Source organism: Streptomyces sp. NPDC048441 (assembly GCF_043200235.1).
Taxonomy (GTDB): Bacteria; Actinomycetota; Actinomycetes; order Streptomycetales; family Streptomycetaceae; genus Streptomyces.
The window spans coordinates 67,386-125,056 of sequence record NZ_JBICXM010000010.1; the positions used below are offsets into that span (position 1 = coordinate 67,386).

Annotated in this window: 48 protein-coding genes, 1 tRNA gene and 1 riboswitch (1 of these 50 only partly in view); of the genes, 19 read left to right on the forward strand and 30 right to left on the reverse strand. The window is 69.9% G+C overall.

What is annotated here, in order from left to right; all coding sequences use genetic code 11:
* The first annotated feature begins 144 nt into the window (after positions 1-144).
* Entirely contained in the window at positions 145-420 is a 276-nt protein-coding gene (locus ACGFSB_RS24405; protein ID WP_393402964.1) for a hypothetical protein, read from the forward strand.
* Here the strand turns inward: ACGFSB_RS24405 and hutI are convergent.
* The 4 genes from hutI to hutU all read right to left on the reverse strand — a co-directional run bounded on the left by hutI (position 383) and on the right by hutU (position 6,079).
* A complete protein-coding gene (hutI, locus tag ACGFSB_RS24410; protein ID WP_393402967.1) occupies positions 383-1,555 on the reverse strand; it encodes an imidazolonepropionase in 1,173 nt (390 codons plus the stop codon). The two genes, ACGFSB_RS24405 and hutI, sit on opposite strands and share 38 nt — an antisense overlap.
* 248 nt (positions 1,556-1,803) lie before the next feature.
* Positions 1,804-3,177 (reverse strand): formimidoylglutamate deiminase, encoded by a 1,374-nt coding sequence (locus ACGFSB_RS24415; protein WP_393402969.1) that lies wholly within the window; start codon positions 3,175-3,177, stop codon positions 1,804-1,806.
* The gene (locus tag ACGFSB_RS24420; protein ID WP_393403506.1) at positions 3,168-4,370 is read right to left on the reverse strand and encodes an allantoate amidohydrolase; all 1,203 of its coding nucleotides are present in this window, start codon (positions 4,368-4,370) and stop codon (positions 3,168-3,170) included. The genes ACGFSB_RS24415 and ACGFSB_RS24420 overlap by 10 nt, the downstream gene beginning before the upstream one ends.
* 17 nt (positions 4,371-4,387) lie before the next feature.
* The gene (gene hutU, locus ACGFSB_RS24425; RefSeq protein ID WP_393402972.1) at positions 4,388-6,079 is read right to left on the reverse strand and encodes a urocanate hydratase; all 1,692 of its coding nucleotides are present in this window, start codon (positions 6,077-6,079) and stop codon (positions 4,388-4,390) included.
* A 173-nt stretch (positions 6,080-6,252) separates the two neighbouring features.
* On the opposite strand from hutU, the gene ACGFSB_RS24430 reads away from it, so the two are divergent.
* Positions 6,253-7,650: a diaminopimelate decarboxylase gene (locus tag ACGFSB_RS24430; protein ID WP_393402975.1), complete on the forward strand. Its 1,398-nt coding sequence runs from the start codon at positions 6,253-6,255 to the stop codon at positions 7,648-7,650.
* A gap of 146 nt (positions 7,651-7,796) precedes the next feature.
* Positions 7,797-9,173: an APC family permease gene (locus ACGFSB_RS24435; protein WP_393402978.1), complete on the forward strand. Its 1,377-nt coding sequence runs from the start codon at positions 7,797-7,799 to the stop codon at positions 9,171-9,173.
* 51 nt (positions 9,174-9,224) lie between these two features.
* On the opposite strand, the gene ACGFSB_RS24440 is transcribed toward ACGFSB_RS24435, so the two are convergent.
* Both ACGFSB_RS24440 and ACGFSB_RS24445 read right to left on the reverse strand, forming a co-directional pair.
* A complete protein-coding gene (locus ACGFSB_RS24440; RefSeq protein WP_393402980.1) occupies positions 9,225-10,058 on the reverse strand; it encodes a MurR/RpiR family transcriptional regulator in 834 nt (277 codons plus the stop codon).
* Between the two features lie 10 nt (positions 10,059-10,068).
* Positions 10,069-11,631: an aromatic amino acid ammonia-lyase gene (locus tag ACGFSB_RS24445; protein WP_393402982.1), complete on the reverse strand. Its 1,563-nt coding sequence runs from the start codon at positions 11,629-11,631 to the stop codon at positions 10,069-10,071.
* 152 nt (positions 11,632-11,783) lie between these two features.
* Between ACGFSB_RS24445 and ACGFSB_RS24450 the strand changes: the two genes are divergently transcribed.
* From ACGFSB_RS24450 to ACGFSB_RS24480, 7 genes are all read left to right on the forward strand, one after another.
* Complete coding sequence (locus ACGFSB_RS24450) at positions 11,784-12,893, forward strand: ABC transporter ATP-binding protein (protein ID WP_393402984.1); 1,110 nt, start codon at positions 11,784-11,786, stop codon at positions 12,891-12,893.
* Positions 12,890-13,537, forward strand: coding sequence for an ABC transporter permease (locus ACGFSB_RS24455; protein WP_393402986.1), 648 nt, complete (start codon positions 12,890-12,892; stop codon positions 13,535-13,537). The genes ACGFSB_RS24450 and ACGFSB_RS24455 overlap by 4 nt, the downstream gene beginning before the upstream one ends.
* A 1-nt stretch (position 13,538) precedes the next feature.
* Complete coding sequence (locus ACGFSB_RS24460) at positions 13,539-14,210, forward strand: ABC transporter permease (protein WP_393402989.1); 672 nt, start codon at positions 13,539-13,541, stop codon at positions 14,208-14,210.
* Positions 14,211-14,236: 26 nt separating this feature from the next.
* Complete coding sequence (locus tag ACGFSB_RS24465; protein ID WP_393403508.1) at positions 14,237-15,172, forward strand: ABC transporter substrate-binding protein; 936 nt, start codon at positions 14,237-14,239, stop codon at positions 15,170-15,172.
* Between the two features lie 65 nt (positions 15,173-15,237).
* On the forward strand, positions 15,238-16,662 hold the full coding sequence (locus ACGFSB_RS24470) for a purine-cytosine permease family protein (RefSeq protein WP_393402992.1): 1,425 nt from the start codon (positions 15,238-15,240) through the stop codon (positions 16,660-16,662).
* Positions 16,663-16,704: 42 nt separating this feature from the next.
* A complete protein-coding gene (locus tag ACGFSB_RS24475; RefSeq protein WP_393402995.1) occupies positions 16,705-17,127 on the forward strand; it encodes a hypothetical protein in 423 nt (140 codons plus the stop codon).
* Positions 17,128-17,208: 81 nt separating this feature from the next.
* On the forward strand, positions 17,209-18,006 hold the full coding sequence (locus tag ACGFSB_RS24480) for a phosphodiesterase (protein ID WP_393402997.1): 798 nt from the start codon (positions 17,209-17,211) through the stop codon (positions 18,004-18,006).
* Between the two features lie 281 nt (positions 18,007-18,287).
* On the opposite strand, the gene ACGFSB_RS24485 is transcribed toward ACGFSB_RS24480, so the two are convergent.
* Positions 18,288-19,679: a cystathionine beta-synthase gene (locus ACGFSB_RS24485; protein ID WP_393403000.1), complete on the reverse strand. Its 1,392-nt coding sequence runs from the start codon at positions 19,677-19,679 to the stop codon at positions 18,288-18,290.
* Positions 19,680-19,848: 169 nt separating this feature from the next.
* On the opposite strand from ACGFSB_RS24485, the gene ACGFSB_RS24490 reads away from it, so the two are divergent.
* The 3 genes from ACGFSB_RS24490 to ACGFSB_RS24500 all read left to right on the forward strand — a co-directional run bounded on the left by ACGFSB_RS24490 (position 19,849) and on the right by ACGFSB_RS24500 (position 23,331).
* Positions 19,849-20,868: an SGNH/GDSL hydrolase family protein gene (locus tag ACGFSB_RS24490; protein WP_393403003.1), complete on the forward strand. Its 1,020-nt coding sequence runs from the start codon at positions 19,849-19,851 to the stop codon at positions 20,866-20,868.
* Positions 20,869-21,014: 146 nt separating this feature from the next.
* Complete coding sequence (locus tag ACGFSB_RS24495) at positions 21,015-22,235, forward strand: acetyl-CoA C-acetyltransferase (protein ID WP_393403006.1); 1,221 nt, start codon at positions 21,015-21,017, stop codon at positions 22,233-22,235.
* Between the two features lie 277 nt (positions 22,236-22,512).
* Entirely contained in the window at positions 22,513-23,331 is an 819-nt protein-coding gene (locus ACGFSB_RS24500) for a hypothetical protein (RefSeq protein WP_393403511.1), read from the forward strand.
* A gap of 55 nt (positions 23,332-23,386) precedes the next feature.
* On the opposite strand, the gene ACGFSB_RS24505 is transcribed toward ACGFSB_RS24500, so the two are convergent.
* Positions 23,387-23,698: a hypothetical protein gene (locus ACGFSB_RS24505; RefSeq protein ID WP_393403009.1), complete on the reverse strand. Its 312-nt coding sequence runs from the start codon at positions 23,696-23,698 to the stop codon at positions 23,387-23,389.
* Positions 23,699-23,800: 102 nt separating this feature from the next.
* On the opposite strand from ACGFSB_RS24505, the gene ACGFSB_RS24510 reads away from it, so the two are divergent.
* Complete coding sequence (locus ACGFSB_RS24510; RefSeq protein ID WP_393403012.1) at positions 23,801-24,031, forward strand: DUF4287 domain-containing protein; 231 nt, start codon at positions 23,801-23,803, stop codon at positions 24,029-24,031.
* Positions 24,032-24,107: 76 nt separating this feature from the next.
* Here the strand turns inward: ACGFSB_RS24510 and ACGFSB_RS24515 are convergent, their stop codons facing one another.
* The 3 genes from ACGFSB_RS24515 to ACGFSB_RS24525 all read right to left on the reverse strand — a co-directional run bounded on the left by ACGFSB_RS24515 (position 24,108) and on the right by ACGFSB_RS24525 (position 27,702).
* The gene (locus ACGFSB_RS24515; protein ID WP_393403015.1) at positions 24,108-25,022 is read right to left on the reverse strand and encodes a Bax inhibitor-1/YccA family protein; all 915 of its coding nucleotides are present in this window, start codon (positions 25,020-25,022) and stop codon (positions 24,108-24,110) included.
* 66 nt (positions 25,023-25,088) lie between these two features.
* Positions 25,089-26,465, reverse strand: a complete 1,377-nt coding sequence (locus tag ACGFSB_RS24520; protein WP_393403018.1) for an MFS transporter — start codon at positions 26,463-26,465, stop codon at positions 25,089-25,091.
* 58 nt (positions 26,466-26,523) lie between these two features.
* Entirely contained in the window at positions 26,524-27,702 is a 1,179-nt protein-coding gene (locus ACGFSB_RS24525; protein WP_393403021.1) for a 4-hydroxybenzoate 3-monooxygenase, read from the reverse strand.
* Between the two features lie 135 nt (positions 27,703-27,837).
* On the opposite strand from ACGFSB_RS24525, the gene ACGFSB_RS24530 reads away from it, so the two are divergent.
* Positions 27,838-29,487 carry an IclR family transcriptional regulator C-terminal domain-containing protein gene (locus ACGFSB_RS24530; RefSeq protein ID WP_393403024.1) on the forward strand — a complete coding sequence of 550 codons (1,650 nt, stop codon included), beginning with the start codon at positions 27,838-27,840 and terminating at the stop codon, positions 29,485-29,487.
* A gap of 27 nt (positions 29,488-29,514) precedes the next feature.
* Here the strand turns inward: ACGFSB_RS24530 and ACGFSB_RS24535 are convergent.
* Positions 29,515-29,598, reverse strand: a tRNA-Leu gene (locus tag ACGFSB_RS24535).
* 365 nt (positions 29,599-29,963) lie between these two features.
* Between ACGFSB_RS24535 and ACGFSB_RS24540 the strand changes: the two genes are divergently transcribed.
* Together ACGFSB_RS24540 and ACGFSB_RS24545 are read left to right on the forward strand one after the other, a co-directional pair.
* Positions 29,964-30,734, forward strand: a complete 771-nt coding sequence (locus ACGFSB_RS24540; RefSeq protein WP_393403027.1) for an ABC transporter ATP-binding protein — start codon at positions 29,964-29,966, stop codon at positions 30,732-30,734.
* Positions 30,735-30,788: 54 nt separating this feature from the next.
* The gene (locus tag ACGFSB_RS24545; protein WP_393403030.1) at positions 30,789-33,296 is read left to right on the forward strand and encodes an ABC transporter permease; all 2,508 of its coding nucleotides are present in this window, start codon (positions 30,789-30,791) and stop codon (positions 33,294-33,296) included.
* Between the two features lie 82 nt (positions 33,297-33,378).
* On the opposite strand, the gene ACGFSB_RS24550 is transcribed toward ACGFSB_RS24545, so the two are convergent.
* The 16 genes from ACGFSB_RS24550 to ACGFSB_RS24625 form a co-directional block, all read right to left on the reverse strand.
* Positions 33,379-34,674 carry a class I SAM-dependent methyltransferase gene (locus tag ACGFSB_RS24550; RefSeq protein WP_393403033.1) on the reverse strand — a complete coding sequence of 432 codons (1,296 nt, stop codon included), beginning with the start codon at positions 34,672-34,674 and terminating at the stop codon, positions 33,379-33,381.
* A gap of 215 nt (positions 34,675-34,889) precedes the next feature.
* Positions 34,890-36,290, reverse strand: coding sequence for an NAD(P)/FAD-dependent oxidoreductase (locus tag ACGFSB_RS24555; RefSeq protein WP_393403036.1), 1,401 nt, complete (start codon positions 36,288-36,290; stop codon positions 34,890-34,892).
* Between the two features lie 398 nt (positions 36,291-36,688).
* Complete coding sequence (locus tag ACGFSB_RS24560; protein ID WP_393403039.1) at positions 36,689-37,615, reverse strand: exopolyphosphatase; 927 nt, start codon at positions 37,613-37,615, stop codon at positions 36,689-36,691.
* Positions 37,616-37,712: 97 nt separating this feature from the next.
* Positions 37,713-38,234: a DUF501 domain-containing protein gene (locus ACGFSB_RS24565; RefSeq protein ID WP_393403042.1), complete on the reverse strand. Its 522-nt coding sequence runs from the start codon at positions 38,232-38,234 to the stop codon at positions 37,713-37,715.
* 79 nt (positions 38,235-38,313) lie between these two features.
* On the reverse strand, positions 38,314-38,796 hold the full coding sequence (locus ACGFSB_RS24570; RefSeq protein WP_393403045.1) for a septum formation initiator family protein: 483 nt from the start codon (positions 38,794-38,796) through the stop codon (positions 38,314-38,316).
* 90 nt (positions 38,797-38,886) lie between these two features.
* Positions 38,887-40,173 (reverse strand): phosphopyruvate hydratase, encoded by a 1,287-nt coding sequence (eno, locus tag ACGFSB_RS24575; protein ID WP_393403048.1) that lies wholly within the window; start codon positions 40,171-40,173, stop codon positions 38,887-38,889.
* 339 nt (positions 40,174-40,512) lie between these two features.
* Positions 40,513-41,223: a transglycosylase family protein gene (locus tag ACGFSB_RS24580; RefSeq protein ID WP_393403051.1), complete on the reverse strand. Its 711-nt coding sequence runs from the start codon at positions 41,221-41,223 to the stop codon at positions 40,513-40,515.
* Between the two features lie 3 nt (positions 41,224-41,226).
* A riboswitch (cyclic di-AMP (ydaO/yuaA leader) is annotated at positions 41,227-41,418 on the reverse strand.
* A gap of 192 nt (positions 41,419-41,610) precedes the next feature.
* Entirely contained in the window at positions 41,611-42,600 is a 990-nt protein-coding gene (locus tag ACGFSB_RS24585; RefSeq protein ID WP_393403054.1) for a transglycosylase family protein, read from the reverse strand.
* A gap of 174 nt (positions 42,601-42,774) precedes the next feature.
* Positions 42,775-44,085 (reverse strand): cytochrome P450, encoded by a 1,311-nt coding sequence (locus ACGFSB_RS24590; RefSeq protein WP_393403057.1) that lies wholly within the window; start codon positions 44,083-44,085, stop codon positions 42,775-42,777.
* 160 nt (positions 44,086-44,245) lie between these two features.
* On the reverse strand, positions 44,246-45,238 hold the full coding sequence (locus ACGFSB_RS24595; RefSeq protein ID WP_393403060.1) for a nucleoside triphosphate pyrophosphohydrolase: 993 nt from the start codon (positions 45,236-45,238) through the stop codon (positions 44,246-44,248).
* Between the two features lie 62 nt (positions 45,239-45,300).
* The gene (locus ACGFSB_RS24600; RefSeq protein WP_393403063.1) at positions 45,301-45,969 is read right to left on the reverse strand and encodes a SurA N-terminal domain-containing protein; all 669 of its coding nucleotides are present in this window, start codon (positions 45,967-45,969) and stop codon (positions 45,301-45,303) included.
* A gap of 151 nt (positions 45,970-46,120) precedes the next feature.
* On the reverse strand, positions 46,121-47,608 hold the full coding sequence (locus ACGFSB_RS24605) for a protein kinase (protein ID WP_393403514.1): 1,488 nt from the start codon (positions 47,606-47,608) through the stop codon (positions 46,121-46,123).
* 77 nt (positions 47,609-47,685) lie between these two features.
* Positions 47,686-48,252 carry a hypothetical protein gene (locus ACGFSB_RS24610; protein ID WP_393403066.1) on the reverse strand — a complete coding sequence of 189 codons (567 nt, stop codon included), beginning with the start codon at positions 48,250-48,252 and terminating at the stop codon, positions 47,686-47,688.
* A gap of 229 nt (positions 48,253-48,481) precedes the next feature.
* The gene (locus ACGFSB_RS24615; protein ID WP_393403069.1) at positions 48,482-49,231 is read right to left on the reverse strand and encodes an N-acetyltransferase; all 750 of its coding nucleotides are present in this window, start codon (positions 49,229-49,231) and stop codon (positions 48,482-48,484) included.
* Positions 49,232-49,285: 54 nt separating this feature from the next.
* Positions 49,286-50,020 carry an HNH endonuclease family protein gene (locus ACGFSB_RS24620; protein WP_393403072.1) on the reverse strand — a complete coding sequence of 245 codons (735 nt, stop codon included), beginning with the start codon at positions 50,018-50,020 and terminating at the stop codon, positions 49,286-49,288.
* Positions 50,017-50,802, reverse strand: coding sequence for an MOSC domain-containing protein (locus ACGFSB_RS24625; RefSeq protein WP_393403075.1), 786 nt, complete (start codon positions 50,800-50,802; stop codon positions 50,017-50,019). Before ACGFSB_RS24625 ends, ACGFSB_RS24620 begins: the two co-directional genes overlap by 4 nt.
* A 26-nt stretch (positions 50,803-50,828) precedes the next feature.
* Between ACGFSB_RS24625 and ACGFSB_RS24630 the strand changes: the two genes are divergently transcribed.
* Entirely contained in the window at positions 50,829-51,008 is a 180-nt protein-coding gene (locus tag ACGFSB_RS24630) for an Rv0909 family putative TA system antitoxin (RefSeq protein ID WP_393403078.1), read from the forward strand.
* A gap of 174 nt (positions 51,009-51,182) precedes the next feature.
* Entirely contained in the window at positions 51,183-51,611 is a 429-nt protein-coding gene (locus ACGFSB_RS24635) for a nuclear transport factor 2 family protein (RefSeq protein WP_393403081.1), read from the forward strand.
* 9 nt (positions 51,612-51,620) lie between these two features.
* On the opposite strand, the gene mfd is transcribed toward ACGFSB_RS24635, so the two are convergent.
* On the reverse strand, positions 51,621-55,151 hold the full coding sequence (gene mfd, locus ACGFSB_RS24640; protein ID WP_393403084.1) for a transcription-repair coupling factor: 3,531 nt from the start codon (positions 55,149-55,151) through the stop codon (positions 51,621-51,623).
* A 244-nt stretch (positions 55,152-55,395) separates the two neighbouring features.
* Positions 55,396-57,671: the 3' portion of an ABC transporter permease gene (locus ACGFSB_RS24645; RefSeq protein WP_393403087.1), read on the reverse strand. It continues 310 nt past the right edge of the window; the window shows 2,276 of its 2,586 coding nt (coding positions 311-2,586); the start codon falls outside the window, past its right edge; the stop codon is at positions 55,396-55,398.

Below are 57,671 nucleotides of genomic sequence, written 5' to 3' on the forward strand. Positions count from 1 at the left end.
GGGGGCCCGGGCCCCAGTTTCTTTTCCACAACCCCCCCCCCCCCCCCCGGCGGGGGGGGGGGGCCCCCCGGGACTTTTCTGCAACAGCATCGGCCTCAACTCGGCGGACTCGAAGCCGCAGCCTGGGCGCCTACAGCCCGGGGGTTGGCGGCGGACTGGCTCGGGGAGCAGTTGGTCGCGTACGCGCCCCGGTTCGATGCCGGGGCCGACCGGGACCCTGCGCGCCTCGCGGTGCTCGTCGGCTCCGCTGCCGAGAGGCTCAGCTGGGGCGGCGACCTGGCCCACGGCTTCTACCTGGAACGGCCCTCGTTCCTGTCCCTGGCCCTGGTTTCCTGCACCCCGAATCGCTCCATGCCCCAACTGGCCTGCCCGGCAAGGGCCCTCAGCGCGTGCGGACGCCCCTCTGCCACACCTCGCTGACCAGCGGAACCCCCGGCCGGTATGCCAGGTGGACATGGCTCGGGGCGTCCAGGAGGGCCAGGTCGGCGCGGGCGCCTTCGCGTACGAAACCGACGTCCGTGCGCCGCAGGGCCGCCGCGCCGCCCGCTGTCGCCGACCAGATCGCCTCGTCCGGGGTCATGCCCATGTCCCGTACCGCCAGGGCGATGCAGAAGGGGACGGACGAGGTGAAGGACGAGCCCGGGTTGCAGTCCGTCGACAACGCCACCGTTGCGCCCGCGTCCAGGATGCGGCGGGCGTTCGGCCACTCCGCGCGGGTGGAGAACTCGGCGCCGGGGAGGAGCGTTGCCACCGTGTTGCCTTGAGCCAGGGCGTCGACGTCCGCGTCCGTCAGGTGCGTGCAGTGGTCGGCGCTCGCCGCGTCCAGCTCCACCGCCAGTTGCACGCCGGGGCCGTACGAGAGCTGGTTGGCGTGGATGCGGGGGTGCAGGCCCTTCGCCTTGCCCGCCGTGAGAATTGCGCGGGCCTGGTCGCCGTCGAAGGCGCCCTTCTCGCAGAAGACGTCGATCCAACGGGCGTGGGGGGCGCAGGCGTCCAGCATCTCGCCCGTCACCAGGTCTACGTACGCCGCCGGGTCCTCCGCGTAGTCCGGGGAGACGATGTGGGCGCCCATGTACGTGACCTCGTCCGTGTGGCGGGACGCGATGCGCAGGGCGCGGGACTCGTGCTCCGTGGTCAGGCCGTAGCCCGACTTCGTCTCGAACGTGGTCGTGCCCTGGCGGAGTGCCTCGGCGAGGTAGTGGGTGAGGTTCGCTTCCAGCTCGGCGTCCGTCGCTGCGCGCGTTGCCGCCACCGTCGTGCGGATGCCGCCCGCTGAGTACGCGCGGCCCGACATGCGGGCGTTGAACTCCTTGGTGCGGTCGCCTGCGAAGACAAGGTGGGAGTGGGAGTCGACGAAGCCGGGGATGGCGGCGCGGCCCTGTGCGTCGTGGGTCGCGTCCGCTGCGGGGGCCTTGGCGGCCGGGCCCACCCAGGCGATGGTTTCGCCGTCCAGGACGACGGCTGCGTCCGTCAGGAGGCCCAGGGGGCTTCCGTCCCCTTGGGAGGGGTCGTTCGTGACGAGGCTGGCGATGTTGGTGATGAGGGTGGTGGGCATGGAGGCCTCCGTGGTGGGCTGAGGTTCGGGCAGCTTCTCTTTCCCCGACCCCGCCCCTTCCCGAAAACCCGGCTCCGCCGGGACCGATGCGCACCGTCGATCACCGGCTCCGCCGAGTTCGTCCTCAAACGCCGGACGGGCTGAGATTCTCCGCCGGTCCGGGGATATCTTTCAGCCCCTCCGGCGTTTGAGGAGCGGGGTCTGGGGCGGAGCCCCAGTTTCGGGAAGGGGCGGGATCGGGGAATGAATCAATCTCTCAGCGCCGCCACCGCCTCAGCCAACGCCCCCGCCACGTCCGGCACCAGGGCGTGGGAACCGTCCCGTACGACATGACGGCCCCCGACGATCGTGTGGCGGACATCCGCCGCCGTCGCCGCGAACACCGCAGCCTCCGCCGCCAGGCGCGGCACAGGGCCCGCCGTACGGACCGAGTCGAGCGCGACCGTCGCGAAGTCGGCGAGCGCGCCCGTCTCGATCGCGCCCGCGTCGGCCCAGCCCAGCGCCGCATGACCGTCAGCCGTCGCCGCCCGAAGCAGCGCCGCCGCCGTCCAGTGGCCCCGCGTGTGCGAGCGCAGGCGCTCGTTCAGCTCCATTGCCCGCGCCTCCTCCAGAATGTCGATCACCGCGTGGCTGTCGCTGCCCAGGGACAGCGGGCTGCCCGCTCGTTGCAGGCGGGTCGCCGGGCCGATGCCGTCCGCCAGGTCCCGCTCCGTCGTCGGGCACATGCACGTGCCCGTCGTCGAGTCTCCGAGCAGCGCGATGTCCTCGTCGGTGAGGTGGGTGTTGTGGACGCCCGTCGTGCGGGGGCCGAGCACCCCATGGTCCGCCAGCAGCCGCGTAGGAGTGCGGCCGTGGACGGCGAGGCATGCCTCGTTCTCCGCCGTCTGCTCGGAGAGGTGGACGTGGAGGGGGGCCTGGCGGGCCGATGCCCATTCCGCCACCGTGCCCAACTGCCGCGCGGGGACCGCCCGTACGGAGTGGATCGCCGCACCGATGCGGGCGTGCTCGCGGTCTTTGAGGGCCGATGCCCGCTCCGCCCACGCCTCCGCCGTGCCGTCGGAGAAGCGGAGTTGGTGGCGGTTCGGGGGCTCGCCCCGTGACTCCGTGAGGAGCCCCGAAGCCACGTACGCCGTGTCCAGGAGTGTGATGCGGATGCCCGCGTCCGCCGCTGCCTGGATCAGCGCCTCGCCCATCGCGTTGGGGTCGGCGTACGCGGCGCCACCCGGAGCGTGATGCAGGTAGTGGAACTCGCCCACCGTCGTGATGCCCGCAAGGGCCATCTCCGCGTACACCGCGCGGGCCAGCGCGTAGTACGTCTCCGGGGTCAGGCGGTCCGCCACCGAGTACATGACCTCGCGCCACGTCCAGAACGTGCCGGAGCCCACCTGGACCGTGCCGCGCAGGGCCCGGTGGAAGGCGTGGGAGTGGGTGTTGGCGAGGCCGGGGAGTGTCAGGCCGCGCAGCACCGTGGCTCCGGGCGGCGGGGTCTCGACCTCCTTGCGGACGGCCGTGATCCGGTCGCCCGTCACGTCCACCGCCACGCCCGGCTCGACATGCGTGTCGAGCCAGGCGTGCTCCAGCCAGTAGGTGGTCGCCTTCTCCGTGTCCGTCTTCAGCTGCACGCCAGCCCTTCCAGTACGTCGGCCAGTGCGGTCACCCCTGCGACGCAGTCGTCCTCGGCGGCGAACTCGGCCGGGGAGTGCGAGATGCCCGTGGGGTTCCGTACGAACAGCATGGCGGTGGGAATCGATTCGGACAAAATACCCGCGTCGTGTCCGGCGCCCGTTCCGAGGACGGGGACCTTCCGGTCCGTGCCGCCGCCCAGGATCTTGCCCAGTTCGTCGCGCAACGCGTGCTCGAACTCGACCACCGGCGTGAACGACTCGCGTACGACATCCAGGTCGATGCCGTGCCGGTCCGCGTACTCACGCGCCGCCTTCTCGATGCCCGTCACGACCGTGTCGAGGGTGGACTGGTCCGCCGCGCGGGAGTCGAGCCAGCCCCTGACCAGGGACGGGATCGCGTTGACGCCGTTCGGCTCGACCGAGATCTTGCCGAAGGTGGCTACCGCGCCCGCCAGTTCGGCCTCTCTGCGGGCCGCGAGGACCGTCTCCGCGTACGTCAGCATCGGGTCGCGGCGGTCGACGAGCCGGGTGGTGCCCGCGTGGTTGGCCTCGCCCCTGAAGTCGAAGCGCCAGCGGCCGTGCGGCCAGATGGCGGAGGCGATGCCGACCGGGTCGTCGGACAGGTCCAGGGCTCGGCCCTGCTCGACGTGCAACTCTACGAACGCGCCGATGCGGGCCAGGCGTTCGGGGTCGGGGCCGATCGCAGAAGGGTCGTACCCGGCCGTCTCCATAGCCTGCGGCAGCGTGATCCCGGACGCGTCCGTCAACTCGTACGCCTGCTCACGCGTCAGCTTCCCCGCCGTCAGGCGCGAGCCCACGCAGGCCAGGCCGAAGCGGGCACCCTCCTCGTCGCCGAAGTTGGTGATGGCGAGGGGACGGCGGAATGCGACCTTCCGTGCGCGGAGCTCGTCGAGCGCCGCGAAGGAGGAGACGACACCCAGCGGGCCGTCGAAAGCGCCGCCGTCCGGGACTGAGTCCAGGTGCGATCCGGTGACCACCGCGTCGCCACGGGACGGGTCGCCGAGCCAGGCCCACTGGTTGCCGTTGCGGTCGACCTCGTAGTCGAGGCGGCGCGCCTCGGCCTGCGCCTGGAACCAGAGGCGGCACTCGGCGTCGGCGCCGGTCCATGCGTATCGGCGGTAGCCGCCCGTGGCGTCGCTGCGGCCGATGGGCCGCAGCGAGCGCCACATGGCGTGGAACGTGTCGCTCACGCCTGGTCACCCTCGCTGCCGTCGTCGCCCTCGACACCCTCGCGCATCGGAATCCGTACGCCCTTCTCGTCCGCCACCGACTCCGCGATGTCGTATCCCGCGTCCACGTGCCGGATGACGCCCATGCCGGGGTCGTTGGTGAGGACGCGGCGGATCTTCTCGCCCGCGAGCTTCGTGCCGTCGGCCACCGAGACCTGGCCCGCGTGGATGGAGCGGCCCATGCCGACGCCGCCGCCGTGGTGGATGGAGACCCAGGAGGCGCCCGAAGCGACGTTCACCATGGCGTTCAGGAGCGGCCAGTCGGCGATCGCGTCGGAGCCGTCGAGCATGGCTTCCGTCTCGCGGTAGGGGGAGGCGACGGAACCGCAGTCGAGGTGGTCGCGGCCGATCGCGAGGGGGGCGGCGAGGGTGCCGTTGCCGACCATGTCGTTGAACATGTCGCCCGCCTTGTCGCGCTCGCCCTGACCCAGCCAGCAGATGCGCGCGGGCAGGCCCTGGAAGTGGACCCGCTCCCCCGCCATCTTGATCCAGCGGTGCAGGGACTCGTTCTCCGGGAAGAGGTCGAGGAGCGCCTTGTCCGTCTTGTGGATGTCCGAGGCCTCTCCGGAGAGCGCGGCCCAGCGGAACGGGCCCTTGCCCTCGCAGAAGAGGGGGCGGATGTAGGCGGGGACGAAGCCGGGGAAGGCGAACGCGCGCTCGTAGCCCGCGAGTTGAGCCTCTCCTCGGATCGAGTTGCCGTAGTCGAAGACCTCGGCGCCCGCGTCCATGAAGCCGACCATGGCCTCGACGTGCGTGGCCATCGACTCGCGTGCGCGGGTGGTGAAGCCCGCTGGGTCCTTCGCCGCGAGCGTCTGCATGTCGTCGAAGTCGACGCCTACGGGGAGGTACGCGAGGGGGTCGTGGGCCGAGGTCTGGTCGGTGACGATGTCGATCGGGGCGCCCTCGGCCAGCATCTGCGGGAGCAGCTCGGCGGCGTTGCCGAGCAGGCCGATGGAGAGGGGCTTGCGTGCGTCGCGCGCCTCTACCGCCAGCTGGAGCGCGTGCTCCAGGGAGTCGGCCTTCACGTCGAGGTACTTGTGCTCGATGCGGCGCTCGATCGCGCGCGGGTCGACGTCGATACAGATCGCGACGCCGTCGTTCATGGTGACGGCGAGGGGCTGGGCGCCGCCCATGCCGCCGAGACCGGCGGTGAGGGTGATCGTCCCGGCGAGGGTGCCGTTGAACTTCTTCGCGGCGACGGCGGCGAACGTCTCGTACGTGCCCTGGAGGATGCCCTGCGTGCCGATGTAGATCCAGGAGCCTGCGGTCATCTGGCCGTACATGGTCAGGCCGAGGGCCTCCAGGCGGCGGAACTCCTCCCAGTTCGCCCAGTCGCCCACGAGGTTCGAGTTGGCGATCAGGACGCGCGGGGCCCACTCGTGGGTCTGCATGACGCCGACCGGGCGGCCGGACTGGACGAGCATCGTCTCGTCCTGCTTGAGGGTCTTGAGCGTACGCACCATGGCGTCGAAGGAGCGCCAGTCGCGAGCGGCCTTGCCGGTGCCTCCGTAGACGACGAGCTTGTCGGGGTGCTCGGCGACCTCGGGGTCCAGGTTGTTCTGGAGCATACGGAGGGCGGCTTCCTGCTGCCATCCCAGGGCGCTCAGTTCCGTACCGCGCGGTGCCCGTACGGGGCGGGGTCCTGACATGGCGATGCCTCCTCGCGTGAAGCTCTGCTGGTGAGCTCGTGGTGGTGCGCTGCTGTGTGATCTTGCCGCTGTGACGTTGTGACGTTGTTATTCACATCCTGCGATGTTGAATAGAGCTAGTCAATACGTTGACGGGGCAGCGGCGGCGCGTCACGGATGATTGGCTGGAACGCATGAGCGATCAGGGCGCAGAGACCGCACACGTATCCGAGGTTGGCCAAGGGGAGCCTGCGGACCGCGCCGCCCGGCGTGACCAGGCCGTTCGTGCCGCCGTCGAGCAGGGTCTCGTCGACCCCGCGTCCCCGATCATCGGCCTCCTGGACGTCACCGGAATCCGCGCGGGCGCCGCCGCCCTGCGCGCCGCCTTCGAAGCGGTCACACCGTCCGGCACCCCTGTCCTGCACGCCTTCGCGGTGAAGGCATCGCCCCTGGTCCCTGTCCTGCGGCTGCTGCGCGACGCGGGCATCGGCGTCGAGGTGGCGAGCCCCGGTGAGCTGGCCATCGCACGGGCCGCCGGCGTGCCGCCCACGCACACGGTCCTCGACTCGCCGGCGAAGACCCCGGCCGAGCTGCGCGAGGCGCTCGCGCTCGGCATCGCGGTGAACGCGGACAACCCGCAGGAACTCGCCCGCATCGACGCGATGACCCGGTCCGCGCCGACCAGCTCCCCCATCGGCCTGCGCGTGAACCCGCAGATCGGCGGCGGCTCCATCGGCGCCCTTTCCACGGCCACGGCGACCTCGAAGTTCGGCGTCGCGCTGCTCGACGACGGCGCCCGCGAGTGGATCGTCCAGGCCTACCTCGACCGCCCGTGGCTGACCCGGCTGCACGCCCACTCCGGGTCGCAGGGAATGCCCCTCGAACTGATGGTGCGGGGGGTCTCGGCGACGTACGAACTGGCCGAGGAGATCAACGAACGCGTCGGTCGGCAGCAGATCGACACCATCGACATCGGCGGCGGCCTGCCCGTCAACTTCGGCTCGGACGAAGAGACCCCGACGCACGCGCAGTACGCGCGCCGTCTGAAGTCCCGCGTGCCGGGGCTGCTCGACGGGCGGTACGGCCTGGTCACCGAGTTCGGCCGCTCACTGCTCGCCAAGCACGGCACGATCCTGGCCCGCGTCGAGTACGCCAAGTCGGCGGGCACCCGGCCCGTCGCGGTGACGCACGCGGGCGTCCAAGTGGCGGCGCGCACGGTGTACGCGCCCGCGTCCTGGCCGCTGCGGATCGCCGCGTACGACGCGAAGGGGCGCCCCAAGAGCGGCCCGCCCGTCGGCCAGGACATCGCGGGCCCGGCCTGTTTCGCGGGCGACCTGCTCGCCGAGAACCGTCCCCTCCCCCTGCTCGAACAGGGCGACTACGCGGCGGCGCTGGACACGGGCGCGTACTACTTCGCGCACCACTACTCGTACAACAGCCTTGCCAGGCCCGGGATCTACGGCTTCGCGGCGGGCACGGCAGGCACGGCCGAGGCTCAGGTCACCTTCGCGACCGTGCGGGAGCCGCAGAGCCTGGAGGAGATCGTCGCCGAGTCGGGGGGCGCGCAGCGGGACGCGCTGCGCGCGCTCTGAGGTATCCCCGAGAGACCCCCAAGAGACCCCCGACATTCCCCCCCGACACCCCCTGACGTTTCTCTGAGGTTCCTCAACTCCCGCATCCCTGGCGCACTTACGGGGCAGATCCTCCCTCCAGGCACATCCTCGGGGGAGTTGATCCTGTGAGCACATCCGACACGACCACCGACGCACCACCGCCCGCCGGAGAGCCCGAACCGGCGCTGCACCGCGCGATCGGCCCGAAACTCCTGATCCTCTTCGTCATCGGCGACATCCTCGGCACCGGGATCTACGCCACCACGGGCAAGGTCGCGGGCAAGGTCGGCGGCGCGCTGTGGCTGCCGTTCGCGATCGGCTTCGTCGTGGCGATCCTGACAGCGGCTTCGTATGTCGAGCTGGTCGGCAAGTATCCGAAGGCGGCGGGCGCGGCTCTCTACACCCAGAAGGCGTTCAAGACGCCGTTCCTGACCTTCATCATCGCCTTCATGGTGATGTGCTCGGGCCTGTCGTCGGCGAGCGCGGCGGCCCGCGCCTTCAGCGGCGACTACCTCGGGGAGCTGACGGACGACGCGCTGCCGCCGACGCTGATCGCGATCCTCTTCATCCTCGCGCTCGCGGCGCTGAACCTGCGGGGCGTCGCGGAGTCGGTGAAGGCGAACGTGGTCCTCACGCTCGTCGAGCTGACCGGCCTGGTCATCATCCTCACGATCGGCGCGTACGCGGTCCTGAGCGGGGACGGGGACCCCAGCCGCCTCACGGACTTCGAGTCACCGAGCGGCGGCACGGGCTACGCCCTCCTGACGGGCGTCCTCGGAGCGACCGCGCTCGGCTTCTTCGCGTTCGTCGGCTTCGAGGACTCGGTGAACATGGCCGAGGAGACGCAGGATCCGACGCGTACGTTCCCGCGGGCGATCTTCATAGGTGTCGCGGTCACGGGCACGATCTACGTCCTGGTGGCGCTGGTCTCGTCACTGCTGGTGGACTACAAGGTCCTGGAGGGATCGAGCGGCCCGCTCCTGGAGGTCGTGAAGGTGGGCGGCATCGACTTCCCGCACAAACTCTTCGCGCTGATCGCCCTGTTCGCGGTCACCAACTCGGCGCTCATCAACATCATGATGGCCTCGCGCCTCTGCTACGGAATGGCCAACGAACGCATCCTGCCCCGCGCGATGGGCCGGGTCCTCGCCCGCCGCCGGACACCGGTGGTAGGGATCGTCTTCGTGTCGCTGCTCGCGATAGGCCTGGTGTCGACGGGCGAGATCGAGGGCCTGGGCGACACGACCGCGTTCCTGCTCCTGTGCGTGTTCGCGGTGGTCAACGTGGCGGTCCTCGTGCTGCGCAGGGATCGGGTGGACCACAAACACTTCCGCACACCGACGGCACTCCCGGTACTGGGCGCGATCACCGCCCTGATCCTGGCAAGCCCACTGGCGGACAGGCCCGCGGAGGTCTACATCAGGGCGGGGGTGCTCGTGGCGATAGGTGTCGGACTCTGGGCGGTCAACACGGTGGTGATGAAGGCGCGGGGCGAGGACTGAACAGGGGGCTTGCGCCGCCTGGTGCCGCCCGTAAGGGCAGCTCAGGGCAGCTCACTCCACGAACAACCCCCGCGCCGCTGCCCCCGCGTCGAACTCCTCCAACCGCGCCTGTGCGTCCGGCAGGCCGTCGCACATGGCCTCCAGGAGTACCCGGCCGAGCAGCATCGGTGCGCACGCCGTGTCGAAGGCCAGGCCCGTGCCGACCGCTGCCGGGAGGAGGAGGTCCGAGTGTGCCGCCACCGGGGCGAACGCCGAGTCGGCGACCGTCACCACCGAGAGGCCCGTCGACCGGGCGTAGGCCAGCGCGTCCACCACCTCGCGGGGGTGCCGGGGCAGTGCGAAGCAGAGGAGGGCCGAAGCCCCGGCCCGTACCGCCGCGTCGATCCGGTCGGTCAGCATCGTGCCGCCGCCGTCGAGGAGGCGTACGTCGGGGTGGACCTTGGCCGCGAAGTACGAGAAGCCGTACGCCTGGGACGCGGCGGCCCGCAGGCCGAGGACCAGCAGAGGGCGGGAAGAGGCGAGGAGCTGCCCCGCGCGCTCCACCGGTGCCGGGTCGGCGAGAACGTCCGCCAGGTGCCGGAGGTTCTCGATCTCCGCCTCGACCGCCTGCTGGTACTCGTTGAGGGACGCCTCGCCCGCCGCCTCCGAGGGTGCGAGCTCCCGCAAGTGCCGCCGCAGCGCCGGGTATCCGTCGAAGCCGAGCGCCACCGCGAACCGGGTCACCGAAGGCTGGCTCACCCCGGCGAGCTCCGCCAGTTCGACGCTGGAGAGGAAGGGGACGTCCGCCGCCCGCCGCACCATGCAGTGCGCGATGCGCCGTTGCGTGGGCGTGAGCCGGTGGCCCTCGAAGAGCACTTGCAGCCGCGCCGCAGGACTGTCACTCATACCGATCCCCTCATGCCGTTCCCCTCACAACACCCTGACTCTCGCCCAGGCCCGCCCACAGTTCCGCGAACCGGTCGAGCAGCCCGGCCGCCGCCGTCACATCATCCGTCAGTGGCCGGTCGGCGAGCTCCGGGGCGAGGATCGAATCCGCGAGATCGAAGGCCCGCCCGACCGGCAGATCCGGGTCGAGGCGCATGTCGCGCTGCCTCAACGTCCTTACCGCCGCCACCAGTTCACAGCCCACCACGAGCCGGTACGCCGCACAGGCCCGCAGTGTCTGCCGCGCCGCGAGCGAGGCGAAGCTGGCCTGTTCCTCGACCCCGCGCGAAAGCACCGCGTGGCCGAGGGAGGCGGGGGCGGAGAACGCCCGCAGGTCGCCGAGGGCCGCACCGGCCGCGTACTCGAGGATCATCACGCCCGACGACGCCGGTTCGCCGTCCGCGAGGAACGGGCGCAGGCGGGTGAAGCCCGGTTCGTTCAGCGTGGAGAGGCGTGCGGTCGACAGGCGCGCCGCCTGGCTCACCGCCAGCCTGAAGTGATCGAGGGACAGGGCGACTTGGGCCACGTAGAAGCCACCGTGGTGGTACGCCGCCATGTCCTCCGCCGAGATCAGCGGGTTCTCGGCGGCCGCGTTGATCTCTACCGTGAGAACGTCCTCAAGGGCGTCGGCCGCGTCGTGCGCGGCCCCGTGGATCTGCGGCACACAGCGCAGGCCGTACGGGTCCTGGATCCGGCCGAGCGGTGGCGTGGGGCGGTCCGCGGCGCCCAGGATCTGCCGCATCCGCTCCGCGACCGCGTACGAACCCGCGTGCCGCCGCGCCTCGTGCACGGGCAGCGCGTACGCCTCGTACGAACCGTCGACCGCCATCAGGGTCAGCGCCGCCACCACCTGCGTGGCCGCGATGAGCCCGCGCAGCTCGTGCAGGGCGAGCGCGGACTGGCCGAGGGTGAGGGCGTTGCTGCTGATCAGGGCGAGGGCGTCGTTGTTGTCCAGGGGCTGCGGTTCGGGGGCCTTGCCCGCGCCCTGCCAGGGGTGCTCGCCCGCGAGCGCGAGGCCCATCTGCGCGAGGGCCGCGATGTCGCCCGTGCCGACCGAGCCGAATTCGTTGACCTTCGGATACGCGCCCGTCTCCAGGGCCTCACACAGCGCCGTGACGACGGTCGGGCGCAGACCCGCACCGCCTGCGAGGAGCTGGTTGGCGCGGACCGCGAGCATCGCGCGCACCTCCCGCGCGGGCAGCTCGGCGCCGATCGCTCCGGCGTGGCTGCGCAGCAGGCGCAGGCCGTGGTCCGAGGCCGCCTCGGTGGGTACGGACTCATTCCGGTTGGCGCCCACGCCGGTGGAGCGGCCGTAGACACGACCCCAGGATGCGATCTCCCGGGCCGCGTTCCACGAGCTCTCCACTCGCTTCATCCCGTCCGTCCCCGGAACGGGCTTTGCGGTGGATTCGGCCATACGTACGACATCTGCGACCATCAATCCGCGGCCGTCCAGGACGACGACCGAGCCGCTGTCGTCGGTCGGCCTGTCGGTCGCCCTACCGGTCGCCCTGTCCGCGATACGAGACGACATCACTCGTAATTCCTCCTCAACCCGGACGCTCCGTCTTGCCCTGCGACCACTCGTAACCAGTGATTTACGCCGGGGCGTGGACAAGCTATTGACAATCTATTCAGTCAACGAGAACTCTGCATGACGATATACAGCCGGGCAAGGGACTCCTCATGATCCAATTCGATACGGTCCACAAGCGCTTCCCGAACGGCACGACCGCGGTCCACGATCTGACCCTCGAGATGCCGGAAGGGGGCGTGACCGTCCTCGTCGGATCTTCCGGTTGCGGCAAGACGACGACGCTCCGCATGATCAACCGGATGGTCGATCCGACCTCAGGGACGATCAGGGTCAACGGCAAGGACGTCCTGGAGCAGGACGCGGCCGAGTTGCGCCGCTCCATCGGCTACGTGATCCAGCAGTCCGGGCTCTTCCCGCACCGGACCGTTCTGGACAACATCGCGACGGTGCCGCTGCTGCTCGGCTGGGGCCGCAAGAAGGCGCGGTCGCGGGCGGCGGAGCTCCTGGAGACGGTCGGCCTCGCCGCCGACGCCGGGAAGCGCTACCCCCACCAGCTCTCCGGCGGCCAGCAGCAGCGCGTGGGCGTGGCCCGCGCGCTGGCCGCCGACCCGCCCGTGCTCCTCATGGACGAGCCGTTCGGCGCGGTCGACCCCGTGGTCCGCACCCAGCTCCAGGACGAACTCCTGCGCCTCCAGCGGGAGTTGAACAAGACCATCGTCTTCGTCACGCACGACATCGACGAGGCCGTACGGCTCGGCGACCGCATAGCCGTCTTCCGCACCGGCGGCCACCTCGTCCAGTGCGCGAGCCCCGCCGAACTCCTGGCCCGCCCCGCGGACGACTTCGTCGCGGACTTCCTGGGCGCCGAGCGCGGCCTGAAGCTGCTGTCCCTGACGACGCTGGCGGACGTCCCCCAGGCCCCGGCTCCCGAGGGCGGCGCCTGGACGCTGCGACTCGACGCGGCGGGGGCGCCGGTGGCCTGGCGGCACAAGGACGGCGACGCGGCGGACATCCCCGTACGCCCCCTGCGCGACACGGACTCGCTGCTTTCGGCCCTGAACGAGTCCATAGCCGCCCCCAGCAGCCTGATCGCCCGCGTCGACGCGTCGGGCACCCTGACCGGCGTGACGTCCCGCGACGACATCCACGACCACGCGGGGACAGCCCACGAACGAGCAACCCACGACGGCGGTCCCGACGGAAAACCCACGGAAACTGCCCCTGCCCCTGCCCCCGCTACTGCAAAGCGCACAGCGTGACCGTCGACTGGTCGTGGATAGCCGACCACACCGACGATCTCACCACCCTCACCCTCTCCCACCTCCAGGCCGCCCTCACCTCCGTACTCCTCGGCCTGCTCATCTCGCTCCCCCTGGCCGTCGTCGCGCACCGCGTCCGCCCCCTGCGCGGCCTCCTCCTCGGCCTCTCCAACGTCCTGTTCACCATCCCGTCCATCGCCGTCTTCGTGCTGCTCCTGCCGGTCAGCGGGCTCACCCGCACCACCACCGTCATCGGCCTGACGATCTACACGCTCGTCGTGCTCCTGCGGAACACCGTCGAGGGTCTGGACTCCGTACCGGCGAAGACGAAGGAAGCGGCCAAGGCCATGGGCACCCGGCCCCTGCGCACCCTCCTCACCGTCGAACTCCCCCTCGCACTGCCGGTGATCATGGCGGGCGTGAGGATCGCGACGGTCATGGCCATCTCCCTCGTATCCGTGGCGACGTACATCGGCGACGGCGGTCTCGGACAGCTCTTCACCGACGGCTTCCAGCGCAACTTCCCCACCCCCGTCATCGCCGGCGTCGTCCTGACCCTGCTCCTCGCGCTCGTCGCGGACGCGCTGCTCGTCACCCTCCAGTACGTCCTGACGCCCTGGGCCCGCCGCAAGAGGAGCGCGTGACATGTACGAACTCTTCAAGGATCTCGGCGCCTGGCTGGTCAGCGGCGAGCAGTGGGCCGGACCCGACGGCATCGGACACCGCCTCGCCGAGCACCTCCAGTACTCGCTGCTCGCGACCCTGATCGCCGCCGCGATCGCACTGCCGGTCGGCCTGCTCATCGGGCACACCGGGCGCGGCGCCTTCCTCGCCATCAACCTCTCCAGCTTCGGACGCGCGCTGCCCACGGTCGGCCTCGTCGTCCTCGTCTTCCTCGCCAGCGGGCTCTCGATGTGGCCCGTCTACATCGCGCTGGTCGCCCTCGCCGTCCCCTCCATCGTCACCAACACCTACGCCGGGATGACCGCCGTCGATCCCGAGGTACGGGACGCCGCGCGCGGCCAGGGGATGCGCTGGCACCAGGTCCTCTTCCAGGTCGAACTGCCCCTCGCGCTCCCGCTGATCATGACCGGGCTCCGGCTCGCGCTCATCCAGGTCGTCGCGACCGCCACCATCGCCGCGTACGTCTCCTTCGGCGGACTCGGCAGGTACGTCTTCGACGGGCTCGCCCAGCGCGACCTCGTGCAGGTGCTCGGCGGTGCCGTGCTCGTGGCGGTCGTCGCCGTCGTACTCGACCTCGCGCTCTCCGGACTTCAGCGCGCCCTCTTCCGCCACCGCCCCGCCAAGTCGGCCTAGGAGCACACCAGATGGCCCCCAACAGCATCAACCGCAGGACTCTCCTCGGCGGACTCTTCGCCGCCGCGTCCGTCCCCGCACTCGCCGCGTGCAGCGGCGGCATCACCTCCCTCGACGGGGGAGGATCCGGCGGCGGAGGCGGTGGCTCCAGCAAGGACGGCGTCACCATCGGCACCGCCAACTTCACCGAGAACCAGGTCCTCGGCTACCTCTACGCCGCCGCCCTCGAAGCGGCCGGCGTGAAGACCAAGGTCCGCCCCAACCTCGGCACCCGCGAGATCCTCATCCCCGCCCTCAAGGGCGGGGACATCGACCTCCTGCCCGAGTACCAGGGCGCCCTCCTGCACTACCTCGACACCAAGGCGAAGGCCACCGAGGAGGGCGAGATGCAGAACGCCCTCGCCATGGCCCTGCCGCGCGGCCTGCAGATCCTGCCCTACGGCGAGGCCGAGGACTCCGACGCCTTCGTCGTCACCCGGGAGACCGCCGCCACGTACGGCCTCAAGTCCCTCGCGGACCTCGCCAAGCACAACGGCAAGCTCGTCATCGGCGCCGCGCCCGAGGTCAAGAAGCGCGCGGTCGGCTCGGTCGGCCTCAAGGACGTCTACGGAGTCGAGTTCAAGGAGTTCAAGTCCCTCGACTCCTCGGGCCCGTTGGTGAAGGGCGCCCTGAAGAAGGGCGACGTCGACGTGGCGAACCTCTTCACCACCGACACGGACATCGTCGCCGAGAAGTGGGTCGTGCTCACCGACCCCAAGAACCTCATCCCCGGCCAGCACATCGTCCCGCTCATCGCCGACCGCAAGGCCGACTCGACGGTCCGCAAGGCGCTCGCCCGCCTCGGCGACGCACTGACGACCAAGGACCTCACCGAGCTCAACCGCCTGGTGGACAAGGACAAGAAGGACCCGGAGGACGTCGCGAACGACTGGGCGGCGAAGCACGGGATCAGCAAGAAGTAGCCAAGCCCCAGGATCCAAGACCCATCCAGAGGTAGCTCGTACAGCAGCAGGGAGTTCACCGGATCATGGCAGACACTCTCGTGGAGCGACGCTCCATCGACGTCGTCCCCGACGACGAACGGCACGGCACCGCGTTCAGCCAGTTCACCCTCTGGCTCGGCGCCAACCTCCAGATCACCGCGGTCGTCACGGGCGCGCTCGCCGTCGTCTTCGGCGGTGACGTGGTGTGGTCGGTGGTCGGACTCCTGCTCGGCAATCTGCTCGGCGGCGCGGTGATGGCCCTGCACTCGGCGCAGGGCCCGAAGCTGGGCCTGCCCCAGATGATCCAGTCCCGCGCGCAGTTCGGGGTGCGCGGCGCGGTCGTACCGCTGCTCCTCGTGATCCTCATGTACGTCGGCTTCTTCGCGTCCGGCAGCGTCCTCGCCGGACAGGCCACGGCCGAGCTCACGCACACGAACGACACCACCGGCATCATCGTCTTCGCGGTGATCACCGCGGTGGTGGCGGCGGTCGGCTACCGCGTGATCCACGTCCTGGGCCGGGTGGCGAGCGTGATCTGTGCGATCGCCTTCATCTACCTGGGCATCCGCCTCCTGGACCGCGTCGACCTCTCGGCACTGCTCGGCGACGCGCACTTCGACCTGCCGATGTTCCTGCTCGCCGTCTCGCTCTCGGCGTCCTGGCAGCTCGCCTTCGGGCCGTACGTCGCGGACTACTCGCGCTATCTGCCGCGTACGACGTCGGGGCGGGCCACGTTCTGGTGGACCCTGTCCGGCTCTGCGATCGGCTCGCAGTGGTCGATGACGTTCGGTGTCCTCGTGGCGGCGACCGCGGGCGACGCGTTCCTCGCGAACCAGGTCGGATACGTGGTGGGCCTCGGCGGCACGGGCCTGATCGCGTCCGTCCTCTACTTCGTGATCGCGCTCGGCAAGCTGACCATCAACGTGCTCAACACGTACGGCGGCTTCATGTCGATGGTGACCAGCATCAGCGGATTCCGCGGCCAGAAGACGCTGTCGCCGCGCGGCAGGGCGGTGTACATAGCCCTGATCATGGTGGCGGGCACGGTGGTGGCCCTGCTCGGCAAGGACAGCTTCCTGACGTCCTTCAAGGACTTCCTTCTCTTCCTCCTGACGTTCTTCACGCCGTGGTCGGCGATCAACCTGGTCGACTACTACTTGATCTCGAAGGAGCGCTACGACATCCCCGCGCTCTCGGACCCCGAAGGCCGCTACGGAGCGTGGCGCTGGGACGCGCTGACGGTCTACGGAGTGGGCATCCTGGCCCAGCTCCCCTTCCTGGCGACGCACTTCTACACGGGCCCCCTGGTGGACCCCCTGGGCGGCGCCGACATCTCCTGGATCGTGGGGCTGGCGGTCCCCGCGGCCCTGTACTGGCTGCTCGCGAGGCGCGACACGTCACACATCCCGACGGAGCCGGAGCACGCCCCCGAGGAAGGGGGCTTGGCCCCGGTGAGAAAGGGGGGCTAGCCCCAGTGCCGGGCCCGCGTCCGCTGCGTAACCTGACGAACCATGGAAGCCCGTGACGCGGAACTCAAGAAGGAACTCAACGCCTCTCTGCACGCTCGCAAAGAGCTGGGCGAAGAGTACGAGTCCGCGCTGGTCGACTCGTTCCTCGAAAAGGTCGAGCAGCGCCTGGACGGCACCATCGACCGCCGGATGCGCCGTCACATGGCCGAGCAGCAGATGGTCGTCGCCCGCGGCTCCCGCGCGCCCAACAGCGCGGTGGACTCCTGGGGCGAGCGCTTCGGCTTCGGCATCGTCTCGCTGATCCTCGCGATCCCGCTCTCGGCGATCGGCGTGGTCAACGCCGACCTGCCCGGCCTCTTCGTCACCTGGGGCGGAATCGTCGGTGTGAACGCGGTGCATTCGATGCGGGGCGTCCATTTCGGGCGCGGCAGGAACCGTGACCGGAAGTCGGAGTGGGACGACTGAGCCTGCGGCTCGGGCTTCGGGGGATTTCGCCCTGAGCGGGACCGGTGGCGTCGCCCCTCGCCGGAGGCGGACCGTGCCCCCATGACCAACCCCATGACCACCTCCGTCGCGCACCTCAGTGACCCGCACATCACCACCGGCGCGCTGGCCGCCGAACCGGCGGCCGGACTGCGCCGCGCCCTGGCCCGCGTCCTGGCCCTCGAACCCCGGCCCACCTGCGTCGTGCTCACCGGCGATCTGACGGAACACGGCCACCCCGAGGAGTACGAGCAGCTACGCGAACTCATCGCGGGCTTCCCACTCCCCCTGCACCTGACCACGGGCAACCACGACGACCCGGCGGCTGTGGTCAAGGCGCTCGGCGGCACACCTCACCTGGGCGGCACGCACTCCACGCACTACGCGGTGGAGTACGACGACCTGACGCTGCTCGCCCTGGACTCGAAGGTGCCCGGCGCGGGGCACGGCCACCTGGGCGCGGCCCAACTGACCTGGCTGGACAAGGCGTTGGCCCGCAGGCCCGAGGTCCCCGCCCTGGTCTGCGTACATCACCCGCCGGCGGACATCGGCATCCCGTTCCTGGACGGTATGCGCCTCACGGACGGCGAAGCCCTGGCGGAGGTCGTGGCCCGCCACCCCCACGTGGTCCGCGTCCTCGCGGGCCACGTCCACCGCCCGATCACCGGCGCCTACGCGGGCACGACGCTGTCGACCGCCCCGTCGACGTACCTCCAGAGCTCACTCACGATGCGCACGGACCGCCCCATCGGCTACCTGCCCGAGCCGACGGCCTTCCAGCTCCATCTGCGCACGGCCACGGGCTGGGTCACGCACACGGTGCCGGTGAGCGATGCCGCGGGGCAGATCCAGGGGTACTGAAGTTCATGCGCGGGGACCGCCGCACCCCCGGGAGAACCAGGGGGCGGGACGACGGCGATCCCCGCGAGGGACGCGGGCCGGGTCAGGACCGGGCCCATGTCCAGGCGTTCAGAGGTCCGGGAGCCGCTCCGGAGTTCCTGTACGCCGACAACAACCAATGTGCCGGAGCCGTGTTAAGCGGGTGCTGCGCGGACGTGTCGCCCTCGTACCACTTCCGCGAAATCCGGCCAACAGCCAACAGCCAACGACTCACGACACCCGGCTCACGACACACCCCGCGGCTACTGCCCCTGCTGCACCGCCAGGAAGGCCAGCAGGTCCTGACGGCTCACCACACCGGTCGGCTTGCCCTCGACGAGGACGATCGCCGCGTCGGCACGACCCAGCACCGACATCAGGTCGGCGACCGGCTCACCGGAGCCGACCTGCGGCAGCGGGTCCGACATGTGCTTCTCCAGCGGGTCGGAGAGCGAGGCGCGCTGCGTGAACAGGGCGTCCAGGAGCTCGCGTTCGACGACTGAACCGATGACCTCGGCCGCCATCACGTCCGGGTGACCCGCGCCCGGCTTGACGATGGGCATCTGCGAGACGCCGTACTCACGCAGTACGTCGATGGCCTCGCCGACCGTCTCCTCCGGGTGCATGTGGACGAGCGAGGGCAGCTCACCACCCTCCTTACGGCTCAGTACGTCGCCGACGCGAGGCGCGTCGCCGGCCTGCTCCAGGAACCCGTAGTCGTTCATCCATTCGTCGCTGAAGATCTTGCTCATGTAACCGCGCCCCGAGTCGGGCAGGAGAACGACCACGACATCATCCGGGCCGAGCCGCTCCGCGACCCGCAGCGCCGCCACGACCGCCATTCCGCAGGAGCCGCCGACGAGCAGCCCCTCCTCCTTGGCCAGGCGCCGCGTCATCTGGAAGGAGTCCTTGTCGGACACCGCGATGATCTCGTCGGTCACGTTCCGGTCGTACGCCGTCGGCCAGAAGTCCTCACCGACGCCCTCGACGAGGTAGGGCCGCCCGGAGCCGCCGGAGTACACGGACCCCTCGGGGTCGGCGCCGACGACCGTGACCTGACCCTTCGAGATCTCCTTCAGGTATCCGCCCGTCCCGGAGATGGTGCCGCCGGTCCCGATGCCCGCCACGAAATGGGTGATCTTCCCTTCCGTCTGCTCCCACAGCTCGGGGCCTGTGGAGTGGTAGTGGGAGAGGGGGTTGTTCGGGTTGCTGTACTGGTCGGGCTTCCAGGCGTCGGGCGTCTCGCTCACGAGACGGTCGGAGACGTTGTAGTACGAGTCCGGGTGCCCGGGGTCGACGGCCGTGGGGCAGACGACCACGTCGGCGCCGTACGCGCGCAGCACATTGATCTTGTCGAGGGAGACCTTGTCAGGGCACACAAAAATGCACTTGTAGCCCTTCTGCTGGGCCACGATGGCGAGCCCGACCCCCGTGTTGCCGGATGTCGGCTCGACGATGGTGCCGCCGGGCTTGAGCTCCCCGCTCTGCTCGGCCGCCTCGATCATGCGCAGCGCGATGCGGTCCTTCACCGAACCGCCGGGGTTGAAGTACTCGACCTTGGCCAGGACGGTCGCCTGAATGCCCGTGGTCACGTTGTTGAGCCTCACCAGCGGGGTGTTGCCGACGAGGCTGATCATCGAGTCGTGGAATTGCACCGTTGTCTCCGGGCTGCGATGTAGTGCGACGAATGGGTGCCGTCAGCCTAAGGCTCCGGTTCAGTTCCCGTTCAGTCGTTCACCTCCCTATGCGATTGGCCGACCGTCCTTACGGGGCAATGAGTTGATGTAGGGCGAAGTGGCTAGGCGGAGGAGGTGGCTGCAGGGCATGTCGAGGGCGAGGGTGGCGCGGCGGATCGCCGCGGGCGCGGCATACGGCGGTGGAGGGATCGGACTGCTCGGGGCGGCGGCCGTGGGAGTGGTCCTCGCCGAGGTGCAGCTGGCGAAGCGGACCGTCGGGAACAGCGGGCAGCATCCTGCTCCGCCGCGGGCGGACGGCCGCTACGGCTGGGGGTTCGCGGATCGGCCCGACTGCGCGGAACCCTTGCGGTTCGCGATGCTCGGCGATTCGACCGCCGCTGGTCAGGGGGTCTACCGGGCCCGGCAGACGCCCGCCGCGCTGCTCGCCGCGGGGCTCGCCGCGGTGGCCGAGCGGCCGGTGGAGCTGCGGAACGTGGCGCAGCCGGGGGCCATGTCGGACGACCTGGACCGCCAGGTGACGTCGCTGCTCGCCGATACGTCGTCCTGGGTGCCCGACGTCTGCGTCGTGATGATCGGCGCGAACGACGTGACGCACCGGATGCCCGCGACGCGTTCCGTGCGCCATCTGTCGGCTGCGGTACGCAGGCTGCGCACGGCCGGGGCGGAAGTGGTGGTCGGGACCTGTCCCGACCTGGGGACGGTCGAGAACGTCTACCAGCCGTTGCGGTGGATGGCGCGGCGGGTGTCGCGGCAGCTGGCCGCGGCGCAGACGATCGGCGTGGTCGAGCAGGGCGGGCGGACGGTGTCGCTCGGGGATCTCCTCGGCCCCGAGTTCCTCGCGAACCCGCGGGAGCTGTTCGGTCCTGACAACTACCACCCCTCCGCGGAGGGGTACGCGACCGCGGCGATGGCGGTGCTTCCGACGCTGTGCGCCTCGCTGGGCCTGTGGCCGGAGGAGGAGCGCCCCGATGTGTCGCGGCGCGAGGGTTTCCTGCCGGTGGCCCGTGCGGCCGCTCAGGCCGCTTCGGAGGGCGGCACGGAGGTGGCTGCCGCGATGCCCACGGGGCCCCGCGGCCCCTGGGCCCTCCTCAAGCGGCGGAGGCGCCGGCGTATCCACGCCCCGGATCCGTCGCCGCTGCCGCAGTAGCCCGCTCAGGCCGGGGGGCCCTCTCCCGGCCTGAGCAAGCGCTTAGAAAAATGCGGCCCGCATCACAGTCCCCGCCCGGTGACCTATAGCAATACGTACAGGTAACTTCCCAGGGAGTCCTGCCCCCTCGTCACTGGAGTGCCGTGATGCCCGAAGCCGTGATCGTCTCCGCCGCCCGCACCCCGATCGGTCGCGCCTTCAAGGGCTCCCTGAAGGATCTGCGGCCGGACGACCTGACCGCCACGATCATCGAGGCCGCCCTCGCCAAGGTCCCCGAGCTCGACCCGAAGCTCATCGACGACCTGATGCTCGGCTGTGGTCTGCCCGGCGGTGAGCAGGGGCACAACCTCGGTCGCATCGTCGCCGTACAGATGGGCATGGACCACCTGCCGGGCTGCACCATCACCCGGTACTGCTCCTCCTCCCTGCAGACCTCCCGTATGGCACTGCACGCCATCAAGGCCGGGGAGGGCGACGTCTTCATCTCCGCCGGCGTGGAGATGGTGTCCCGCTCCGTCAAGGGTTCGAGCGACGGGATGCCCGACACTCACAACCCCCTCTTCGCCGACGCCGAGGCCCGCACCGAGGCCGTGTCCAAGACCGAGGGCGCCGACTGGCACGACCCGCGCGAGGACGGCCTGATCCCCGACGCGTACATCTCGATGGGGCAGACCGCGGAGAACCTGGCCCGCGCCAAGGGCGTCACCCGCAAGGACATGGACGAGTTCGGCGTCAGGTCCCAGAACCTCGCCGAGGAAGCCATCAAGAACGGCTTCTGGGAGCGGGAGATCACCCCCGTCACCACCCCCGACGGGACCGTCGTCAGCAAGGACGACGGGCCCCGCGCCGGCGTCACCCTCGAAGGCGTGGAGGGCCTCAAGCCCGTCTTCCGCCCCGACGGCCTCGTCACCGCGGGCAACTGCTGCCCGCTGAACGACGGCGCCGCCGCCCTCGTGATCATGAGCGACACCAAGGCCCGCGAGCTCGGTCTGACCCCGCTCGCCCGCATCGTCTCCACCGGCGTCACGGGGCTCTCCCCCGAGATCATGGGCCTGGGCCCGGTCGAGGCCAGCAAGCAGGCGCTCCAGCGCGCCGGTCTCACCATCGACGACATCGACCTCGTCGAGATCAACGAGGCGTTCGCCGCCCAGGTGATCCCCTCCTACCGGGACCTGGGCATCGACATCGACAAGCTGAACGTCAACGGCGGCGCCATCGCCGTCGGCCACCCCTTCGGCATGACGGGCGCCCGCATCACCGGCACGCTCATCAACAGCCTCCAGTTCCACGACAAGCAGTTCGGTCTCGAGACCATGTGCGTGGGCGGCGGACAGGGCATGGCGATGGTCATCGAGCGCCTCAGCTGACACGCCCGGCTGCGCCTCAGCTGCCCCTTCGGGGTCCCGCAGCCCCCTGCGCACCCCTCGCGTCTCCACTCGTTCGTGACTCAATCTCCCCCAGGATGTGACCTATCTCCTGGGGGAGATGCATATACGCAGGTCAGAGCGCATCTGGGGGTAAACACCGGGCCGAAAGACCTGTCCAATTCGTGACGTAATGCACTGACAGGTGGATCGTGCAGGCTTCAAGCTGATGTAGGAAGTCGGGGGTCGACTTGAAACCGGGAGTATGTCAGTGAGCGCCATGTCTCTTGCCTTGCTGCTCTCCACAGCCGCTGCCACGGCCGTGGGGGCCACCGCCTTGCACGCCGTGCACGGGCTGCGGAAGCAGCTCGCAGAAATCACCGCCCTGCGCACCGAGCTGGCCCAGAGCCGCTCCGTCACGGGCCACCCAGCAGTGCCCGCCGCCCGCACCACTCCGGACACCGACGAGATACGCACGGCTGTCGCCGAGGCCCTCGCCGAGGAGCGGGAGCGCGAGCTGGCCGAGGCGCGGGCCTTCTGGGCCGCCCAGGAAGCCCGCGACGCCTCGGACGCGCCGTCCCTCCTCAGTGGCCTGCCGGGCCTCTCCGACATGGCCGACGAGCTGTTCCTGCCCCGCCAGGCGGACTTCTCGGGCCTGGAGGCGGACAGCCTGGAGCCGGTGATCGAGCCCTACGCCGATCCGTCCGACGAGTTCGGGGGGGATTCCGCCGAGCTCGCGGCGGCCCGCCGCCGCCACCCCTCGCACCCGGACTTCGTGCCGGTTCAGTCACCCGTCAACGGCGACCACGAACGCACCGTCGCCTGTCTTGAGGAACTGGCCGACGCCCGCACCGCGCTCGCCGACGTCCGTCCGGGACCGCTCGGCACGCTGGACGTCTACGTCTTCGCCGACGGCACGACGCTCTGCATGACCCCGGGCCACCGCGAGACCGCGGAGCTGCTCGCCGACGCCCTGCGCGACGGCCACACCCCGGTCCTGCTCGGCGGCTCCGGAGTCTCCGGCGCCTACGCCCTGACCTTCGAGTGCGGCGCCGAGAACGTCTACATCCTGGCCGACCGCGTCATCGCATCGGTCTGACCGCAGCGACCCCGGCGCACGCCGGGGTCGGCCCGTCACACCCCGTCGAACCCCGTCACACCCCGGCGCGCTTCTGCGCCTTCTCCACCAGCGTCAGTGCTTCCGCCAGCTGCTGTGAATCCTCCAGCACGAGGGCCAGATCCCGCCCAGCGACAGTGATCTGGTCGGCCGCCGCGAACATCCCGGCGTCCGGCATCTCCCGCGGCTCGGCGCCCGCCTCCTCGATCCGCTGCGTCCACGCCGCCAACTCCCTGGCCAGAGCGAGCGCTTCGGTCGCCGCCCCCCGCTGCAGGCGGCTCTGCGGGGCGGCCCGCAACCGGTCGGCGAAATGGTCCACTGCGGCCGTCAAAGGCGTCGTATCAAGCACCCGGCGACCTTATGCGCACGGGCGGGACTGTTGCCAACGCCCCAACGCTCAGGCACGGTGTCGTGAAGGACGGAACACATCGCGACGCGTCCGGAGGCGCCGATGTCCCAAGTCTTCTCCGAGGAGACCCACCGAAATCTGCTCGCCCGCATCCCCCACTGCACCGGCCGTGAAATCTCCGACTGGCTGCACGCCGTAGACGAGGGCCCTTCACTCTTCCGCTTCGAGGAGAAGGTCAGTTGGCTCCGCACGGAGCACAACCTCGCCTACGGGCACGCCAAGGCAATCATTCACGAGTACGACTTGCGACGAGCCGCGCGCAAGCTGCTCTGACCCCCTGTCCCCCTCACACACGACGAAGGGCCCCGCGGAACGCATGTTCCGCGGGGCCCTTCGGTGATCAGCCGCGTCAGTCGTTGCCCTGCAAGATGGCGATCAGACGCAGGAACTCCATGTAGATCCAGACCAGCGTCATCGTCAGACCGAACGCCGCGAGCCAGGCCTCTTCCTTCGGAGCGCCGTACGCGATGCCGTCCTCGACCTGCTTGAAGTCCAGGGCCAGGAAGCACGCGCCGAGCAGAATGCCGACGATGCCGAAGACGATGCCGAGGCCGCCGCTGCGGAAGCCGAGGCCGTCACCGCCGCCGAAGACCATGAACAGCAGGTTCACCGCGGTGAGGAGCAGGAAGCCCATCGCCGCGGCCATCACGAAGCCGTAGAAACGGCGGTTGACGCGGATCCAGCCCGCCTTGTAGGCGATCAGGACACCGGCGAAGACCGCCATCGTGCCGATCACGGCCTGCATGGCCGCGCCGTCCGCGATGCGGTTGTCGACGACGCTGGAGACGACGCCGAGGAAGACACCTTCCAGAGCGGCGTACGCCAGGATCAGCGGCGGCGATGCCTTGCGCTTGAAGGCCTGCACGAGGCCGAGCACCATCGCGATGAGGCCTGCGCCGATCGCGATGCCGTACGACTTGCTGATGTTGGCGTCGTCCACCGGCAGCAGCGCCCAGGCGAGCGCTGCCGTGACCAGGAGCGTGCCGAGCGTGGTGGCCGTACGCAGGACGACGTCGTCCATCGTCATGCGGCCGGCGGTGGTTACGGGTGCCTGCGGCGCGCCGTACTGCAGGTCCTGCTGGGCGTACGGATTCGTCGCGTACGGATTGGCGGGGGCCTGCTGGCCCGCGCCCGCGTACGGATTGCCCTGCTGGGTCTGTGTCCCGCCCGAGGGTCCCCCGGCCTGCGGCTGCGTGCCGAAGCCCGCGTAGCCGTTGTCGCGGCTGAACCCCCGTCGCGAGAAGACCGGGTTACTGCTCCTCATTTCACTCCTCCATGGCCACCGTGCGTGGCTTTGGGTCAAGAGTAATGCGTAGGCAAAAGGAAGACCCTAGTGCTTGGGGAGGATCTTTCCCTCCTTGTGACCAAGAACGACAGAGGAAGGGCCCTGTGTTCCCGTCGCTGCGGGGGTTCGGCGGCTGCGCCGGACGAGTGGCACCAGGGAGATCGCGACGGCTCCGAGCACCGCGGCCACGGCGAACGTGGTGAATCCGAGGGACGCGTTCCCGCCGGAGACCACAGCGCCTCCCAGCCATGGCCCGACGACCGCGCCGGTGCGCCCGACGCCGGTGATCCAGCCGAGACCCGTGGCGCGCTGGGCGGGCGTGTAGACGGAGGGGGCGGACGCGTAGACCATGACCTGCGCCGAGAAGAGCCAGATGCCGGTGACGAAGACGATGACGTACGCGACACCGAGCGGCAGCTCGGCCTTGAGCAGGAACGCTCCGCAGGCGGTGAGCAGGAACCAGATCGCGGAGATCCGCACCGCGCCGAACTTGTCGGCGGCCCGCCCCGCGACCAACATGCCGACGATGCCGCCCGCGTTGATCACCATGAGGAAGGTCACGGAGGAGGAGAGCGAGTAACCGGAGGCGCGCATCAGTTCGGGGAGCCAGGTGGAGACTCCGTAGACGAGCAGCAGTCCGGCGAAGGACGCGAGCCAGAGGAGCGGGGTCGCGAGCCGCTGACCGGGTGTGAAGAGCGAGGCGACGGCGGCGAAACGGCCCTTGGCGCCCGCCTCGGGGGCTTCGGCGAGCGTCGGGGACGGCAGCGAGAAGCGGGCGGCGACGGCCTCGGCCTCGCTGCTGCGGCCCTTGGCGAGGAGCACGCCTGGCGATTCGGGCAGCCACTTCAGTACGAGGGGGATGGCGATGACCGCGGGGATCACGCCGGCCCAGAAGACGACGCGCCAGCCGTGGTCGGGCCCGAGAGCGAGCCCGAGGCCCGTGGCCGCCATGCCGCCCGCGTGGTACGAGGTCATCATCAGGCCGGTGGCGAGCGCGGCCCTGCGCGGCGGCGCGAACTCGGCGACGATCGCGAGGCTGATCGGCATCAGACCGCCGAGCCCGAGCCCGGCGATGAACCGTCCGGTGCCGAACACGGCGGCGCTCGGCGCGAGCGCGCACACCGCGGAGCCGAGGGAGAACAGCGCGACGCTCCCCGTCACCATCGGCTTGCGGCCGATCCAGTCGGTGAGGGTGCCGCAGCCGAGGGCGCCGATGAGCATCCCGAAGGTGGTCCAGGAGCCGATGGTGCCCGCGGTCGACGCGGTGAAGCCGAAGCCCTTGTCGTCGATGAGGTGCGGCATGACGGCGCCGTAGATGTTGACGTCCATGCCGTCGAAGAAGACGACGAGCCAGCACAGGGCTATGACGGGGGCGACGGTTCTGAAGGTCCGCTGGGGCGCGGCACCTTGGGGAGCGGTCACGGGGCTCTCACTTCTTTGTGGAGTGGGGACTTCCAAGGGGGACGGGTGTGCGGCGGGCTCAGTCGAGGGGGAAGCCCGTGTAGCTCTCGGCGAGGTCGGCCTCCGCCGAGCGCGACGAGGTGATGCGGTCCAGCTGAGCGAGCTGGATGCGGTCGTCGAAGGGGGTGGCGTCGGGGGCGCGGTGCAGCATCGTCGTCATGGCGTACGAGAAGCGCTCGGCCTGCCAGACGCGGCGCAGGCAGGTCTCGGAGTAGGCCTCCAGGCGGGCGTCGGAGCCGCTCTCGCGGAGCTCGGTGAGCGCGCGGGCGAAGGTGACGACGTCGCCGACGGCGAGGTTGAGGCCCTTGGCACCGGTGGGCGGGACGATGTGGGCGGCGTCCCCGGCGAGGAAGACGCGGCCGTGCCGCATGGGCTCGTGGACGTGGCTGCGCATCGGGGTGACGGACTTGGAGGTGATGGGGCCGCGCTTCAGCGTCCAGGAGCGGTCGTCCGTCTCCAGGCGGCCGTCGAGCTCGTCCCAGATCTCCTCGTCGCTCCAGTCGGCGGCGTCGGTGCCTGCGGGGACTTGCAGGTACGCGCGCGTGACGGTCGGCGAGCGCATGGAGAGCAGGGCGAAGCCTCGGTCGTGGCGGGCGTAGACCAGCTCGTCGTGCGAGGGCGGTACGTCGGCGAGGATGCCGAGCCAGCCGAAGGGGTACGTCCGCTCGAAGACCCGGGAGACGTCCGCGGGCACGGCCCTGCGTGCCACACCCCAGGAGCCGTCGCAGCCCACTACGTAGTCGCACTCCAGGATGTCCTCGCGGCCCTGGTGGCGGAAGCGGATGCGGGGGTTCTCGGTCTCCGCGCCTTCGACGGCGAGCGCCTCGGCCTCGAAGAGCAGCGGGCCGCCCGCCGCGAGCTGGAGGGCTATGAGGTCCTTGCAGACCTCGGTCTGGGCGTAGACCATCACGGACCTGCCGCCGGTGAGCGCGGGGAAGTCGACGCGGTGCCTGCGGCGGTCGAAGCGCAGCTCGATGCCGTCGTGCGGGATGCCCACGCGGTCCATGCGGACGGCGGCGCCCGCCTCGCGCAGGACATCGACTGTGCCCTGCTCCAGGATTCCGGCGCGCTGACGCTGCTCCACGTAGGCGCGGTCCCGGGTCTCCAGGACGACGGAATCGATGCCGGCGTTGTGCAGCAGGCGGGCGAGGAGCAGTCCTGCCGGTCCGGCTCCGATGATTCCGACGGTGGTGCGCATCGATCGTTCCCCTCACATGACTTGTTCGCCTGGTGAACTTTCGTTCATAATGTGCTGACGGGAGTCTCCGACCGGACCCAGCGGCTGTCAACGGTTCCGGGGCATCCGATTCCCACCCGTGCGAGGAGTGGCGCCATGCCCGAAGAGTCCGTACGCCCCCTGGAGCGCGGCCTCGCGGTCCTGCGCGCCATCGCCGCCGCCGACGACCAGGTCAGGGCGGGCGATCTCGTACGTGCCACCGGCCTCGCCCGCTCGACGGTGGACCGGGTCGTGGCGACCCTGGCCCGCATCGGTTACGTACGCGAGCAGGGCCAGGAACTCCACCTCACGCCCCGCCTGATGGGGCTCGGCAACGCCTACCTCGCGGCGAGCGGCCTGAGCGGCGAGGTCGCGGCGCGCACCGCCCGGCTCGCGGACGAGCTCGACGAGTCGGTGTCCCTCGCGGTGCCGGACGGCGACGGCGTCCGCTTCGTCACGCAGGCCGCGCGGCGCCGCGCGATGTCGGTGGCCTTCCGCATCGGTGATCTGCTGCCCGCCGAGCGGTGCGCGCCGGGCGCGCTGTTCGCCGCCGAGTGGGACGAGGCCGGGTGGGCGGGATGGCGGGCGCGGGTGGCCGCAGACCCCGAGGGCAGGGCCTTCCCCGCGCTGCCACCGGGCCCCGCGGCCCCGCCTCCGGAGCCCGCGGACCTAGCGGACCGCGTGGAGCGCTCGCGCATGACGGGCTGGGCCCTGGACAACCAGCTGATCGAGCCGGGCCTGATCGCGACGGCGGTCCCGGTGCGCGACGCGGCGGGCCGCACGCGATACGCCCTGTCCGCGGTGAGCCACACCAGCAGGCACACGGCCCAGGGCCTCGCGGAGCTCGTACTGCCCCGACTGCGGGAGGAGGCGGCGCGGCTAGAGGAGCTGCCGAAAGACCAAGCCGCGTACGCGGACGCCGAGCTGACGGAAGCTCAGGGTCCTGACGCCACGGACACCACAGATGCCAAGGCCCAACTCGGCCCAGACTTCCTCCAGTCGCTCGCCCGCGGCCTCACCGTCCTGCGCGCGCTCGGCCGGGCCCGCGGCGACGGCCTCCCGCTCACCGCGATCGCGGCCGCCACGGGCCTGCCACGGGCCACCGCACGCCGCTGCCTGCACACCCTGGCTCTTGAGGGGTACGCGGCGCTCGACGGCCGCCTCTACCGCCCGCTCCCCCGCATCCTGGAGCTCGGCTACGCCCGCCTCTCACGCCTCGGCTTCGCCGACATCGCCGAGCCGCATCTGCGCCAACTGACCGCCCGCGTCCACCAGTCGGCGTCCGTGACGGTGCTCGACGGCACGGACATCCTGTACGTGGCGCGGGCGGCGACGGTCCGCGTCATGAGCGTCTACATCACCCTCGGCACGCGCTTCCCCGCCCATCCCACCGCCATGGGCAGGGTCCTGCTCGCCGGACTCCCGAAGCGGGACCGCACACGTCTGCTGAAGGCCGCCCCGCCCACGTCCCTCACCCGGCGCACCGTCACCGACCCGGCGGAACTGAACCGCGTCCTGGACCGGGCCGCCGCCGACGGCTACGCCACCGCGGACGAGGAACTGGAAGAGGGCCTGCGCTCGGTCGCCGTACCCCTCAAGGACGCGGAAGGACGCGTGGTCGCCGCCCTGAACGTGGCCCAGCACGCGGGCACCACCCCGCTGGACGAGACCATCGGGGCGCTGCTCCCCGCCCTGCGCGAGACGGCGGCGGCGATCGAGGCGGACCTGCACACGGCGGCCCGCTTCAACGGCGTACTGATGCCTTAGCGGGGTCCGCCGATGCCTTGGCGGAGGTGCCCGGAGCCGGACTTGAACCGGCACGCCCCGCTAGGGGCAGCGAGGTTTAAGCTCGCCGTGTCTGCATTCCACCATCCGGGCAGGCCATGGGCTCCGCATCAGGTGATTCGACCCTATCGGGAGGCGTCCCCCGAACAGCGGAACAACAGCTCGATGTTGTCTTATTTTATTGACGTCTGAGGGTGCATCAGCCAACGGTATGGCCCATCGGTACATGCCGCAGGCCCTTCCACCAGTTTGCAGGCTCCGCGACGGAATGACGGAATTTAGCCGCCGCCAGGTGCTACTCGCCTCAGGGGGCGGGGTCATCCCCAGGTATGACACGGGCACTCGGTGTCCGACTGCAGAGGGCCCCCGGAACCGGAACAGCGGCTGACTACAGGGCGCGGATCGGCAAGCACGATGGAGTACGTCCCCACTCGTCGTCCCGACAGGAGCACCGCCCCGTGACCACCACTCCCTTCGCCGCCCGCACCACCACAGTGGCCGCGCGCGCCACGGATCTCTCCAAGGTGTACGGACAGGGCGAGACTCAGGTGGTCGCCCTGGACCATGTCTCCGTCGACTTCCGGCAGGGCGAGTTCACCGCGATCATGGGCCCGTCGGGCTCCGGCAAGTCGACCCTGATGCACTGCGTCGCCGGGCTCGACAGCTTCAGCGGCGGCTCCGTACGGATCGGCGAGACCGAGCTGTCCACCCTCAAGGACAAGCAGCTCACGAAGCTCCGCCGGGACAAGATCGGCTTCATCTTCCAGGCCTTCAACCTCCTGCCGACGCTGACGGCCCTGGAGAACATCACGCTGCCGATGGACATCGCGGGCCGCAAGCCGGACAAGCAGTGGCTCGAGCAGGTCATCTCCATGGTCGGCCTCTCCGAGCGGCTCAAGCACCGGCCGACCGAGCTCTCCGGCGGGCAGCAGCAGCGCGTCGCCGTAGCCCGCGCGCTCGCCTCGCAGCCCGACATCATCTTCGGCGACGAGCCCACCGGAAACCTGGACTCGCGCTCGGGCGCCGAGGTCCTCGGCTTCCTGCGCAACTCCGTACGCGGCCTCGGCCAGACCGTCGTCATGGTCACCCACGACCCGGTGGCCGCGGCGTACGCGGATCGCGTGATCTTCCTGGCCGACGGGCGCATCGTCGACGAGATGATCGACCCGTCCGCCGATGGGGTCCTCGACCGGATGAAGGATTTTGACGCGAAGGGCCGTACGAGCTGACCGACCAGCGCGTCCCCGTCTCGTCCCACTCCTCCTCCACCAGGACTCACACCCATGTTCCGTACCGCCCTGCGCAACGTGCTCGCGCACAAGGCCAGGCTGTTGATGACCGTGCTCGCCGTCATGCTCGGCGTCGCCTTCGTCTCCGGCACCCTGGTCTTCACCGACACCTTCGGCAACGCCTACAAGAACAAGTCGGCGAAGAGCTTCGACCATGTCTCGGTCGCCATCCAGCCGTTCGGCGGCTCCGACGACGAGACCAAGCAGAAGCCGCGCCTGACCGACGCCCTTCTTAAGAAGAGCCAGTCCCTGCCCGGCGCCGACTCGGCGATAGCCACGGTCAACGGCTTCACCGCGCTCGCCGACAAGGACGGCAAGCTGGTCGGCGGCGAGTGGGGCACCACCGGCGCCAACTACTTCCCGGGCAAGAGCGGCAAGGACCCCCGCTACGACTTCACCGAGGGCGCCGCCCCGAAGTCCGCAGGTGACCTCGCGCTCGACTCCCGCACCGCCGGGCGCACCGGCTACAAGGTCGGCGACACCGTCCGCTACTCCACCGACGGCCCGGTGAAGAAGGCGAAGATCAGCGGCATCTTCGACACCACGGACGGCAGCGTCCTCGCGGGCGGCAGCCTGGTGGTGTTCGACAACGACACCGCGCGCACGGTCCTCGGCAAGACCGAGTACGACGAGATCGATGTGAAGGCCGCCGCCGGCACCTCCGAGACGGCGCTGAAGAGCTCGGTCGAGAAGATCCTTCCGAAGGAGACGGACGCCGTCACCGGCGCCCAGCTCTCCGACGACCAGGAGAGGATGATCGAGCAGGACACCAAGTCGATGAGCCAGGTCCTGCTGATCTTCGCGGGTATCGCGCTCTTCGTCGGCATCTTCATCATCGCCAACACCTTCACCATGCTGGTCGCCCAGCGCACCAAGGAGCTCGCCCTGATGCGCGCCGTCGGCGCCTCGCGCCGTCAGGTGACGCGCTCCGTACTCATCGAGGCGTTCCTGGTGGGCCTGGTGGCCGCCGTGACCGGCTTCGCGCTCGGCATCGGCGTGGCCATGGGCCTGGAGACCCTGATGAACTCCGCGGGCGCGTCGCTGCCCGACGGGCCGATCATCATCGCCCCGACCACGATCGTCGTAGCCCTGGTCATCGGCGTACTGGTGACCATGCTCGCCGCCTGGCTGCCCGGCCGCCGCGCCGCGAAGATCCCGCCGGTCGCCGCGATGAACAGCGTCCACGCGACGCCGACCATGCGCGGCCTCGTGGTCCGCAACACCCTCGGCTCGATCGTCGTCGCCCTCGGCGTGGTCATGCTCTTCATGGACGACAACTACGTGAAGTCCGGCGGCGCCGCCACGATCATGATCGGCGTCATCGTCCTCACGCCGCTCCTGTCCCGCCCGTTCATCGCCGCGTCGGCCCCGCTCCTGAAGCCCTTCGGCGTCACGGGCAAGCTGTCCCGCCTCAACGCGGTGCGCAACCCGCGCCGCACGGCATCCACCGCCGCGGCCCTGATGATCGGCCTGACCCTCATCACGGCGATGACGGTGGTCGCGACCTCCATGAGCAGCGCCATCAACAAGATGGCCGCGGGCTCCCTGAAGGCCGACTACACCGTCTCGATGGCGAACTACCAGCCGCTGACCCCTGAGGTCCGCGAGAAGCTGGACAGGCTCCCCGACGTCGAGGCGAGCAGCCCGCTGCGCACGGCCTACGGCGAGCTGGACGGCTCGTACACCCAGGTCTCCGGCGTCGACGAGAAGGCCTTCGGCAAGCTGACGAGCCTCGACTTCACCAGTGGCTCGCTCGCGGGTCTGAAGGGCGACTCCACGCTGGTCGACAAGGAGACCGCCGACAAGCAGGGTCTCAAGACGGGCGACACCGTCCCGGTGAAGTTCGACGACGACAAGACGGCCAAGCTCAAGATCGCGGGCATCTACCAGCAGAACGAGATGATCGACGGGCTCTTCACGCCGCTCGCCGTGGTCGACCCGCACCTCTCCAAGATCACCGATGAGCAGGTCCTGGTGAAGATGAAGGGCGGCGTCTCGGACAAGGCCGAGGACGCCATCGTCAAGGCCCTCGGCGACAACCCTGCCATCAAGATCCAGGACAAGGACGCGCTCAGCAACGAGATCGCGGGCGCGATCAACCTGATGCTGAACATGCTCTACGGCCTCCTGGCGATGGCCATCCTGATCGCGGTGCTCGGCGTCATCAACACCCTCGCCATGTCGGTCTTCGAGCGGAAGCACGAGATCGGCATGATGCGGGCCATCGGCCTCGACCGCTCCAAGGTCAAGCAGATGGTGCGCCTGGAGGCGGTCATCATCTCGCTGTTCGGCGCGGTGCTCGGCATCGGCCTCGGCATCTTCATGGGCTGGGCCGCGGGCGGCAGCATCGCCGACTCGGTCGCGACGTACTCCATGGAGATCCCGGTCGGCCGGATCGCGATCTTCCTCGGGATCGCGGCCCTTGTCGGTGTCCTCGCGGCGATGTGGCCCGCCCGCAGCGCCGCGCGCCTGAACCCGCTGATGGCGATCAAGAGCGAGTAGCGCCTGACGGCAGGTGTGCGTGAGCGGGGCCCCGGGCATTCGCCGTCCGGGGCCCCGTTCGCGTACGTCCCACCGCTGCGGCCTACCGCCAGTCGCGGGCCCGCAGCCCCATCCCCGAGGTGCCGACCTCGGGGGTCTTCACCGCCAGGACCTGGTTGACGCCGATGCGGTTGCGCTCGAAGGCGAGCGCGGACGCCGCCATGTAGAGGCGCCAGATCCGGGCGCGGCCGGGGGACGTGAGCCGCTGACCCTCCTCCCAGTGCGCCTCCAGGTTGGCGACCCAGCGGCGCAGCGTGAGGGCGTAGTGCTCGCGGATGGCCTCCACGTCGCGCACCTCGAACCCGGCGCGCTCCAGGAGCGCGACCGTGGTCCCCACGGGGGCGAGCTCGCCGTCCGGGAAGACATAGGCGTCGATGAACTCGTCCACCGAGTACGTCGACTCGTCGGCCTGCGGCCTGCGGGCGATCTGGTGGTTGAGGAGCCGGCCGCCCGGCTTGAGAAGGGCGTGCAGGTCGTGTGCGTACTCCAAGTAGCGCTCGGAGCCGACATGTTCGGCCATGCCGATGGAGGAGATGGCGTCGTACGGACCGTCCCGTACGTCGCGGTAGTCCTGGACGCGGATCTCGACCCGGTCGGTCAGGCCCTCCTCCGCGATGCGTTTCCTGGCGTACGCGGCCTGCTCCTGGGAGAGCGTGACGCCGACGACGGTGACGCCGTGCTCGCGGGCCGCGTGGATCGCCATGGAGCCCCAGCCGCAGCCGACGTCGAGGAGCCGCATACCGGGCTTCAGGGCGAGCTTCCGGGCGATGAGCTCCAGCTTGTCGCGCTGGGCGGCCTCAAGGGTGGAATCCTCGGACTCCCAGTATGCGCACGAGTAGACCATCGAGGGGCCGAGCACCAGCTCGTAGAAGTCGTTGCCCACGTCGTAGTGGTGGCTGATGGCCTGCCGGTCGCTGCCCTTGGTGTGCAGATGCAGGCGGCCGTGCCTGCGCATCTCCTCCGGCGGCGGGGGCGGCGGCAGGAACGGCGCGGCGAGGGCCACGAGCGAGCGGGCGGCGGCGCGGAACTCCGGCTCGCGCAGGGAATCCCTGAGGCTCTTGGCGTCCTCGGGGCGCTCCCAGATGAACTCGGCCAGCTGGTCGAGCGCCGCGTACAGATCACCCTCGACATCCAGGTCACCGGCCACCCAGGCACGGGCGAGACCCAGCTCGCCCGGCTTCCACATGAGGCGGCGCAGGGCACGGCGGTTGCGTACGACGAGGGTGGGGCCACCCGGTGGACCTGCTTCGGAACCATCCCAGGCACGCAGACGTACGGGGAGCGGGGCTCCCAGCAGTTGTTCGGCAAGGTTCTTCAGCCGCAGTGCGGCGTCCGGCATGGTGCACACCTCCGTGATTCGGGCTATCCCGGATAGGTTCAACACCACGTAAACACCAACGGGGCGCTCCCGCAGTCCCGTTGCCGCGTCACGGATCGGCAAAATACATGTAACACCCACGTACAAGCCGCGTACAAAGTGCCCGGAAACCCCGAAGGGGCCACTCGCACCACGGATGGCGAGCGGCCCCTTCGGGGTTGATCAATGACCGGAGGTCAGGAGGCCTTGACCTTCTCCTCGGCGGAGGAAGCCGTCGGCTCAGCCTTGGCCGCAGGCTTGGGCGTGGGCTTCGCAGCCTCGTAGAACTCCTCGCGCGGCGTCTCCATGGCGCCCAGCGAGACGACCTCACGCTTGAGGAAGACCGCCAGGGTCCAGTCGGCGAAGACACGGATCTTGCGGTTGAACGTCGGCATCGCCATGCCGTGGTACGCGCGGTGCATGTACCAGGCCAGACGGCCCTTGAGCTTGATCTTCATCTTGCCCATGACGATCATCGCGACGCCCTTGTGCAGGCCCAGACCGGCGACCGCACCCTTGTTGGCGTGGCTGTACTCCCGCTGCGGGAAGCCCCGCATACCGGAGATCACGTTGTCGCCGAGGACCTTGGACTGACGCAGCGCGTGCTGGGCGTTCGGCGGGCACCAGGCGTTCTCGTTGCCTGCCTTGCGGCCGACGAGGTCCGGAACCTGGGCGTTGTCGCCCGCGGTCCAGATGTAGTCGGTGCCGGTGACCTGGAGCGTCGGCTGAGCATCCACGTGACCGCGCGGGCCGAGCGGCAGACCGAAGCGGGCGAGCGCCGGGTTCGGCTTCACACCGGCGGTCCACACGATGGTGCTCGAGTCGACCTCGAGGCCGTTGTTGAGCACCACGTGGCCGTCCACGCAGGAGTCCATGCCGGTCTTGAGGTAGATCTCGACACCGCGGCCCTCGAGGTGCTCCTTGCCGTACTGGCCGAGCTTCGGGCCGACCTCGGGAAGGATCTTGTCCGCGACGTCCACGAGCACGAAGCGCATGTCCTCGCGCTTCACGTTGTTGTAGTACTTGGCCGCGTCGCGAGCCATGTCCTCGACCTCACCGATGGTCTCCGCACCCGCGAAGCCACCGCCGACGAAGACGAAGGTCAACGCCTTGCGGCGGACCTCCTCGTCCGTCGTGGAGTCAGCCTTGTCCAGCTGCTCGAGGACGTGGTTGCGCAGGCCGATGGCCTCCTCGATGCCCTTCATACCGATGCCCTGCTCGGCGAGGCCGGGGATCGGGAAGGTGCGGGAGACCGCGCCCATCGCGATGATCAGGTAGTCGAAAGGCAGCTCGTACGCCTCGCCCACGAGGGGGGCGATCGTCGCGACCTTGCGGTCCTGGTCGATGGTGGTGACCCTGCCGGTCAGAACTTCCGCCTTGGGCAGCACGCGTCGCAGCGGGACGACGACGTGCCGCGGCGAAATGCTGCCGGCGGCGGCTTCGGGGAGGAAGGGCTGGTAGGTCATGTACGACCGGGGGTCGACGACCGTGACGGTCGCCTCTCCGTAGCGCATCTTCTTCAGAATGCGCCGAGCTGCGTACAGGCCTACGTACCCACCGCCTACTACGAGGATCCTGGGACGCTCCGTGGTGCTCATGCCATCGAGTATCCACCTGCTCGACGGGGGTCGCTCGTGCGCCCCTTCACAAGCATAGGCGGGGGGTCTGCTACACTTCGCCGCCCACGTGACGCAGGCCATAGCGCCCCACTGGAACCACGGTGCCACCCGAAACGTTCTGCACCCCTCGTGAGCTGCCACTCTGGCCCCTCACCCACGCTGGACCACTCACCCGGTCAACGCTCCGGACACACTCCCGAACCTTCACCGTTACGGGTCACGGAGCGCTCAAAGGGCACTTTCAGAGGCACGGAACCTCTGAACATCACCCAACCGAGCCGTTTTCCTTGTGAAGAACTTCACGAAGTTTCCCGACGGGATGTCGCCAGGGCCCCTTTCGGCGCCCTCAACACCCGCTCAGACGCTATATGAGGCGCTCAGGCGATCGACCAGCCGATGCCGTCAAGGATGTCGTGCTCGCTCACGACGACCTCCCGGGCCCCGGTCCGGTCCATGATCCCCAGCAGCACGAGCGCGCCCGCCGCGATGACGTCCACGCGTCCCGGATGCATCACCGGGATCGCGGCGCGTTCGTCGTGCGTGGCCTTGGTCAGGCGTTCGACGATCTCGCTGACCTGCTCGTAGGAGATCCGGGAGTGGTGAATCGCCTCGGAGTCGTACGCGTCGAGACCGAGCGCGATCGCGGCCACGGTGGTCACCGAGCCCGCGAGCCCCACCAGGGTGCGGGCCTCGCGCAGCGGGACCGTCTGCTCGGCGAGGTCGAGTGCGGCCTCGATGTCAGTGCGGACCGCGTCGAGTTCGACCGGGGCGGGCGGGTCCGTGCGGATGTGCCGCTCTGTGAGGCGAACGCAGCCGATGTCGACGGAGCGGGCGGCACCGACCTGGTCGTCGCCGACCACGAACTCCGTGGAGCCGCCGCCGATGTCCACGACGAGGTAGGGCTTGGCGAGGTGGTCGCTGCCCGTCAGCTCCTTCGTCGCGCCCGTGAAGGAGAACTCGGCCTCCTGGTCACCGCTGATGACCTCCGGCTCGACGCCGAGGATGTCCAGGACTCCGCGTACGAAGTCGTCGCGGTTCTCGGCGTCGCGGGACGCGGAGGTCGCCACGAAGCGGGTGCGCTCCGCGCCGTGGGTCTTGATGATCTCCGCGTACTCGCGGCAGGCCGCGAAGGTGCGGTCGAGTGCCTCGGGCGCCAGGCGCCCCGTTTTGTCCACGCCCTGGCCCAGGCGGACGATGGTCATCCTGCGGTCCAGGTCGACCAGTTCGCCGGTCTGCGGGTCGGCGTCCGCCACCAGCAGGCGGATCGAGTTCGTGCCGCAGTCGATGGCGGCTACGCGGGTCACTCTGAGGGCTCCTCAGTTGAATCGGTACTCAGCGGCTTCGCGTTGTGCCCACCCGTTCCGCCCTGCGGAACGCCTGCCCACAACGGGGGGACCTCTACTACTTCTCCGGAAGGGACACGCAAGCCCCCTTGCGCCACCACTCCGGGAGCATCGCGATCGCCTCGTCGCCCAGGGGGTTCACGCCGGGGCCCGCCGCCAGCGAGTGGCCGACCAGGACGTGCAGGCACTTCACGCGGTCCGGCATACCGCCCGCGCTCGGGAAGCCCTCCAGAACCTCGATGGCGTCACGGCGCGCGATGTAGTCCTCGTGCGCCGCGCGGTACGCCGCCGCGAGCTCGGGGTCCGTCTTCAGCCGCTCCGACATCTCCTTCATGACGCCGTTGGCCTCAAGAGTGCCGATCGCGGAGGCCGCGCGGGGGCACGTCAGGTAGTACGTCGTCGGGAACGGCGTCCCGTCCGGAAGGCGCGGCGCCGTCTCGACGACGTCCGGCTGCCCGCAGGGGCAGCGGTGCGCGATGGCCCGCAGGCCGCGCGGCGGACGGCCGAGCTGCTGCTTGAAGGCCTCGACGTCGGCGTCGGTGGGCTCGGTGCGCGGGGTGGTCGGCGGGGGCGTTTCCATGCCTGTCTTTCGATCGGTTCTCTAGGAGAGGTTGGTCAGGAGGGGTTGTACTGAAGAACAGAAGCGCTGAAGAACTGCGTCAGTCGTCGCCGTCCGTGCGGTCCGCCTTGTCGACGCCGTCCCAGACGTTCGAGTACCAGGGCCTGGTCGCCGCCCCCTGGTCGGTGCGCTGCTTCCTCGCCGACTCCGGGTCGACCACCGTGAAGCCGGTCTCGCCCGGCATCACATAGTGCAGCCGGTCCCGGACGCGCTGCTCCGCGTACGAGTCGTCCCGCCAGCGGGCCTTCTCGTCGCGCAGCTTCTCGACGTTCTCGCGGCGCTCGGCCTGCTCCTGGCGCTGATCCGCGATCTCGGCGCGCTGGGAGACGTACTGCCTTATCGGGTACGCGAGCGCGACGACCAGCGAGCAGAGCACGAGCGCGAGGAGCGCGGCTCGGCCCGTGAGCCGGGAGCGGCGCGCCTGACGCTTCGTCTGCGAGCGGTAGACACGCTCCGCGGTCTGCTCGCCGAGCAGCCGCAGCCTGGTCGCGGTGGAGAACCGGTCGCGGTCCTTCACGGCCATGTGTGCCGCCTCCCCGATACGTACGTACGTCCCCGCACACGGTACGGGACCGAGTACGGGGACGTAGGTAACTACTCAGGGCAGCCGAGCTCAGCCCTTGAAACGCGGGAACGCCGAACGGCCGGCGTAGACCGCCGCGTCGTCCAGGATCTCCTCGATGCGCAGGAGCTGGTTGTACTTGGCGACGCGCTCGGAGCGGGCCGGGGCGCCGGTCTTGATCTGGCCGCAGTTGGTGGCGACGGCGAGGTCGGCGATGGTGACGTCCTCGGTCTCACCGGAGCGGTGCGACATCATGCACTTGAAGCCGCTGCGCTGCGCCATCTCGACGGCGTCCAGGGTCTCGGTCAGCGAACCGATCTGGTTGACCTTGACGAGCAGCGAGTTGGCGGCGCCTTCCTCGATGCCGCGCGCCAGGCGCTCCGGGTTGGTGACGAAGAGGTCGTCGCCGACGATCTGGACCTTGCTGCCCAGCTTGTCGGTGAGGACCTTCCAGCCCGCCCAGTCGTCCTCGAACAGCGGGTCCTCGATGGAGACGAGGGGGTACGAGGCGACGAGCTCCTCGTAGTACTCGGTCATCTCGGCGGCCGAGCGGGACTTGCCCTCGAACTCGTACTTGCCGTCCTTGTAGAACTCGGACGCGGCGACGTCGAGCGCGAGGCCGATCTGCTCACCGGGGACGTAACCGGCCTGCTTGATGGCCTCGAGGATGAGGTCGAGCGCGGCGCGGTTGGAGTCCAGGTTCGGGGCGAAGCCGCCCTCGTCGCCGAGGCCGGTGGACAGGCCCTTGCTCTTCAGGACGGCCTTGAGCGTGTGGTAGACCTCGGTGCCCCAGCGCAGGGCCTCGGAGAACGACTCGGCGCCGATCGGCGCGATCATGAACTCCTGGATGTCCACGTTCGAGTCGGCGTGCGACCCGCCGTTCAGGATGTTCATCATCGGAACGGGCAGCAGGTGCGCGTTCGGGCCGCCGAGGTAGCGGAAGAGCGGGAGGTCGGAGGCCTCCGACGCGGCGTGCGCGACGGCGAGCGAGACGCCGAGGATGGCGTTGGCGCCGAGCGAGCCCTTGTTGTCGGTGGCGTCGAGGTCGAACATCGCCTGGTCGATCAGGCGCTGCTCGGTCGCGTCGTACCCGACGAGCTCCGGGCCGATCTGCTCGATGACGGCGAGGACGGCCTTCTCCACGCCCTTGCCCTGGTAACGGTTGGGGTCACCGTCACGGAGTTCGATGGCCTCGAAAGCACCGGTGGACGCACCGGACGGAACGGCGGCACGACCCGTGCTGCCGTCGTCGAGGCCGACCTCGACCTCGACCGTGGGGTTGCCTCGGGAGTCCAGGATTTCCCGGGCTACGACGACGTCGATGGACGGCACGAGCATCTCCTTCTGGGATGTGACGCGGGTACGCGGGGCGTTGGCCTCGCGGACACGAGCCTAACCGGCTCCCGGGCAAGAGCCAGCCGAGCGACCGCCCTGTGGACAAACCGAGAGCAAAAAGTTTCCGAACGGAACAAAGCGGTGGGGAGAGCGGCGGGCGCAAAAGAACCCCGCCCCGGTGCGTACGGGGGATACGCGCACCGGGACGGGGGGCCCGTGGGGACGGGGTGGCGCCCCAAAGGGGGCGGGGGTAGCGCCCCGAAGGGGCGCGGGGAACTGCGCGAGCAACCACGACGCACCCGCAGAGACAAGTAAGGCACTGCAGGGCGCCCCCGCCAGCGACTAGCTGAGGTGCAGCTGCTGACCCGGGAAGATCATGTCGGCGTTGTCGATGATGTCGCCGTTGAGCTTGTACACCTTGTGCCAGCCGCCCTTGACGTTCTTCGCCTCGGCGATCTTGGAGAGCGTGTCGCCCTTCTTGACCTTGTACTCGCCGTCGCCCTTCTTGACCTTCTTGCCGGTCGGGGTCTCGACGGTCTTCTTGGACTCGGCCTTCGGGGCGGCCTCCGCCTTCTTCGGAGCGGCCTGCTGCGGCTGCTCGGTCTGGGCACTGGGCTGGCTCTTGGGCTGCTCCTGGGTCTGCTGCGGGGCGCTCTCCTGCGCACCGCCACCCTCGTTGGAGGCGCCCGAGAGGCCGACGCCGCAGCTCGGCCAGGCACCCTTGCCCTGGCCCGCCAGGACCTTCTCGCCTATCTCGATCTGCTGGGCCTTGGAGGCCTGGTCGGCGCTGGACGCGTACTTCGTACCGCCGTACGCGGCCCACGTGGACGACGAGAACTGCAGGCCGCCCGTGTAGCCGTTGCCGGTGTTGATGGACCAGTTGCCGCCGGCCTCGCACTGGGCCACGGCGTCCCACTCGGAGTTGGTCGCGGCGGACGCCGAGCCTGCCGCCATCAGCGGGGCGGCGACGGCCACACCGGTGACACCGGCGAGCGTGGCGACACGAGTGGCCTTGGACGGGCGGCGGTGCTTGCCCTTGCTGGAAAACAGCATGAGTGATCCCCTCACCGACGCCTGCGAGGTGAGCTGTCGGGTTCGGGCCGATGAAGTTGCCCGGCCGCGCTTCCTGAGCGCGGCTTAACCCCTAGCCGTTCCCGTCCGTTCGACTGCCTCGCTCTCGCGATGCTGAACGGCCGGGCCCGGCGGAAACCTTGGTTCCCCCGCTCCTGCCTACGGCGCTTACGCGACGACTGTTCCCGAACGGCCGTTGGCAGGACTCGGCGTACCGACCGGCGGGGCCCGCTGTGGCGAGCGGTCACGACCGTAGTCATGCGATCGACGGAATTCCAAAGACGATCAGGGCTTCTGAGACCCATCTCTCACTTACGCCAATCCGGACATTCGGCGCGAAGCGGCTAGCCGACTCTTCGTCAACTTCCCTTACTTTTCGCCCAAATCGAGGCTCTGACCGGGAAGAATGAGGTCGGGGTCGGAGCCGACGGACTTCTCGTTCTCCGCGTACAGCTCGGCCCATCCGCCCTGCACGTCGAGGTCGTCCGCGATGACCCAGAGGTTGTCCCCGGAGCGGACCGTGTACGTCCCGTCGGCGCCGTCCTGCTGACGCTCGTCGCCACGGGAGGCGTGCCGGCCCGAGCCGTCGCGGTCGCCGCTGCCGGTCTTCGCGTCGTCCCCGCTGCCACCGCGGTGGCGGCCCTCGCCTTCACCGGTGGAGGGCGTGGGAGTGGGGGCGGGGGTCGGCGAAGTCTCATCGCTCGGCCCGGACTTGCCCGAGCCGTTCGAATCATGCGACTCGCCCGGCTTGCCCGGCTTGCCCGACTCGTCGTGACTCTTGTCTCGCGACTCGTCATCAGCGTCGGGCTTCTCGGAAGGCTTCTCCGAGGACTCCCCGGAAGGCTCGGCGCTGTCCGAGGGGTCGGCCGAATCACTCGGCGACGTACTCGGCTCACTCGGCTCGGCCGAATCGCCCGGCTCCGACGCCTCGTCGGAAGGCACCGTGGTGATCGGAGCGCCCGGGTCGACATCGGCGGCGGCACCGTCATCGGTGAGCCCGGCGATCGGCGCGCAGCTCGGCCAGGCCTTGGGCCCCTGGTCGTCAAGAACCTTCTCGGCGACGGATATCTGCTGCGAACGGCTCGCCTGGTCGGCCCGCGGCGCGAAGTCGAGGCCGCCGTACTCCTCCCAGTTCTGCTGCGAGAGCTGGACCCCGCCGTAGTACCCGTTGCCCGCGTCCGCGCTCCAGGAGCCACCGCTCTCGCACTCCGCGAGCTTGTCCCACGTGGCGGTGTCCGCCGCGCTCGCGCTGGTCGCGCCGAGCAGCGGGATGGCGATGGCTGATCCCGCGACTCCTGCCGCGACGATCAGGGCCGGGGCCTGGCGGGGGCGTCGGTGACGACCATTGCCGGAGATCATGCGGTTGCCTTTCGCGTGACTGGAGCGACGACTGCGGCACGGGATGCCGAGTCGTCGGTGAACGTAGCGGCAGTCGAACGCTTGTCACAAGTCGATGCAGCGGAGATCACGTGAAAGTCACAGTCTTGACGGACCGTCAGCTAAACGGCGTTTCGGCGCCTTTTCCGGTATGGACTATTTGCGGCTCTGTGCGGGTGTGAACTCCACGGGCAGCGTGCGCAGTCCACGCATGATGAGCCCGCCACGCCATCTCAAATCGTCAGGTTCCACCGCGAGCCGCAGGTCAGGGAGGCGGCGCAGAAGGGTCGCGAGGGCGGCCTGCCCTTCGAGCCTGGCGAGGGGTGCGCCGAGACAGTAATGAATGCCATGGCCGTAGCCGAGGTGCTGGTTGTCGCGCCGTGAGAGGTCGAGGGTGTCGGGCCGCTCGAACCGCGCGGGGTCGCGGTCGGCCGCCGCGAGTACGACGAGGACGGGGTCGCCGGCGGCGATGTCCTGGCCTCCGATCGTCAGCGGCTCGGTCGCGAACCGCCAGGTGGCCAGTTCGACCGGGCCGTCGAAGCGGAGGAGCTCTTCGAGCCCGGTCTCCAGGAGGCCGGTCTCCCCGCTCGCGAGAGACGCCTGTAGCCGCTCACGCTGCTCGGGGTGCGTGAGAAGGGCGTAGGTGCCGTTGCCGATGAGATTGACGGTCGTCTCGAAGCCGGCGAACAAAAGGATGAAGGCCATCGCGGCGGCCTCGTTCTCGGTGAGGTGCTCGCCGTGGTCGGACGCGCGGATGAGCCCGGAGATGAGGTCGTCGCCCGGTTCGAGGCGCTTGCGGTGAATCAGCTCGGCGAGATAGCCGCGCATCTTCTTCACGGACCGGGCGACCCCGCCCCTGGGCCCTCCCCCGTGACGGATCATCATCCCCGCCCAGTCGCGGAAGTCGTCCTGGTCCTCGCGCGGGACACCGAGGAGGTCACAGATGGCGTAGATGGGGAGCGGGAAGGCGAAGTCGTGGATGAGGTCGGCTTCGCCCTTCGCCGCGAACCTGTCGATGAGCTGATCGGTCAACTCCTGGACGCGGGGCTCGAATTGGGCGATGCGCCGGGGAGTGAAGGCCTTGGAAACGAGGCGGCGAAGGCGGGTGTGGTCCGGCGGATCGATGTTGAGCAGATGCGTCATGAGGTTGGCACTGCGCTCGCCCGGGATGCCCGTCTTGCTCTTGGCGTGCGCGGGCTCGCCGTGATGCGCCGGGTTCTTGCTGAGCCGCTGATCGGCGAGCGCCTCCTTGGCATCCGCGTACCGGGTGACCAGCCAGGCATCCACACCACTGGGCAGCCGCGTCTTGTGCACGGGCGCGTGCTCCCGCAGCCAGGCGTAGGCGGGGTAGGGATCGGTGGCGAACTCCCAGGTGAAGAGCTCTGGCCCCTGGGCCTCGGACAAGGGGGCCCCTGCGGGGCAGGCTGCGGGGGGCGCCTCTGCGGAGGCGGGCGGCTGGTCTTGCATGAGGTCGACCGTATCCGGGGTCGGTGGTTCCCCTCCCCCTGGCTCGGTCGGAGCCATGCTGCTCCGCTCCGGGGTCTTGCGCACCGTCATCAACGGCTCCGCCGAGTTCGTCCTCAAACGCCGGACGGGCTGGAACCCCGGCGCCGCACTCCGTCCGTCCTCACCTGCCGGAAAGGCTGGAACCCCCCTCGGCAACCAGCACCGCATCCCGATAAGCCCGCGCCGCGACCCGCAGTGCCGCCTCCGGATCCACACCCTCCGCCTCGGACCTCAGCGCGAGGGCGAGCAGCTCGTAGCCGACCCCGTCCCCGGAGGGGAGAGCCACCTCGAGCCCCGCCGCACGCACCCGCGAAGCCAGCTTCGCCGTGAAGGCCAGGCCCGGCTGGCCCAGGGGGATGCCCTCCGTCAGTGATGAACGCTGCTTCTCCTCCGCCTTCGTGCGGAGCCAGTGCGCCTTCACGTCCTCGGGGGTTTCCGCCGCGTCGTCGCCGAAGATGTGCGGGTGGCGGCGGATCAGCTTTTCGACGATGGTGCCCGCCACGTCGTCCACGGAGAAGGGGGACTCGGCGTCCTCCTCGGCGATGCGGGCGTGGAAGACCACCTGGAGCAGGACATCGCCCAGCTCCTCCCGCAGCTCTTCCCTGTCGCCCTCCTCGATCGCCTCGACCAGTTCATACGCCTCCTCGATGGCGTACTTCACCAGGCCCTTGTGCGTCTGCTGGGACGACCAGGGGCACTCGACCCGGATCCGGTCCATGACCTGGACGAGGTCGAGGAGCCGCGCGCCCGGAAGGTCGTACGACGCCGGGAGCAGTTCCAGGTCGGGCATCGAGACGCGGCCCGAGCCCGCGAGCCTCGCCAGGCCGTCCGTCAGGGCGCGGTCGCCCTCCGCGGTGGCGATGACCAGGACCGTGCGGTCGCCCGCGCAGGCTTCCACCAGCTCCTGGGCCGTGGGCGATGACTGGTCGACCCGCACACCCGCCTCGCGCAAGTACGGCAGTTGGTGGTGCGTGGCGTCCGCGCACAGCACCTCGTCGGCCGCGTGCAGTGCCTGCCACGCGGGCCAGGAGAGGAGGCCGGGGGCCACGCGGTGGCTGGTGGTGAGGAGAATGACGCGGCCGGGGGCATCGGCCTGGGGCGTGGTTTCGTTCACCCGTCGAACGTAACCCACGGCACTGACAGTGCTCCTACCCACGGCGCTGACCGCACTCCTCCCTACGCCTGCTCGGGCTCCGCGGCTCCGTCCCCGGACACCTCACGCACCCACGGCGTCTTCGCGTCCGCGCGCTTGCTCTTCTCCACGTCCCACCTGCCGTACCGCGGGTTCAGATCCACGTCCATCTTCTTGGAGGCCGCGGAGAGGGCCTTCCAGAAGACCGCCTGGCCCTCCGGCGCGTTCATGTCCGCGCCCAGCCGCTTCGCCAGCTTCTGCGCCTCGATCTCCGTACGGAAGCTTTCGTCGAGGCGGGACGGGGGGACGCTGTACTGCTGGAGCCAGCCCTGTTCGAGCGCCTTCTTGCCGCCCGCCTGCTGCTCGAGGCCCGCCTTCATCGTCTGGATCTCGCGGCGCGAGACATCGACGCCCGCGTCGGCCGCCGCGCGGTGCAGGACCTTGTCGAGGACCATCGTGTGCAGCGTGCTGCGCGTGAGGCCGCCGGACTTGGAAATGGCCTGTTGGTACTGCTGCTCGTCCGGGATCGCGGCGCGCTGCGCGTCACGCACCTCGTTCACCCGGCCCTCCAGCTGCGCCACCGTGATCCGGTCGCCGCCCACGACGGCCGCGGCGCCCGGATGCGCTTCGTTGCCGCAGGCGGTCAGGAGGGGGGCCGCGGCGATGGCCGCGGTGGAGAGGGCGAGCGCGGTACGAAGACGACGGCGGTGCAAGTGAGCCTCCCGGTCGAGAGATTGTGCGGCGGTGCACAAAGTCTTGCGGTGATCGATGTTAGGCAGTGGCCGGTCTCTCGGCCACCTATTCGACCAACGATTCTCGGGGAGTTGGGGCACCCTCGCCCACCATCCTCGCCCCCACCTGTCACTATCCGCGCACTTGTCCGAGCCATTGCAACGTACGCCGGATCTCCGCCGGGAACATATGGCCCACCCCGTGCATCCGCTCGGCATCCAGAAGAAGGCGCCCCAGTGTGTCGTGCGCCGCGGCCCGGTCGCCGAGGGCAAGGAGCAAGTGGCCGATGCGGCGGCGGATTTCGAGGGGGCGCTGGCGGTCGTCGGATGCGTAGCGGTTCTCGTAGTACGGCAGGAGCGCCCGGTACTCCGCGAGGGCCGCCGCCGGTTCGCCCAGCTGTTCCAGGCACTGCGCCGCCTCGTAGCGGAACTGGAGCGAGTGCGGGTCGGCGTGGCCGGACTCCGCGGCGCGCTCGTCGGCGAGGCGGCGCAGTTCGGGCAGGGCGCGGCGGTACTGGCCGTCGTCCATCAGCGTCGCCGCGTACTGCTTGCGCAGGGAGCGGACCACCGGGGAGTTCTCGCCGTGCTTGGCGGCGGCCGCGGGCAGGATCGAGCCCAGGATGTCGACCGCCTGCGTGATGCGGCCCTCGCCGAGGAGTCGCTTGACCTCGTCGACCGCGCGGACGACGTCGGTCTGGCTGCCGGGGCCGCCCGAGCCCTGCCGCCGGTCGGTCCTGTCCGGATGGATGGCGGGGGCCGATGCCGGTGTCGCCGCGCGGTCGGGCCACGGGGCGTGCGGGCGAAGGAAGGGGCGGGTGGGGTCGAGGGGGCCGCCGGTGGGGATGCCACGGGCGGGAAGCAGCGGGGCCAGGTCCTCGTAGACCTCCTGGGCGCTGCCGTGCCGGTGCTGCGGGTCCTTGGCGAGGAGCCGGAGCACCAGGGTTTCGAGGGCGTCGGGCACCTCGGGGCGCAGGCGGCGGACCGGGACCGGCGGTTCGTAGAGGTGGCGGTGCAGGACGCCGAGCGCGGTGGAGCCGGAGAACGGCACGTCTCCGCTGAGGAGTTCGTGGAGAAGGACTCCGAGGGCGTACAGGTCGGTGTACGGGCCTACCGCGCCGCCCATCGCCTGTTCCGGGGCCATGTACGCGGGGCTGCCGATGGGCGAACCGGTGTGCGTGAGGCGGGTGGTGTCGGTGTCCAGGACCGAGGCGATGCCCAGGTCGAGGATGGAGATGGTGCCGTCCTGCTTGACCATCACGTTCCGCGGCTTGAGGTCGCGGTGCACGATCGGCACGGCGTGCACCGCGGAGAGCACGGCGCAGAGTTGGGCCGCGATCGCCACGGCCCACTGCCACGGGTAGGGGTCGTGTTCGGCGAGGTGGTCGCCGAGGTCGGCCCCGTCGACGTACTGCATGACGAGGTAGAGGTCCTCGTCCTCCGTGCCCGCGTCGTGGACGGTGACCAGGCCCGGGTGGTCGACCTGCGCGGTGACGCGGCACTCGCGCACGAAGCGGCGGCGCAGTTCTTCGGCCTCGGCGCCGGCTACCCGGTCGGGGCGCAGGAGTTTCACCGCGACGCGGCGGTCGAGGCGTTGGTCGTACGCCGTCCAGACCTGGCCCATGCCGCCCTGGCCGATGAGCTTGGAGAGTTCGTAGCGCCCGGCGACGACACGGCCGCCCCCCGTTCCGGGTGACACGGTCAGCTGCCGCCTTCCTGCTTGCGCAGGTAGTCACTGAGCTCGTCGAGCTCGGCCTGTACTTGGTGGATGCGGGCCGGTGCAGGGCGCGTGGGCGGGGGCGGCGTCTGCTGGACCGGCGGCTGGTGCAGTTGTGTGGGCTGGAGGTGGACGGGGGCGGGTCCCGGCTGCTGTGGATAGCCGTACGAAGGCTGCGTTCCCGCGTAGCCGCCGTACTGCGGCTGCCGGTTGCGGCTGAAGTGCCGTATGTCCGCGGACAAGTAGTAGGCGATCGCGGCGACCAGCGTGCTCAGCAGGATCACCATGCCCGCGCTGCCCTGCTGTTGGAAATCGTCCTCGCCCGGGTCGACGCCGATGAGCACCAGTGCCATCACGTCGAGCGCGGCCACCAGCCCGAAGAGACCCCAGTCGCGCGCCTTGCGCGTCACGATCGCGAGCCGCAGCATCGGCGCCCAAGCGGCGAGACCGCAGGTCATGAAGGCGAGGACCACGAACAGCACACGCAGCGTCACCTGGGTGCCACCTGAGGTCGGCGGCGGTTGCTGCGGCGCGTAGCCGTGGCCTTGCATGGCTGCTCCTGGTGCCTGGTGCGGCCGCGCGTCCTCTTGGGGAACGCACGGCCGAAAGTCAAAATACGAACGGATACGAACGGATGCAGATTCGAGCGTATAGGCCGACAAGGAGAAGCGGTCCCGGGTTGGACCGAACCGTTGCCGTACTGGTCACGCCTGATCGCGTCCGGATCGCGGCCCCCCGCCGGAACCCGATCGTGCCACTCCGGCGGAAGCCGGCCGTCCGTCAGTCCGTCAGCCCGTGCCGCACCCACACGTTCGGTTCCACGTACACCGCGTACCCCCGCTCCGGATCACAGTGCACCGGCACCAGCGCGCCCGTCACCTCGACCGGACCCGCCGTGTCGAAAGGAAGCCCCGTCCACGCCCGCCACTGGGCGGTCGAACCGGACACCGTCATCGACGCGTGCGCCACCTTCGCGATGACACCGCCCGCCCGCACATGCACCCGCAGCCACGGGTCGGCGGGCAGCCCGTCGTCCCGCTTACGCTGTGCGTACGTGTCGATGAGCGCGGCCGGTTCGAGGTGCTTGGCGTTCGGGCGCACCGGAGCGACGACTTCCGTGAAGCCACGCGCGCGTGCGTTCTCGCGCATCGCGGCGAGCATCCGCCCGGACACTCCTTGACCGAGGAAGTCGTTCGCGACGGTGATCTCGATCGCGCTCACCGTGTCGGGCTTCCTGCCGTGCCGCAGATCGGAGAACGCCCACAGCATGACCTGGTCCCAGCCACCGTCCGGCAGCCCCCCGCGCCCGTCGGCACGCAGCGCGAACGGCACGCTGAACGCCCGTGCCACGACCGCGCCCCGCTCGTCCGTGGCGACCAGGACGTAATCGGGGAGTTCCTTGACGATCCGCCCGATCATCGACCACGCGATGGGGTCGTGTCCGATGAACTCCGGCCAGGTGTCGTCCATCTCCCAGAGCGGCCCGGTGAGTTCGGGCCGCTCGGCCAGTGTCGTGATCTTCAGGTCCATGTCCGGGACGGTAACGGGCACGAAGCGGCCTGTTAAGCCCTTTTCCCGTACGCCTCAGCGCGCGTGGAACCGGCCCGGCGCCGCTGTCGGATTGCCGCCCGCGGGCAGCTTCTCCCGCGGGCACCCCGACAGGACCCGCTTCATGGCGTCCCGCTCGGCGCCCGTCACCCACACCCCGTACTTCTTCTTCACCGCCACCTGCCGTGCCACGTAGGCACACCGGTATCCCTTGTCCGGCGGCAGCCACGTGGCCGTGTCGCCGTCCCCCTTGCCACGGTTGGGGCCCGCGTCGACGGCGAGGAGATTGAGCGGGTCATTGGCGAAAGCTATGCGCTTGCTCGGCTCCCACGTGCCCGCACCCTTCTGCCAGGCGTCGGACAGGGCGACGAGATGGTCGATGTCGACCTGGCTGCGGCCGCGTACGAACGTCACGTCCTTGCCGGTGTAGGGGTCGGGCGCGAGCGCCCCGGAGGCCACCTCGCAGTCACCGCCGTCCCGGAACTTCACGTCCTCCAGGTCACGCTTGAGGATGTCGTCCCGGGTCCCGCAGGAATTGGAGTCCGTGTCGGCCCAGGCGCTGCCGAACCGGTCGCGCTCGTAACCGGTCTTGGGGGCACGGCCCTTGACGGTGAGTGAGCTTACGGCGGCGAGCGCGGAGCCCGCCTTGGCGTCGGGCCCCGAGGAGCCGCCGCCCTCCTCCTCCTGCGGGTCGCAGCCTGTGACGGAGCCGGTGACGACCAGCGCGAGCAGCAGCGCTGCCGGAACAGCGGCGGTACGACGGCGGCTCACTGGACGGCCACCTTCGCGCCGAGCGCCAGCGTGCCGGGCGTCACGACGTCCGCGTACACCCCGATGCACATGCCGCGCGTCGCGGTGAGCGTCTTCAGGATGCGGTTGTCGGCGGGGAGGCCGCGCTGGGCCTGGGTGGTCATGACGCAGCGCTCGATGCGCTCGGTGACACGCAGGCGCAGGCCGCCGTCGAAAGCGATCTCCCGCCCCACCCAGTCCTCCTCGACCCACGGCTCTTCCGTCCCGACCACGATGTTCTTGCGCAGCCGGCGTACGTCGGCGGGGTCGGCGTCGCCGAGCAGCTCGCCGAGCGCGTGCAGCGAGGCGGTGCCGACGAGGGAGGCGGCGCCCGCGTCCTGGTGGCTCACCTCGCCCTCGCGTGCCAACTCCACACCGGCGCCGAAGAGTTCACCGATCCGGGGATCGCCAGGCCGCAGCGTCTCGCCGTCCGGCGTGGTGACCACAGGGCCGCCGTCCTCGTAGGCGGCGGCATACTCGAGCATCCCCGGCGTGCGCCGGAACCGGCGGCTGTTCTTCCCGCTCCCCAGCTTCCCGTCCTCGTACCGCAGGGCCCACAGCCGGTCACCGGCCACGCCCCGCTCATCGAGGACGAGCCGCTCGCGCTCCTCCCCCAGCATCGACTTCACCGGAAAACGGACGAGCCCCACAACGGCCCCAGACCCCACGGCACTTCCCCTCCCCTGACGCACATGCTTCCGACTCTTACCGCCACCGTACCGAGCGACTGGTTTAGACCATATCGCCCCTCGACGAGCAACCATGACAAAGCAGACGTATCGTCGATCGCATGGGCATCTTCGACAAGATCAAGGACCAGCTGCGCGGCAGCAAGGGCAAGGACATCTCCGACGCCGCGGAGAAGAAGATCAACGAGAAGACCGGCAACAAGTACACCGACCAGGTCGACTCGGCCCAGAAGCAGGCCGAGGACAGGTTCGGCATCGGCGGCGACGACCCGAAGCAGTGACGCCATAGCCAGGCAACGGCACAGGGAGTCGCGGCGGCACACACCGCCGGGACTCCCTTGCGTACGTCGGCGTACGTCGGCGTACGTCGGCCATTACCTCCCGCGTAATCGACCCCTCCCGGCCCCTGCGGCACCATCGAACACATCCGCAGGAACACCGACCGAGGAGTCCGAATGACGACGACCACCAAGGCGCTCACCGAAGAAGCCACCCGCGCCGCCGTCCAGGCCTTCCTGGGGCACCGGCTCACCGGTGACACCGAGGGCCTCACCGCCCTCTTCGCCGACGAGGTCGACTGGATGCTGGCCGACAACCCGGGCGTGCCGTGGCTCCGGCCGCGCTCCACCGCCGCCGAGTGCGCGGCCCAGTCCGCCGAACTCGCCGCGCACACGGTCCCGGAGAAGGCCGGAGCCACCGTCGACACCATCATCGTCGAGGGCACGGACGCCGTGATCTTCGGTCGGCTCTGGGGCACCGTGACCGACACCGGCAAGTCCTTCGAAGGGCCCTTCGCGCTGCGGCTCACCGTCGAGGACGGCCGCGTCACGCGGCACCACCTCTACGAGAACAGCCGGTCGATCGCCGACGCCTGCACTCCGTGACTCCAGGCCCTACGAGCCCAGGATCGTCGTCAGGAACTCCCCGACCCAGCCGAGCAGTTCACGCCCGACCAACGGCTTCCCGCCGACCTTCGCCGTCTTCGGGCGTGGCACGAGAAGCTGGTGGGCGTTCGCCTTGATGACCGTGCCGGGGTAGAGACGCTTGAGCCTGAGCTCCTGCGACTCCCGCAGCTCCACCGGCGCGAACCGGATGTTGTTGCCCTGGAGCACGATGTCGCCGACCCCGCAGGCACGGGCCAGCATCCGCAGGCCCGCCACCAGGAGGAGGTTCTCCACCGGCTCCGGCAGCTTGCCGTAGCGGTCGGTGAGTTCCTCGCGTACGGCCTTGACGTCCTGCTCGCTGCTCGCGGAGGCGATCGAGCGGTAGGCCGCGAGACGCAGCCGCTCGCCGGGGGCGTAGTCGTGCGGGACGTGCGCGTCGACCGGCAGCTCGACCTTGACCTCCAGCGGCGGCTCCTCCTCCACACCGCCCTCCAGGGAGGCGCGGTAGTCGGCCACGGCCTCGCCCACCATGCGTACGTAGAGGTCGAAGCCGACGCCCGCGATGTGGCCTGACTGTTCGCCGCCGAGCAGGTTGCCCGCGCCCCGGATCTCGAGGTCCTTCATGGCCACGTACATGCCCGCGCCCATCTCCGTGTGCTGGGCGATGGTGGCGAGGCGCTCGTGGGCGGTCTCCGTCAGAGGCTTCTCCGGCGGGTAGAGGAAGTAGGCGTAGCCGCGATCACGGCCACGTCCCACCCGGCCGCGCAGCTGGTGCAGTTGGGACAGGCCGAAGTTGTCGCCGCGCTCGACGATCAGCGTGTTGGCGTTGGAGATGTCGATGCCCGATTCGACGATCGTCGTCGACACGAGCACGTCGAACTTCTTCTCCCAGAAATCCACCACCACTTGTTCCAGGGCCTGTTCGGACATCTGACCGTGGGCGGTGGCGATGCGGGCCTCGGGGACGATGTCCCGGAGACGGGCCGCCGCCCGGTCGATCGACTCGACCCGGTTGTGGATGTAGAAGACCTGGCCCTCGCGCAGCAGTTCGCGGCGGATGGCCGCGCCGATCTGCTTCTCCTCGTAAGGACCGACGAAGGTCAGGACCGGGTGGCGCTCCTCGGGGGGTGTGGTGATCGTCGACATCTCACGGATGCCGGTCACAGCCATTTCCAGCGTACGAGGGATCGGGGTCGCCGACATCGTCAGGACGTCGACGTTGGCCCGCAGCTTCTTCAGCTGCTCCTTGTGCTCGACACCGAAACGCTGTTCCTCGTCGACGATGACCAGGCCCAGGTCCTTGAACTTGGTCTCGGAGGAGAAGAGGCGGTGCGTGCCGATCACGATGTCGACCGAGCCTTCGCGCAGGCCCTCCAGGGTCGCCTTGGACTCCGTCTCCGTCTGGAAGCGGCTCAACGCCCGTACCTTCACCGGGAATTGGGAGTAGCGCTCACCGAACGTACCGAAGTGCTGCTGCACCAGGAGGGTGGTGGGGACGAGGACCGCCACCTGCTTGCCGTCCTGGACCGCCTTGAAGGCGGCGCGTACCGCGATCTCCGTCTTGCCGTAGCCGACGTCGCCGCAGATCAGACGGTCCATCGGGACCGTCTTCTCCATGTCGTCCTTGACCTCGGCGATGGTCGTGAGCTGGTCGGGCGTCTCCACGTACGGGAAGGCGTCCTCCAGCTCGCGCTGCCAGGGCGTGTCGGGCGCGAAGGCGTGGCCGGGGGCCGCCATGCGCGCGCTGTACAGCTTGATGAGGTCGGCGGCGATCTCCTTGACCGCCTTCTTCGCGCGCGCCTTCGTCTTCGTCCAGTCGGCGCCGCCCAGGCGGTGGAGGGTCGGCGCCTCGCCGCCCACGTACTTGGTGATCTGTTCCAACTGGTCCGTGGGGATGTACAGGCGGTCGCCGGGCTGGCCGCGCTTGGCGGGGGCGTACTCGACGACCAGGTACTCGCGCGTCGCGCCCTGGACCGTGCGCTGCACCATCTCGATGTAGCGGCCGACGCCGTGCCCCTCGTGGACGATGTAGTCGCCGACCTCCAGGGTCAGCGGGTCGATCGTCTTCCTGCGGCGCGCGGGCATCCGCTGGCCGTCCTTGCCGGCCGCCTTCTGCCCTGAGAGGTCGGTCTCGGTGAGGACGGCGAGCTTGAGGGCCGGGTCCAGGAAGCCGTAGTCGATCGAGCCGCAGGAGACATGCACGAGGGAGGGCGTGAGCTCGCCGAGTTCTGCGTCCAGGCGGGCCGCGATGCCCTCGCCGCCGAGGACCTCGACGGTGCGGGCGGCAGGGCCGTGGCCCTCCGTCACATAGACGGTGCGCCAGCCGTCGGCCAGCCAGCCCTTGGTATCGGCGAGGGCCTTCGCCGTGTCGCCCCGGTAGGTCTCCGTGGCGTGCATACCGAGCTTGAGGGTGTCCTCGTCGAGGTCCTCGTCGGCGGCGAAGGGCGAGACCGACCACCACATCATGCCCAGGTCACGGGCATGGTCACGGACATCCGCGATGCCCCAGAGCGAGGCCGCGTCCACGTCGATGGGGGCCTCGCCGCCACCGGCCGTCGCGGCCCAGCTGGCCTGGAGGAACTCCTGCGATGTCGCCACCAGGTCAGCGGCCCGGGTGCGCACGCGCTCGGGATCGCAGACCACGGCCATGCTCTGCGCGGGCAGGACGTCGAGCAGCAGCTCCATGTCGTCGACCAGGACCGGGGCGAGGGACTCCATGCCCTCGACGGCGATGCCCTCGGCGATCTTGCCGAGCAGCTCGCCCAGCTCGGGGTGGGCCTCGGCCAGTGCGGCCGCCCTTTCCCGTACGTCGTCAGTGAGGAGCAGCTCGCGGCAGGGCGGCGCCCACAGGCCGTGCTCGGCGACTTCCAGGGAGCGCTGGTCGGCGACCTTGAAGTAGCGGATCTCCTCGATGTCGTCGCCCCAGAACTCGACGCGGAGGGGGTGCTCCTCGGTCGGCGGGAAGACGTCGAGGATGCCACCGCGCACGGCGAACTCACCGCGCTTCTCGACCAGCTCCACACGGGAGTACGCGGCTGCCGCGAGGGCCTCCACGGTCTCGTTCAGGTCGGTGGTCCCGCCGGAGCGCAGGGCGACGGGCTCCAGGTCGCCAAGGCCCTTGACCTGGGGCTGGAGGACCGAGCGAACGGGCGCGACGATGACGCTGACCGGGCCGGTCTCGGGGTCGTCGGAGCGCGGGTGGGCGAGGCGGCGCAGGATCGCGAGGCGGCGGCCGACGGTGTCGGAGCGGGGCGAGAGGCGCTCGTGCGGGAGCGTTTCCCAGGAGGGGTACTCGACGACTCCGTCCGGCGGCAGGATCGTACGCAGGGCGGCTGCCAGATCCTCGGCCTCGCGGCCGGTGGCCGTCACGGCGAGGACGGTGCGGTTCGTCTCACGGGCGAGGGCCGCGACGGCGAAGGGACGGGCGGCGGGCGGGCCGACCAGGTCCACGTGCATCCGGTTGCCGTCGGTGGCGGCCTTGACCGCTTCGGTGAGGGCGGAGTCCTTGACGACAGCGTCGAGCAGACCGTGCAGGCTCATGTGGGCTTTCGCTTTCCGTCCAGGTTCAGGGGCGCGCGAGGGCAACGCGAACCGCCCGGCAACGTCATACGGGCCGGGGGTCTCCAGCGTACGACTTGCGAGTGACAGGCGCGGCTCGGTCCGCCAGGGCTGTCACCGGACAGGCCGAAAAGCAGGCGGCCCCGGCGGGCGCATCTCGCGCCCGCCGGGGCCGTAGCTCCCGCACCCCCGTAGCGGGAGCCACCCCGCACTCCCTTGGCGGGAGCTATTCGGTGGCGATCGCGTTCAGCACATTCATCCGCCCCGCCCGGAATGCCGGGACCAGTGCCGCGAACAGCCCCACGAACGCCGAGCCGATGAAGACCGTGATGATCGTCGGCCAGGGGATCTCCAAGACCTTCAGGCCCTCCAGGGCGAGGAGCTTCTGGGCCGTGGCTCCCCAGCTCATGCCGAGGCCGAGGCCGAGCAGTGCGCCGAAGAGGGCGATGACCACCGACTCCATGCGGATCATGCGGCGCAGCTGGCGGCGCGAGAGGCCGATCGCCCGCATCAGGCCGATCTCACGGGTCCGCTCGACCACCGAGAGGGCCAGCGTGTTCACGACGCCCAGGATGGCGACGATGATCGCGAGACCGAGCAGGCCGTAGACCATGTTCAGCATCTGGCCGACCTGGTCCTTCAGCGTGTCCTTGAAGTCGGTCTGGTCCATGACCTTGTACTGCGGATAGTCGGCCATGGCGGCCTTCAGCGACTTGTACGCGGCGTCCTGCTGGCCCTTCTCCGCCTCGGCGAACATGATCTCGTTCGGCGGCATCCGGTCGGCGGGCACGTACTTCGCGGCGGTCGAGATGTTCACGTACATCGCGCCTCCGTCGATCGCGGAGTCGCTCGATGTGATGGCCCGGACCGTCAGCTCGCCCGTCCTGCCGTGGTCGAAGGCGAGCTTCACCTTGTCGCCGACGCCGATCCCGTGGTCCTTGGCGAAGTCCTCGCCGACCGACATGGAGTCCGGCTTGTAGGCGTCGGTGAGCTTGCCCGCGACGGTCTCGGCGCGCAGGTCCTGTGCGTACGTCGCGTCGGCGGCGCTCAGGCCCACACCCTTCGCGACCTTGCCGTTCGCGGCGGTCAGGTCCGCCTTGACGTCCTTGTACTGGGTGATGTGGTCGATGTGGTCGGCCTTCTCCAGGGCCTTCGCGGCCTTCGGGGTGATCGCCTGCTCGTTGTCGGACTGGATGATGAAGTCCGCGCCGACCGACTTGTCGAGCTCGTCCGTGGCCGACGCCACCATCGAGGAGCCGACTACGGAGAGGCAGGCCACCAGGGCGAGGCCGATCATCAGGGCCGCGCCTGTGGCGCCGGTGCGGCGCGGGTTGCGCAGGGCGTTGCGCTCGGCCATGCGTCCCACGGGGCCGAACATCCTCAGGAGCAGGACGCTGATGACGCGGACCACGCCGTTCGCCAGGACGGGGCCGATGACGACGAAGCCGATGAGGGTCAGGACCACACCGCCGCCGAGGAAGAGCGAACCCTCGCTCGCCTTGTCCGCCTGGGACGCGGTGTAGAGGCCGAAGCCACCGGCGCCGGTGAGGACCAGGCCGATCAGGGCGCGCAGTGCGCTCGCCTTGCCGTCGGCCGGTGTTCCGGCGTCACGCAGGGCGGCCATCGGGGAGACCTTGGCGGCGCGCCTGGCGGGGAGGTAGGCGGCGAGGACGGTGACGACGATGCCGAGGACCATGCCCACCACGGGAGTCGTCCACTTGACCGTGAGGTCCTGGGTGGACAGTTCCATGCCCATGCCGGACATGAGCTGCATAAGGCCGACGGCGAGCCCGACGCCCGCGCCGACCCCGAGGACCGAGCCGACGACACCGAGCAGCAGCGCCTCGACGAGCACGGAGCGGTTGACCTGCTTGCGGCTGGAGCCGATGGCCCGCATCAGGCCGATCTCGCGGGTGCGCTGGGCGACCAGCATCGAGAAGGTGTTGATGATGAGGAAGATGCCGACGAGGAAGGCGATTCCGGCGAAGCCGAGCATCGCGTACTTCATCACGTCGAGGAAGCCGCTGACGCTCTCGCGGCCGTCGTCCGACGTCTCCTGCTGCGTCTTGACCTTGTACGCGGCGGCGTCGGCGGCCATGGTGCCGGTGACGTTCTTCTTGAGCACGGTGTCGCTGACGCCCTGCTCGGCGGTCACGTTGACGTGGGTGAACCTGCCGGTGGCGCCCAGGAGTTCGCGCTGGGCGGTCGCGGTGTCGAAGTAGACGATCGCGGCACCGGGGTTGGTCACCTTGAAGGTGGCGATGCCGGAGATCTTCGCGGTGTGGTCGCCTGCGACGGCGATGGTGCGCAGCTCGTCACCGATCTTGAGGTGGTGCTTGTCGGCGGTGTCGGAGTCGACCATCACGTCGGTGGGGCCGCGCGGGGCGTGCCCGGAGGTGATGTCCATCGAACGGAGGTCGTTGTGCGTCCAGTTGCCCGCGATGGTCGGTCCGCCGCCGGTCGGGCCGACGTTCTTCTTCTCGGAGTTGACGACGGTGACAG

Bases quoted from the DNA above. Each gene is read 5' to 3' on its own strand.
- hutI (WP_393402967.1), bottom strand. From the start codon at position 1,555: ATGCCCACCACCCTCATCACCAACATCGCCAGCCTCGTCACGAACGAC.
- ACGFSB_RS24420 (WP_393403506.1), bottom strand. From the start codon at position 4,370: ATGTGGCGCTCGCTGCGGCCCATCGGCCGCAGCGACGCCACGGGCGGC.
- hutU (WP_393402972.1), bottom strand. From the start codon at position 6,079: ATGTCAGGACCCCGCCCCGTACGGGCACCGCGCGGTACGGAACTGAGC.
- ACGFSB_RS24430 (WP_393402975.1), top strand. From the start codon at position 6,253: ATGAGCGATCAGGGCGCAGAGACCGCACACGTATCCGAGGTTGGCCAA.
- ACGFSB_RS24440 (WP_393402980.1), bottom strand. From the start codon at position 10,058: ATGAGTGACAGTCCTGCGGCGCGGCTGCAAGTGCTCTTCGAGGGCCAC.
- ACGFSB_RS24445 (WP_393402982.1), bottom strand. From the start codon at position 11,631: ATGTCGTCTCGTATCGCGGACAGGGCGACCGGTAGGGCGACCGACAGG.
- ACGFSB_RS24450 (WP_393402984.1), top strand. From the start codon at position 11,784: ATGATCCAATTCGATACGGTCCACAAGCGCTTCCCGAACGGCACGACC.
- ACGFSB_RS24460 (WP_393402989.1), top strand. From the start codon at position 13,539: ATGTACGAACTCTTCAAGGATCTCGGCGCCTGGCTGGTCAGCGGCGAG.
- ACGFSB_RS24470 (WP_393402992.1), top strand. From the start codon at position 15,238: ATGGCAGACACTCTCGTGGAGCGACGCTCCATCGACGTCGTCCCCGAC.
- ACGFSB_RS24475 (WP_393402995.1), top strand. From the start codon at position 16,705: ATGGAAGCCCGTGACGCGGAACTCAAGAAGGAACTCAACGCCTCTCTG.
- ACGFSB_RS24480 (WP_393402997.1), top strand. From the start codon at position 17,209: ATGACCAACCCCATGACCACCTCCGTCGCGCACCTCAGTGACCCGCAC.
- ACGFSB_RS24490 (WP_393403003.1), top strand. From the start codon at position 19,849: ATGTCGAGGGCGAGGGTGGCGCGGCGGATCGCCGCGGGCGCGGCATAC.
- ACGFSB_RS24495 (WP_393403006.1), top strand. From the start codon at position 21,015: ATGCCCGAAGCCGTGATCGTCTCCGCCGCCCGCACCCCGATCGGTCGC.
- ACGFSB_RS24500 (WP_393403511.1), top strand. From the start codon at position 22,513: ATGTCTCTTGCCTTGCTGCTCTCCACAGCCGCTGCCACGGCCGTGGGG.
- ACGFSB_RS24510 (WP_393403012.1), top strand. From the start codon at position 23,801: ATGTCCCAAGTCTTCTCCGAGGAGACCCACCGAAATCTGCTCGCCCGC.
- ACGFSB_RS24515 (WP_393403015.1), bottom strand. From the start codon at position 25,022: ATGAGGAGCAGTAACCCGGTCTTCTCGCGACGGGGGTTCAGCCGCGAC.
- ACGFSB_RS24525 (WP_393403021.1), bottom strand. From the start codon at position 27,702: ATGCGCACCACCGTCGGAATCATCGGAGCCGGACCGGCAGGACTGCTC.
- ACGFSB_RS24530 (WP_393403024.1), top strand. From the start codon at position 27,838: ATGCCCGAAGAGTCCGTACGCCCCCTGGAGCGCGGCCTCGCGGTCCTG.
- ACGFSB_RS24545 (WP_393403030.1), top strand. From the start codon at position 30,789: ATGTTCCGTACCGCCCTGCGCAACGTGCTCGCGCACAAGGCCAGGCTG.
- ACGFSB_RS24550 (WP_393403033.1), bottom strand. From the start codon at position 34,674: ATGCCGGACGCCGCACTGCGGCTGAAGAACCTTGCCGAACAACTGCTG.
- ACGFSB_RS24555 (WP_393403036.1), bottom strand. From the start codon at position 36,290: ATGAGCACCACGGAGCGTCCCAGGATCCTCGTAGTAGGCGGTGGGTAC.
- ACGFSB_RS24565 (WP_393403042.1), bottom strand. From the start codon at position 38,234: ATGGAAACGCCCCCGCCGACCACCCCGCGCACCGAGCCCACCGACGCC.
- ACGFSB_RS24570 (WP_393403045.1), bottom strand. From the start codon at position 38,796: ATGGCCGTGAAGGACCGCGACCGGTTCTCCACCGCGACCAGGCTGCGG.
- eno (WP_393403048.1), bottom strand. From the start codon at position 40,173: ATGCTCGTGCCGTCCATCGACGTCGTCGTAGCCCGGGAAATCCTGGAC.
- ACGFSB_RS24580 (WP_393403051.1), bottom strand. From the start codon at position 41,223: ATGCTGTTTTCCAGCAAGGGCAAGCACCGCCGCCCGTCCAAGGCCACT.
- ACGFSB_RS24585 (WP_393403054.1), bottom strand. From the start codon at position 42,600: ATGATCTCCGGCAATGGTCGTCACCGACGCCCCCGCCAGGCCCCGGCC.
- ACGFSB_RS24590 (WP_393403057.1), bottom strand. From the start codon at position 44,085: ATGCAAGACCAGCCGCCCGCCTCCGCAGAGGCGCCCCCCGCAGCCTGC.
- ACGFSB_RS24605 (WP_393403514.1), bottom strand. From the start codon at position 47,608: ATGGGCCAGGTCTGGACGGCGTACGACCAACGCCTCGACCGCCGCGTC.
- ACGFSB_RS24610 (WP_393403066.1), bottom strand. From the start codon at position 48,252: ATGCAAGGCCACGGCTACGCGCCGCAGCAACCGCCGCCGACCTCAGGT.
- ACGFSB_RS24615 (WP_393403069.1), bottom strand. From the start codon at position 49,231: ATGGACCTGAAGATCACGACACTGGCCGAGCGGCCCGAACTCACCGGG.
- ACGFSB_RS24625 (WP_393403075.1), bottom strand. From the start codon at position 50,802: ATGGTTGCTCGTCGAGGGGCGATATGGTCTAAACCAGTCGCTCGGTAC.
- ACGFSB_RS24630 (WP_393403078.1), top strand. From the start codon at position 50,829: ATGGGCATCTTCGACAAGATCAAGGACCAGCTGCGCGGCAGCAAGGGC.
- ACGFSB_RS24635 (WP_393403081.1), top strand. From the start codon at position 51,183: ATGACGACGACCACCAAGGCGCTCACCGAAGAAGCCACCCGCGCCGCC.
- mfd (WP_393403084.1), bottom strand. From the start codon at position 55,151: ATGAGCCTGCACGGTCTGCTCGACGCTGTCGTCAAGGACTCCGCCCTC.